The organism is Bradyrhizobium sp., assembly GCF_027307225.1.
Lineage (GTDB): Bacteria > Pseudomonadota > Alphaproteobacteria > Rhizobiales > Xanthobacteraceae > Bradyrhizobium.
This window is the reverse complement of record NZ_DAHUXJ010000057.1, coordinates 1-56,546: the sequence shown is the minus strand read 5'-3', so window position 1 is coordinate 56,546 and position 56,546 is coordinate 1. Positions and strand designations below refer to the sequence as shown.

Annotated in this window: 53 protein-coding genes and 2 pseudogenes (1 of these 55 running past the window's edge); 34 read left to right on the top strand and 21 right to left on the bottom strand. The window is 61.8% G+C overall.

The window, feature by feature from the left end; genetic code table 11:
* From M6D32_RS09845 to M6D32_RS09800, 10 genes are all read right to left on the bottom strand, one after another.
* Positions 1-395: the 5' portion of an ABC transporter substrate-binding protein gene (locus M6D32_RS09845; protein ID WP_298255710.1), read on the bottom strand. It extends 529 nt beyond the left edge of the window; only the first 395 of its 924 coding nucleotides appear in the window; the start codon lies at positions 393-395; its stop codon lies off the left edge, out of view.
* A gap of 15 nt (positions 396-410) precedes the next feature.
* The gene (locus tag M6D32_RS09840; protein WP_298255709.1) at positions 411-1,091 is read right to left on the bottom strand and encodes a GntR family transcriptional regulator; all 681 of its coding nucleotides are present in this window, start codon (positions 1,089-1,091) and stop codon (positions 411-413) included.
* Positions 1,092-1,322: 231 nt separating this feature from the next.
* Positions 1,323-2,045: an HAD-IA family hydrolase gene (locus M6D32_RS09835; protein ID WP_298255708.1), complete on the bottom strand. Its 723-nt coding sequence runs from the start codon at positions 2,043-2,045 to the stop codon at positions 1,323-1,325.
* Positions 2,042-2,989 carry a CbbX protein gene (gene cbbX, locus M6D32_RS09830; RefSeq protein ID WP_298255707.1) on the bottom strand — a complete coding sequence of 316 codons (948 nt, stop codon included), beginning with the start codon at positions 2,987-2,989 and terminating at the stop codon, positions 2,042-2,044. Before cbbX ends, M6D32_RS09835 begins: the two co-directional genes overlap by 4 nt.
* A 12-nt stretch (positions 2,990-3,001) precedes the next feature.
* The gene (locus tag M6D32_RS09825; protein WP_298255706.1) at positions 3,002-3,424 is read right to left on the bottom strand and encodes a ribulose bisphosphate carboxylase small subunit; all 423 of its coding nucleotides are present in this window, start codon (positions 3,422-3,424) and stop codon (positions 3,002-3,004) included.
* A 13-nt stretch (positions 3,425-3,437) separates the two neighbouring features.
* Entirely contained in the window at positions 3,438-4,898 is a 1,461-nt protein-coding gene (locus M6D32_RS09820; protein WP_298255705.1) for a form I ribulose bisphosphate carboxylase large subunit, read from the bottom strand.
* A 33-nt stretch (positions 4,899-4,931) separates the two neighbouring features.
* Complete coding sequence (gene fba / locus M6D32_RS09815) at positions 4,932-6,008, bottom strand: class II fructose-bisphosphate aldolase (RefSeq protein ID WP_298255704.1); 1,077 nt, start codon at positions 6,006-6,008, stop codon at positions 4,932-4,934.
* Between the two features lie 30 nt (positions 6,009-6,038).
* Positions 6,039-8,084: a transketolase gene (tkt, locus tag M6D32_RS09810; protein ID WP_298255703.1), complete on the bottom strand. Its 2,046-nt coding sequence runs from the start codon at positions 8,082-8,084 to the stop codon at positions 6,039-6,041.
* A complete protein-coding gene (locus M6D32_RS09805; RefSeq protein WP_298255702.1) occupies positions 8,081-8,956 on the bottom strand; it encodes a phosphoribulokinase in 876 nt (291 codons plus the stop codon). Before M6D32_RS09805 ends, tkt begins: the two co-directional genes overlap by 4 nt.
* Before the next feature lie 12 nt (positions 8,957-8,968).
* On the bottom strand, positions 8,969-10,009 hold the full coding sequence (locus tag M6D32_RS09800; RefSeq protein ID WP_298255701.1) for a class 1 fructose-bisphosphatase: 1,041 nt from the start codon (positions 10,007-10,009) through the stop codon (positions 8,969-8,971).
* A gap of 163 nt (positions 10,010-10,172) precedes the next feature.
* On the opposite strand from M6D32_RS09800, the gene M6D32_RS09795 reads away from it, so the two are divergent.
* From M6D32_RS09795 to M6D32_RS09745, 11 genes are all read left to right on the top strand, one after another.
* A complete protein-coding gene (locus tag M6D32_RS09795; protein WP_298255700.1) occupies positions 10,173-11,138 on the top strand; it encodes a LysR family transcriptional regulator in 966 nt (321 codons plus the stop codon).
* Positions 11,139-11,199: 61 nt separating this feature from the next.
* Entirely contained in the window at positions 11,200-11,835 is a 636-nt protein-coding gene (locus M6D32_RS09790; RefSeq protein WP_298255699.1) for a 2-hydroxychromene-2-carboxylate isomerase, read from the top strand.
* 233 nt (positions 11,836-12,068) lie between these two features.
* Positions 12,069-13,364, top strand: a complete 1,296-nt coding sequence (locus M6D32_RS09785; protein WP_298255698.1) for an MFS transporter — start codon at positions 12,069-12,071, stop codon at positions 13,362-13,364.
* A 144-nt stretch (positions 13,365-13,508) separates the two neighbouring features.
* Positions 13,509-13,823 carry a hypothetical protein gene (locus M6D32_RS09780; protein ID WP_298255697.1) on the top strand — a complete coding sequence of 105 codons (315 nt, stop codon included), beginning with the start codon at positions 13,509-13,511 and terminating at the stop codon, positions 13,821-13,823.
* A gap of 230 nt (positions 13,824-14,053) precedes the next feature.
* Positions 14,054-14,305, top strand: coding sequence for a hypothetical protein (locus M6D32_RS09775; RefSeq protein ID WP_298255696.1), 252 nt, complete (start codon positions 14,054-14,056; stop codon positions 14,303-14,305).
* A gap of 421 nt (positions 14,306-14,726) precedes the next feature.
* Positions 14,727-15,959, top strand: a complete 1,233-nt coding sequence (locus M6D32_RS09770) for an MFS transporter (RefSeq protein ID WP_298255695.1) — start codon at positions 14,727-14,729, stop codon at positions 15,957-15,959.
* A gap of 19 nt (positions 15,960-15,978) precedes the next feature.
* A complete protein-coding gene (locus M6D32_RS09765) occupies positions 15,979-16,848 on the top strand; it encodes a dihydroorotate dehydrogenase electron transfer subunit (RefSeq protein WP_298255694.1) in 870 nt (289 codons plus the stop codon).
* Complete coding sequence (locus M6D32_RS09760) at positions 16,845-17,807, top strand: dihydroorotate dehydrogenase (RefSeq protein ID WP_298255693.1); 963 nt, start codon at positions 16,845-16,847, stop codon at positions 17,805-17,807. Before M6D32_RS09765 ends, M6D32_RS09760 begins: the two co-directional genes overlap by 4 nt.
* Positions 17,804-19,096, top strand: coding sequence for a Zn-dependent hydrolase (locus M6D32_RS09755; protein ID WP_298255692.1), 1,293 nt, complete (start codon positions 17,804-17,806; stop codon positions 19,094-19,096). Before M6D32_RS09760 ends, M6D32_RS09755 begins: the two co-directional genes overlap by 4 nt.
* Entirely contained in the window at positions 19,093-20,178 is a 1,086-nt protein-coding gene (pyrC, locus tag M6D32_RS09750; RefSeq protein WP_298255691.1) for a dihydroorotase, read from the top strand. The genes M6D32_RS09755 and pyrC overlap by 4 nt, the downstream gene beginning before the upstream one ends.
* A complete protein-coding gene (locus tag M6D32_RS09745) occupies positions 20,175-20,867 on the top strand; it encodes an orotate phosphoribosyltransferase (RefSeq protein ID WP_298255690.1) in 693 nt (230 codons plus the stop codon). The genes pyrC and M6D32_RS09745 overlap by 4 nt, the downstream gene beginning before the upstream one ends.
* A gap of 2 nt (positions 20,868-20,869) precedes the next feature.
* On the opposite strand, the gene M6D32_RS09740 is transcribed toward M6D32_RS09745, so the two are convergent.
* The 4 genes from M6D32_RS09740 to M6D32_RS09725 form a co-directional block, all read right to left on the bottom strand.
* Positions 20,870-21,790, bottom strand: a complete 921-nt coding sequence (locus tag M6D32_RS09740; protein WP_298255689.1) for a helix-turn-helix transcriptional regulator — start codon at positions 21,788-21,790, stop codon at positions 20,870-20,872.
* A 118-nt stretch (positions 21,791-21,908) separates the two neighbouring features.
* Positions 21,909-22,214 carry a hypothetical protein gene (locus tag M6D32_RS09735; RefSeq protein WP_298255688.1) on the bottom strand — a complete coding sequence of 102 codons (306 nt, stop codon included), beginning with the start codon at positions 22,212-22,214 and terminating at the stop codon, positions 21,909-21,911.
* A 165-nt stretch (positions 22,215-22,379) separates the two neighbouring features.
* Positions 22,380-22,685: a hypothetical protein gene (locus M6D32_RS09730; RefSeq protein ID WP_298255687.1), complete on the bottom strand. Its 306-nt coding sequence runs from the start codon at positions 22,683-22,685 to the stop codon at positions 22,380-22,382.
* A gap of 112 nt (positions 22,686-22,797) precedes the next feature.
* Positions 22,798-24,207, bottom strand: a complete 1,410-nt coding sequence (locus M6D32_RS09725) for an MFS transporter (protein WP_298255686.1) — start codon at positions 24,205-24,207, stop codon at positions 22,798-22,800.
* A gap of 420 nt (positions 24,208-24,627) precedes the next feature.
* Between M6D32_RS09725 and M6D32_RS09720 the strand changes: the two genes are divergently transcribed.
* From M6D32_RS09720 to hemC, 8 genes are all read left to right on the top strand, one after another.
* The gene (locus tag M6D32_RS09720) at positions 24,628-25,944 is read left to right on the top strand and encodes an amidase (protein ID WP_298255685.1); all 1,317 of its coding nucleotides are present in this window, start codon (positions 24,628-24,630) and stop codon (positions 25,942-25,944) included.
* A gap of 108 nt (positions 25,945-26,052) precedes the next feature.
* Positions 26,053-27,048: an ABC transporter substrate-binding protein gene (locus M6D32_RS09715; protein ID WP_298255684.1), complete on the top strand. Its 996-nt coding sequence runs from the start codon at positions 26,053-26,055 to the stop codon at positions 27,046-27,048.
* Positions 27,049-27,099: 51 nt separating this feature from the next.
* Complete coding sequence (locus M6D32_RS09710; protein ID WP_298255683.1) at positions 27,100-27,984, top strand: ABC transporter permease; 885 nt, start codon at positions 27,100-27,102, stop codon at positions 27,982-27,984.
* Between the two features lie 10 nt (positions 27,985-27,994).
* Positions 27,995-28,759, top strand: a complete 765-nt coding sequence (locus tag M6D32_RS09705; RefSeq protein WP_298255682.1) for an ABC transporter ATP-binding protein — start codon at positions 27,995-27,997, stop codon at positions 28,757-28,759.
* A 9-nt stretch (positions 28,760-28,768) separates the two neighbouring features.
* Positions 28,769-29,647, top strand: a complete 879-nt coding sequence (locus M6D32_RS09700) for a polysaccharide deacetylase family protein (RefSeq protein WP_298255681.1) — start codon at positions 28,769-28,771, stop codon at positions 29,645-29,647.
* A gap of 160 nt (positions 29,648-29,807) precedes the next feature.
* A complete protein-coding gene (locus tag M6D32_RS09695) occupies positions 29,808-31,040 on the top strand; it encodes a hypothetical protein (protein ID WP_298255680.1) in 1,233 nt (410 codons plus the stop codon).
* 327 nt (positions 31,041-31,367) lie between these two features.
* On the top strand, positions 31,368-32,993 hold the full coding sequence (locus tag M6D32_RS09690; protein ID WP_298255679.1) for a choline dehydrogenase: 1,626 nt from the start codon (positions 31,368-31,370) through the stop codon (positions 32,991-32,993).
* Positions 32,994-33,053: 60 nt separating this feature from the next.
* On the top strand, positions 33,054-34,028 hold the full coding sequence (gene hemC, locus M6D32_RS09685; RefSeq protein WP_298255678.1) for a hydroxymethylbilane synthase: 975 nt from the start codon (positions 33,054-33,056) through the stop codon (positions 34,026-34,028).
* Between the two features lie 2 nt (positions 34,029-34,030).
* On the opposite strand, the gene hemE is transcribed toward hemC, so the two are convergent.
* Positions 34,031-35,062 carry a uroporphyrinogen decarboxylase gene (gene hemE, locus M6D32_RS09680; protein ID WP_298255677.1) on the bottom strand — a complete coding sequence of 344 codons (1,032 nt, stop codon included), beginning with the start codon at positions 35,060-35,062 and terminating at the stop codon, positions 34,031-34,033.
* Between the two features lie 148 nt (positions 35,063-35,210).
* On the opposite strand from hemE, the gene M6D32_RS09675 reads away from it, so the two are divergent.
* Positions 35,211-35,417, top strand: a complete 207-nt coding sequence (locus M6D32_RS09675; RefSeq protein WP_298255676.1) for a hypothetical protein — start codon at positions 35,211-35,213, stop codon at positions 35,415-35,417.
* Positions 35,418-35,453: 36 nt separating this feature from the next.
* Here M6D32_RS09675 and M6D32_RS09670 read toward each other — a convergent pair whose 3' ends face one another.
* Both M6D32_RS09670 and M6D32_RS09665 read right to left on the bottom strand, forming a co-directional pair.
* Positions 35,454-35,669: a SlyX family protein gene (locus M6D32_RS09670; RefSeq protein ID WP_298255675.1), complete on the bottom strand. Its 216-nt coding sequence runs from the start codon at positions 35,667-35,669 to the stop codon at positions 35,454-35,456.
* The gene (locus tag M6D32_RS09665; protein WP_298255674.1) at positions 35,662-36,414 is read right to left on the bottom strand and encodes a rhodanese-related sulfurtransferase; all 753 of its coding nucleotides are present in this window, start codon (positions 36,412-36,414) and stop codon (positions 35,662-35,664) included. Before M6D32_RS09665 ends, M6D32_RS09670 begins: the two co-directional genes overlap by 8 nt.
* Positions 36,415-36,574: 160 nt before the next feature.
* On the opposite strand from M6D32_RS09665, the gene ggt reads away from it, so the two are divergent.
* The 7 genes from ggt to M6D32_RS09630 all read left to right on the top strand — a co-directional run bounded on the left by ggt (position 36,575) and on the right by M6D32_RS09630 (position 43,171).
* Entirely contained in the window at positions 36,575-38,161 is a 1,587-nt protein-coding gene (ggt, locus tag M6D32_RS09660) for a gamma-glutamyltransferase (RefSeq protein ID WP_298255673.1), read from the top strand.
* Positions 38,162-38,256: 95 nt separating this feature from the next.
* Complete coding sequence (locus M6D32_RS09655; protein ID WP_298255672.1) at positions 38,257-38,724, top strand: FKBP-type peptidyl-prolyl cis-trans isomerase; 468 nt, start codon at positions 38,257-38,259, stop codon at positions 38,722-38,724.
* A gap of 209 nt (positions 38,725-38,933) precedes the next feature.
* Positions 38,934-39,455 carry a cupin domain-containing protein gene (locus tag M6D32_RS09650; protein ID WP_298255671.1) on the top strand — a complete coding sequence of 174 codons (522 nt, stop codon included), beginning with the start codon at positions 38,934-38,936 and terminating at the stop codon, positions 39,453-39,455.
* A 267-nt stretch (positions 39,456-39,722) separates the two neighbouring features.
* The gene (locus tag M6D32_RS09645; RefSeq protein ID WP_298255670.1) at positions 39,723-40,757 is read left to right on the top strand and encodes an alpha/beta fold hydrolase; all 1,035 of its coding nucleotides are present in this window, start codon (positions 39,723-39,725) and stop codon (positions 40,755-40,757) included.
* A gap of 183 nt (positions 40,758-40,940) precedes the next feature.
* On the top strand, positions 40,941-41,429 hold the full coding sequence (locus tag M6D32_RS09640) for a VOC family protein (protein ID WP_298255669.1): 489 nt from the start codon (positions 40,941-40,943) through the stop codon (positions 41,427-41,429).
* Positions 41,430-41,701: 272 nt separating this feature from the next.
* Positions 41,702-41,944 carry a hypothetical protein gene (locus M6D32_RS09635; RefSeq protein ID WP_298255668.1) on the top strand — a complete coding sequence of 81 codons (243 nt, stop codon included), beginning with the start codon at positions 41,702-41,704 and terminating at the stop codon, positions 41,942-41,944.
* A 63-nt stretch (positions 41,945-42,007) separates the two neighbouring features.
* Positions 42,008-43,171: a winged helix DNA-binding domain-containing protein gene (locus tag M6D32_RS09630; RefSeq protein WP_298255667.1), complete on the top strand. Its 1,164-nt coding sequence runs from the start codon at positions 42,008-42,010 to the stop codon at positions 43,169-43,171.
* Here M6D32_RS09630 and M6D32_RS09625 read toward each other — a convergent pair.
* The 4 genes from M6D32_RS09625 to M6D32_RS09610 are packed head-to-tail and all read right to left on the bottom strand — an operon-like array spanning position 43,156 to position 47,363.
* Positions 43,156-43,557, bottom strand: a complete 402-nt coding sequence (locus tag M6D32_RS09625) for a DUF2809 domain-containing protein (RefSeq protein ID WP_298255666.1) — start codon at positions 43,555-43,557, stop codon at positions 43,156-43,158. The genes M6D32_RS09630 and M6D32_RS09625 overlap by 16 nt on opposite strands.
* Positions 43,554-45,170: a HAMP domain-containing sensor histidine kinase gene (locus M6D32_RS09620; protein ID WP_366145828.1), complete on the bottom strand. Its 1,617-nt coding sequence runs from the start codon at positions 45,168-45,170 to the stop codon at positions 43,554-43,556. The genes M6D32_RS09625 and M6D32_RS09620 overlap by 4 nt, the downstream gene beginning before the upstream one ends.
* Entirely contained in the window at positions 45,167-45,865 is a 699-nt protein-coding gene (locus M6D32_RS09615) for a response regulator transcription factor (RefSeq protein ID WP_298255665.1), read from the bottom strand. The genes M6D32_RS09620 and M6D32_RS09615 overlap by 4 nt, the downstream gene beginning before the upstream one ends.
* 4 nt (positions 45,866-45,869) lie before the next feature.
* Entirely contained in the window at positions 45,870-47,363 is a 1,494-nt protein-coding gene (locus M6D32_RS09610; RefSeq protein ID WP_298255664.1) for a DUF4173 domain-containing protein, read from the bottom strand.
* A 288-nt stretch (positions 47,364-47,651) separates the two neighbouring features.
* Between M6D32_RS09610 and M6D32_RS09605 the strand changes: the two are divergent.
* From M6D32_RS09605 to M6D32_RS09575, 7 genes and pseudogenes are all read left to right on the top strand, one after another.
* Positions 47,652-47,866, top strand: a pseudogene (locus tag M6D32_RS09605) (MFS transporter); the annotation flags it as partial.
* 151 nt (positions 47,867-48,017) lie between these two features.
* A complete protein-coding gene (locus tag M6D32_RS09600) occupies positions 48,018-49,124 on the top strand; it encodes an efflux RND transporter periplasmic adaptor subunit (RefSeq protein ID WP_298255663.1) in 1,107 nt (368 codons plus the stop codon).
* A 90-nt stretch (positions 49,125-49,214) separates the two neighbouring features.
* Complete coding sequence (locus M6D32_RS09595) at positions 49,215-52,355, top strand: efflux RND transporter permease subunit (protein ID WP_298255662.1); 3,141 nt, start codon at positions 49,215-49,217, stop codon at positions 52,353-52,355.
* Positions 52,356-52,439: 84 nt separating this feature from the next.
* Positions 52,440-53,045: a TetR/AcrR family transcriptional regulator gene (locus M6D32_RS09590; RefSeq protein ID WP_298255661.1), complete on the top strand. Its 606-nt coding sequence runs from the start codon at positions 52,440-52,442 to the stop codon at positions 53,043-53,045.
* A gap of 88 nt (positions 53,046-53,133) precedes the next feature.
* A complete protein-coding gene (locus M6D32_RS09585; RefSeq protein ID WP_298255660.1) occupies positions 53,134-53,757 on the top strand; it encodes a flavin reductase family protein in 624 nt (207 codons plus the stop codon).
* Between the two features lie 199 nt (positions 53,758-53,956).
* Positions 53,957-56,224, top strand: a complete 2,268-nt coding sequence (locus M6D32_RS09580; RefSeq protein WP_298255659.1) for an acyl-CoA dehydrogenase — start codon at positions 53,957-53,959, stop codon at positions 56,222-56,224.
* Positions 56,224-56,546, top strand: a pseudogene (locus tag M6D32_RS09575) (acetyl-CoA C-acyltransferase); the annotation flags it as partial. The gene M6D32_RS09580 and the pseudogene M6D32_RS09575, both read left to right, overlap by 1 nt.

Below are 56,546 nucleotides of genomic sequence, written 5' to 3'. Positions count from 1 at the left end.
TTTTCCCGTGCTAGGTCGATGCCCGCTTCGACCAGCAGACGTCGCAAGCCCATGTCGACCCACGGCGCCGCGCCGACGCGGCGGCCCTTGACGATAGAGAGATCGCCGCGCTTCGGATCGAGATCGGCGCGCATGACCAGAAACCAGTACATGCCCTGGCCCTGCGCGCAGAGCAACTTGCAACCATCCCATTCCGGAAACGCGGCCAATGCCGAATGCGCCGAGCCAGCCACGAAATCGATCTCGCCGGCGCGCAGCGCATGATAGGATTTGTCGACCGGAAAGATCAGTTCGAGCGAGACGTCGAGACCGAACTGCTTGAAAAATCCCAGCTCGACCGCGGCAGCGGCTGGAAAATACGAATTCGAGATCAGGTCCGGAACTGCGATCTTCATTGGAGTGTCCTGCACCTAGATGCTGCTGAGAAGGTTGCGTCGAAAATCTTCGATGTGGTCGCGCATCGCCTGTTCGGCGGCAAGCGGATCGTGCGCATGGATGGCATCGAGAATCGCGCGATGCTGTGCGTGGACGCGCGCGTGATGGCCCGGCGTATTCAATGACAGAATCCAGAAGCGCAACGATTTGTCGTGCAGCCGTCCGAGGACGTCGGCAAGCACGGCGTTGCGCGAGACTTGCGCGATTGCGCCATGAAATTCACGATCGAGCCGCATCAGCCGCTCGGAATTACGCCGCGGCAGCACCTTCTCCGCCCGCGCAAGAATATCGTCCAGGATGCGGATCTCCTTCTCGCTCGCACGTTCGGCGGCGAGCCGCGCGCAATGGCACTCGTTGAGCAGCCGCACTTCGATCGTTTGCACCACGACGTCGAGGCTGACCGGAGTTACGAGGATACCCTTGCGCGGCATCACCTGCACCAGCCCCTCCATCATCAGCCGGTCGATTGCCTGATGCACCGGCGTACGCCCAATCCCGAGCCGCTCGGAAAGCTCGGCCTCGTTGAGGTGGTCGCCGGGACGAAACTCGCAGGCCGTGATCTGCCGCTTGATTTTTTCATATGCAGTTTCCAATAGCGAGGATGTGCCCGGCTGTTCGGGAGCCAACCGCTTGCGCGTCGGGTTTCGGATCGTCATTCGAGCACCGGCGGTTCGTGCGTTTCAGCCTCGCGGATGTCCTTCACCCGCGGTGAAATTACGCAGATATGATTGTGATATTTCACCGCGCCAAACGAGTCAAGTCACCCCGGCAGGCCTTTTCCTTGGGCCTTTCAGGGTGGTCTCGTCTGCTGCCGGCGGTTGATCGTTTCCAGTTCCGCGAATTGGGACCCGTGATCCCACCTGCGCCGCTGACACCCTTAGATGCGGCTATCCGAGTTCTGTAAGATCGTCGACGACCGCCAGTGCACCTGAGAAATCGTCATCGCGAAAATATTCGCTGCGGCTGATCAACACGGGAATTCCAGCGGACGAGGCCGCCTTCAGGCCATTGGCAGAATCTTCGATCGCGAGACACTCGCTCGCGCCGTAACCGAGCCTTGCCAAGACCTCGAGATAGACATCTGGCGCCGGCTTCTTGCGTGCCACATCGTCCCCGGCAACGACGGTGGCGAACAGGTCGCACCAGTTTGCCTCCAGCGCTACTGACAACAGCTCGTCGATATTGCTGTATGTCGTCGTGGTCGCGATCGCGAGCGTCTGGCCACGAGCCCGGGAATTGCGGATCAAGGCCGCGACGCCGGGCCGCAGCCGGCAGGTGTGCTGGGCGATCAGCCGGCCGTAGTGCCGTGTCTTTGTCCGATGCAGCTTGGCGACTTCAGAATCGGACAGGCATATCCCGGGATAGCGCGTCCGGCCGAAGGCCTGAATGCGTTCCTTGCCGCCGGTTGTGCGCAGGAGCTTCTTGTAGGTCCGCTGGTCCCAATACCAGTCGAAACCAGCTTCGATGAATGCCGCGTTGAAGGCGCGGCGATGAATGCCCTCGGTCTCGGCAAGCGTGCCGTCGACATCGAGGATCAACACGGCAGCATCGGCGATCCGGTCCTTCAGGCTGCGCGGGCGTAGCAGTACCGACAGTGTCTCGACATTCACGGCTCGGTCCTCTCCTTGTCGAATCCGCCGGAGAAAACCCGGCTGGCGAGTACGTCATTCGCCTCGATCGCCATCAGCTCATCTGAAGTGAGAACGCGGTCGAGGTGAGCGACAATCCGGTTGGCCTGTCTGAGGCGAATCCGGTCCAGTGCGTTACGGATCGAGCGTGCGTTGGAGAACAGCGGCTGCGTCTTGCGCAGCGCGATGTAGCGGGTGAAGGCGTCCCGCGCCTCGGGTGAGAACCGGTAGTTCTGTTCGACCAGCATCAACTCGGCGATTGCGAGCAATTCCGCCTCGGAATAGTCCGGAAAATCGATGTGGTGGGCGATGCGCGAACGAAAGCCGGGATTGCTCTGGAAGAATCGTTCCATGCGGTCGCGGTATCCGGCGAGCACCACGACAAGATCTTCGCGCTGCGCTTCCATGACCTGGAGCAGGATCTCGATCGCCTCCTGACCGTAATCGCGTTCGTTCTCCGGCCGGTAGAGATAATAGGCCTCGTCGATGAACAGGACGCCGCCCATCGCCTTCTTCAGGATCTCCTTGGTCTTTGGCGCGGTGTGACCGATGTACTGGCCGACCAAATCATCGCGCGTGACGCTGATGACATGGCCGCGGCGGACAAAGCCGAGCCGGTGCAGGATGCCGGCCATCCGCATCGCGACCGTCGTCTTGCCGGTGCCGGGATTTCCGGTGAACGACATGTGCAGCGTCGGATAGGTATTGGCGAGCGACATCTTCCGGCGAATCCGCTCGACCAGCAGCAACGAGGCGATCTCCCGGATGCGGCTTTTCACCGGCAAAAGCCCGATCAATTCCCGGTCGAGTTGCGCCAGGATCGGTGCGATCTCGACGGCGTCGAATTCCTGCCGCAGGTCGATGGAGGAGGGGACAGATTCGCCGCTGCCTTCGCGCCCGACAGCCTGGAGATTTGGATGAGCCATGATTGCCGACCCTTATGACTGGTAGCGCTCGCCTTCGGGACGATCGGCAGCGTAAGCCCGCGTCGTGTAGCGGATGTTGCGGCCAACCGCTTCTTGCCGATCGAGCCGGAATCCCGGCTCCTCTTTCGGCCGGTTGACGATGAACGAGATCCGCACCGACTCCCAGCCATGGCTCGAATCGAAGCCGGAGATGCGAATGTAGCGATCGCCATAGACGCGCCGGCAATCGCCGAGTTCTTTCATGATGCCGGCGGCATCGCGCAGGTCGAACATCGGCAGTCCCCACATTTCCCAGTAGGTGTTGCGGGGGTGCGGGTCATCGGTGAACTCGATGTTCACGGCCCAGCCATTGTCGAGGCAGTATTGAACCTGGCTCTTGATCTGCTCGTCGGTCAGATCGGGAAGGAACGAAAAGCATCCCTGGGTGATACGCATTGTAAGGTTCCTTTCACATCGCGAGACTGGGGGTCGGAACGAAGTCGGGCGAGTCGGTCGATTCGTAATTGAAGGTGACGTCCTTCCAGACCTCGAGCGCTTCGCGTAGCGGCGTGCAGGAGAGCGCCGCCTTCGCCAGGATCTCCGGACCCTCGTGCACGTAGTCGCGGCCTTCGTTGCGCGCGAGGATCATGGCTTCCAGCGCAACGCGGTTGGCGATTGCGCCGGCCTGGATGCCACGCGGATGACCGATCGTGCCGCCGCCGAATTGCAGCACCACATCCTCGCCGAGCAGATCGAGCAGTTGGTGCATTTGGCCGGCGTGAATGCCGCCGGAAGCGACGGGCATCAGCTTGTTCAGGCTGGCCCAGCGCTGGTCGAAGAAGATGCCGTGCTCGAGCCTGGTTGGATTGAAGTCCTCGCGGCACACGTCGTAATAGCCGCGCGTGGTGTTGGGATCGCCTTCGAGCTTGCCGACCACCGTGCCGGCATGGATGTGATCGACGCCGGCGAGCCGCATCCACTTGGCGATGACGCGGAAGGATACGCCATGGCTGCGCTGCCGCGTGTAGGTGGAGTGGCCGGCGCGGTGCAGATGCAGGATCATGTCGTTCCTGCGCGCCCATTTCGCCATCGACTGGATCGCGGTGTAGCCGATCACGAGGTCGATCATGATGATGCTGGAACCGATCTCGCGGGCAAAAGCGGCACGCTCGTACATGTCTTCCATCGTCGCGGCGGTGACGTTGAGATAGGTGCCCTTGATCTCGCCGGTTGCGGCCTGCGCGCGATTGACCGCCTCCATGCAGTAGAGGAAGCGTTCGCGCCAGTGCATGAAAGGCTGCGAGTTGATGTTCTCGTCGTCCTTGGTGAAGTCGAGACCGCCTTTCAGCGCCTCATAGACAACGCGACCGTAATTGCGGCCCGATAACCCGAGCTTCGGCTTCACGGTCGCGCCCAGTAGCGGACGGCCGAACTTGTCGAGCCGCTCGCGCTCGACCACGATCCCGGTCGCCGGCCCCTGGAACGTCTTCACATACGCAACGGGAAACCGCATGTCCTCGAGCCGAAGCGCCTTCAGCGGCTTGAAGCCGAACACGTTGCCGATGATCGACGCGGATAGGTTGGCGATCGAGCCCGGCTCGAACAGGTCGAGATCGTAGGCGATATAGGCGAAGTAGCTCCCCGGCGAATTCGGCACCGGATCGACGCGATAGCACTTGGCGCGGTATTTCTCTGCCGCGGTCAAGCGATCGGTCCACACCACGGTCCAGGTCGCAGTGGAGGATTCGCCGGCGACTGCCGCACAGGCCTCGGTCGGGTCGACGCCATCCTGCGGCGTCACGCGGAATAGCGCGATGACGTCGGTGTCCTTGGGCTCATAATTCGGCTCATAGTAGCCCATGCGCTTGTATTCCATCACGCCGGATTTGTAGCGATCCTTGCCACGCACCGTGATCGACTCATGCTTCATCTGACACTCCTTCTGTTTTCACCACGGGCCCCCTCAGGCCGCTTCCGTCATGCGTTCGCTGTTGAGCGCGCCCGAGCGGTAGCGGCGCGCCATTTCGGCAAGCGGGATCGACCGGATACGGCTTGCGTTGCCGGCCGTTCCGAACTGCTCGAAGCGCTCGCGACAGAGACCGCCCAGCGCGTCCATCGCCGGCTTTAAGAATTTTCGCGGGTCGAATTCGGTTTTCGATTGCTGCGCCACTTTGCGGAAGGCGGCTGTCATCGCGAGGCGGCAATCGGTGTCGATATTGACCTTGCGCACGCCGTGCTTGATGCCGAGCACGATCTCCTCAATCGGGACGCCCCAGGTCTGAGGCATTTCGCCGCCGAAGGCGTTGAACATGTCCTGGAGCGGCTGTGGCACCGACGACGAGCCATGCATCACCAGATGCGTGTTCGGGAGCCGGCGATGGATCTCTTCGACCACGCGCATGGCGAGAATTTCGCCGTCGGGTTTGCGCGTGAACTTGTAGGCGCCGTGCGAGGTGCCCATCGCGATGGCAAGCGCATCGACGTTCGTCGCGCCGACAAACTCAACAGCCTGGTCGGGATCGGTCAGCAACTGGTCGTGGCTCAGCGCCCCTTCGGCGCCGTGGCCGTCCTCCTTTTCGCTTCCCCCATGTTCGAGCGAGCCGAGCACGCCGAGTTCGCCCTCGACCGAGGCGCCGATCCAGTGCGCCAACTGCACCACGCGACGCGTGATGTCGACGTTGTAGGCGTAGCCGGCCACGGTCTTGCCGTCGGCCCTGAGCGAGCCATCCATCATGACCGAGGTGAAGCCATGCTGGATCGCGGTGGCGCAGGTGGCTTCGCTGTCGCCGTGATCCTGATGCAGGCAAAGCGGGATGTGTGGAAACATTTCGACCAATGCGTCGATCATCCGCGACAGCATAATGTCGCCGGCGTAGGACCGGGCGCCGCGCGAAGCTTGAATGATCACCGGCGCGTCGACGGCGTCGGCGGCCTCCATGATCGCGAGCCCCTGTTCCATGTTGTTGATGTTGAACGCCGGAACGCCATAGCCGCGCTCGGCGGCGTCATCGAGCAATTGCCGCAAGGTGATTTTCGCCATCGTTTCACTCCAGACGTTTCGTTTGTTCTGTTAGGCGGGTATCGGGATTGCGGACCTCGCTTCCGTGACCGCTCGCTCGGCGGCTGCGGCGACCGCTTCGGCCGTGATGCCGAAGTGTGCATAGAGCTCGCTTGCGGGCGCCGAAGCTCCGAAGCCTTTCATGCCGACGAACTCACCGGTTTCGCCGATCCATTTTCGCCAAAGGCCCTCGACCGCCGCTTCGACGCCGACCCGCGGCGCATGGCCGAGCACGGCGGCGCGGTAGCTGGAAGGCTGCTGTTCGAACAGTTCGAAACAGGGGGCCGACACCACGGCCGCACGCAGGCCGCGCGCGCCGAGCAGCATGGCCGCGTCGGTCGCGATCGCGACTTCCGATCCTGTCGCGATCAACGTCACGTCTCGCCGATGCTCGGGCTCTGTGAGCACGTAAGCCCCCCGGGCGACCGGATTTTCCGGGGCAAACGCTCGATCGAGCACAGGCAGCGCCTGCCGGGATAAGCACAGCACCGAAGGCTGGCGCGCCGCGCGCAAGGCACAGTCCCAGGCCTGGGCCGTCTCGACGGCATCCGCCGGACGAAACACCAGGAGATTCGGGATGGCGCGCAAGGATGCGAGATGCTCGACCGGCTGGTGCGTCGGTCCATCTTCGCCGAGCCCGATCGAATCATGGGTCATCACGTGGATGACGCGCACGCCCATCAGCGCGGCGAGACGGATCGCCGGCCGGCTATAGTCTGAAAACGCCAGGAACGTGCCGCCATAGGGAATGAATCCACCATGCAATGCGATGCCGTTCATCGCGGCCGCCATCGCGTGCTCGCGAATGCCATAATGGATGTAGTTGCCGTCATAGGCTCCGGGCCGCACCGGTTGCTGCACGCGCGTCAGCGTCAGATTCGAGTGGGTCAGGTCCGCGGAGCCGCCGAGCAAATTCGGCGAGGCTTTCGTGATCGCCTCCAGCACTTGCTGCGACGCCTGGCGGGTTGCAATCTTCGGCCGTTCGTCCGCAAAGCGGCATTCGATCTCGCGCAGGGCAAACCCGACGTCGCTGCCGGCTTCGCCCTTGAGGGCATCGTCAAAATCATCACGAGCGAATTCGTCGCGCTGCTCAAGCCGTTCCATCCAGCGATGCCGGGCAATGCGGCCACGGGCGCCGACCGCGCGCCAGCGTGCCAGCAATTCGCCCGGAACTTCGAACGGTGTATGCGGCCACTGCAAGGCCTCGCGCGCCTTGTCGAGTTCTTCGCCGCCGAGTGGCGCGCCGTGGACCTTTTCCGTACCCTGGCGGGTCGGCGCCCCGTAACCGATCACGGTGCGGCAGGCAATCAGCGAGGGACGATTGGTCTCGCGTTCTTCGCCGATCGCTTGCGCGATCGCCTTTTGGTCGTGGCCGTCGACGCGTCGGACCGACCAGCCGGAAGCAAGGAAGCGGATCAACTGATCGTCGGAGCAGGACAACGAGGTCGCGCCGTCGATGGTGATGTGGTTGTCGTCGAACAGCACGATCAGGCGCGACAGCTTCAGATGGCCGGCAAGCGAGATGGCTTCCTGGCTCAACCCTTCCATCAGGCAGCCGTCGCCGGCGATCACGTAGGTAAAATGATCGACCAGGTCGTCGCCGAAGCGCGCGTTCAGCATCCGCTCGGCCAGCGCCATGCCGACCGCGGTCGCAAGCCCCTGTCCGAGCGGTCCGGTCGTGGTCTCGACGCCTTCGGTGTGACCGAATTCAGGATGGCCGGGCGTCTTCGCACCCCACTGGCGGAAGCGCTTGAGTTCATCGAGCGTCATCGCCTCATAGCCGGTCAGATGCAGTAGCGCATACAGCAGCATCGAGCCGTGGCCAGCCGACAGCACGAAGCGGTCGCGATCCGGCCAGTGCGGATCGGCTGCATCGAATTTGAGAAAGCGGGAGAACAGCACGGTCGCCACGTCGGCCATTCCCATGGGCATACCGGGATGGCCCGACTTGGCCCTTTCGACCGCGTCGGCGGCAAGGAAACGCACCGCGTTGGCCATCGCAACCTGCGACGGAAGGGCGTGGACGCTGTTCAGTGCGGCGGCGGAGTGGACCGTCATAGTGAGCGTCTCTTGCGTTCGATGAGTTGCAGGATCAGCGGAGTAAGAATCAGCTGCATCGCGAGATCGAGCTTCGAGCCGGGAATCACGATCGAATTGGCGCGCGACATGAAGCTGTGCGGGACCATCGACAGCAGATAAGGAAAGTCGATGCCGCGCGGATTCTTCAAGCGGATCACCACCATCGATTCGTCGGGCGTCGGGATCCAGCGGGCGATGAACGGGTTCGAGGTGTCGACCGTCGGAATGCGCTGGAAGTTGATGTCGGTCTCGGTGAACTGCGGACAGATGTAGTTCACGTAGTCCGGCATGCGGCGAAGGATGGTGTCGGTCACCGCTTCGGTCGAATAGCCGCGATGTGACCGATCACGATGCAGCTTCTGGATCCATTCCAGGTTGATGACGGGTACGACGCCGATCTTGAGGTCGGCATGCTGCGCGATATTGACCTTTCCGGTCACTACGGCGCCGTGCAGGCCTTCGTAGAACAGCAATTCGGAATCGGCGGGCAGGGACGCCCAGGGTGTGAACGTGCCCGGCTCGCCGCCATAGAGCGCCCCCTCTTCGGCATCATGGACGTAGTGGCGCGTCAATCCGGTGCCGGATTCGCCATACTCGCGAAACGTCTTCTCGAGCGCCTCGAACAGATTGGTTTCGGGGCTGAAGTGGCTGAAGTGCCGGTTGCCGCGTTCGGCTTCTTCCGACATCCTGCTGCGCATTTCGGAGCGGTCGTATCGATGGAATGCATCGCCCTCGATATAGGCCGCGGTCACGTTCTCGCGGCGGAAGATCTGCTCGAAGGTCCGCTTTACCGACGTGGTGCCAGCGCCGGAAGAGCCCGTGACGGAAATGATGGGGTGCCGGCGCGACATGCTTGGCCTCTTTCAGAGAAACAGCCCGCGCCGCGCAAACAAAGGCGCGTCGCTACTTTCAAACAGTGGCTGAGTCCGCAAGTGCATCAGGTCGAGATCGCGCACCGCGCCGGCCGAACCCATGATCAGCGGAGTGCGCTGATGCGGCATGCGCGCCGAGAGGTCGAGAATGCGGTCGCGTCCCGTCGAGGCGGCGCCGCCGGCCCACTCCACGATCAGCGCGATGGGATGCGCTTCGTACAGCAGGCGCAGTCGCCCCTCCCGATAACCGCGGCGCGCGTCGGCGGGATAGAGAAATACGCCGCCGCGCACCAGGATACGGAACGTCTCGGCGACGAGCGATCCGATCCAGCGCATGTTGAAGTCTTCGCCGTGCTCTCCGGTTGCGCCGAGCAGGCATTGCTCGATGAAGGCCTGCACCGCGCCGTTCCAGTGCCGGCGATTAGACATGTTGATGGCGAATTCCGTGCTGCGCGCGGGGATGCGAACATTGCGCCGGATCAGAACGAATTCGCCCCTCGCGCGATCGAGCAGGAAAATCTCGACGCTGCGGTCGAGCGCAAGCACGAGCGTCGTCTGGGGGCCATAGATGAAGCACCCGGCGGCAAGCTGCGTCGTGCCCGGCTCGAAGAATGACGACAACGCGTCGCGCAATCGTGGCCGGATCGAAAAAATCGTTCCGGTCGAGATGTTGTTGGCGAGATTGGCCGACCCATCGAGTGGATCGATTGCCACGCAAAACGCGGCTTCGGAATCGAGGATCTCCGGCAACTCGGTTTCCTCGGAGACGATCGCGGCGACCGGCGTGTTGTGGAGCGTGCTGCACATCAGCGCATTGGCCGCGATGTCGAGGTCGATTTGCGCGTCACCCCCCGAATTGGTGCCCCTCGACCGGCCATCGATGCCGACGAGAGGACCGGCTGCGATCAGGCTGGCCAGTTCGACAGCCGCTCTGGCAAGGCGGGAGATCACCTTCGCCAGAGCATCTCCCTGGGGGATAGAGGGGGCGGCGCCGTCGAGATACGCGTCCAACGTCGGGGGCTGGTGGTCCATTGGTCGTTCCCTGCGGTGGCGCCCTTTTCAGGGAGGGCTTTGCCTGATCACCCGCGCAGCCGGAGATCGTTGTGCGGGTCGCCGCTATGAAACGCCGCCATTGAGCAATAAGTAAAATTTCAATATCTTGGGTCCGGCCAAAGTCCTTCTTATAAAGGTCAGCATGGCAGTCCATTTTCGACGCGATCTGACGATCCGGCAGTTGCGCGCCCTCGGCGCGGTGCATGCCATGGGCTCGGTCACGGCGGCCGCGCGGTCGCTCAATCTCACCCAGCCTGCGGTGACGTTGCAGCTTCGCAATCTCGAAGCCCTGGCGGGTCTTCCCTTGATTCAGCGAACCGGCGAGGGAATGCGGCTGACCGATGCCGGACGCGAGGTCATGGCGCTGACCGAACGCATTGAAGCGTCGCTGGTCGATTGCGAGCAGACGCTCGACATGATCGCCGGCCGCAGCGGCGGCCGCGTTTCGATCGGCGCCGTCTCGACGGCGAAATGCTTTGTGCCGTTCGCGATCGCCGCATTCTCGAAACAGCATCCGAAGATCGACATCGTGCTCAAGGTCGGCAATCGCGAGGATATTCGTCAGGCACTGCGCGGTTACGATCTTGACATTGCGATCATGGGCCAGCCTCCGCCGGACGTGCCGGTGGAAAAGAGGCTACTGGGCGAGCATCCGCATGTGATCATTGCCGCTGCCGATCACTGGCTTGCCAGGGACTTGGGCCTTGCGGTCGTTGACTTGACCTATGAGACCTTCATCACGCGCGAGCGCGGCTCCGGCACGCGCATGCTGATGGAGCAATTTTTTCAGGCCAGCGATCTGCAGCCGAAGATCGGCATGGAGATGGACAGCAACGAAACCATCAAGCAGGCGGTGATTGCGGGATTAGGCATTGCCTTCATCTCGCTGCACACCGTGGCGAGCGAGCTCGCCGATCGGCGGCTCGTGGTTCTTGATGTCGCCGGCCTGCCGATCATGCGGCAATGGCATGCGGTGCGCCGGGCGGACAAGACATTGCTTCCGCCGGCGCAGGCGATGTTGGAATTCCTCGCCGAGGACGGCAGTCGCTACCTGCCGTCCGCTCAGCTCCTGCGGCCGGAACGGAGCGTCAGCTTTACCGGCCTGTGAGGACCCGGGCCGTGGGCACCGCCTATCCTGGATTGATGCAGCTGAGCGGAAGCGATCCAATATGACAGAGCGTCCCGTGGTCGAATATTACTTCAGCTTCATCTCTCTTTGGTCCTACGTCGGCAGCCTGGTGTTTTGTGATATCGCCAAACGTCACGACGTGCGGGTTGAGTTCAAACCGATCGATTTGATGGCGGTGTTTGCCGCGGGCGGCGGCAAGCCGGTCCGCCAGCGGCCGCCGCAGCGTCAGTCCTATCGGCTGGTCGAGATGGAACGTTGGAAACGAATCCGCGGCATTCCGCTTGTGACGTGGCCGAAATTCTATCCGGCCGATCCGTCGCTCGGTCACCGCATGGTGCTGGCGGCGATCAGGGACGGAAACGATGTGACTGCGTTTGTCCATGCAGGCCTCAAGGCGGTCTGGGCTGACGAACTGAACGTCGAGGACGCCGACACGCTCGTCAATCTGGCTGATACCGGCGGGCTGAACGGCGAAGAACTGCTGGCCCGCGCGTCGGAGCCCGAACTTGTTGCGCGCGAAGAGGGACTGACGCGGGAAGCGATCGAACGGCAATTGTTCGGGGCGCCGTTTTACTTCCATCGCGGCGAACCGTTCTGGGGCCAGGACCGGCTCGACCAGTTGGAATCGGCGATTGTCTCCGGAAATTCACCGATCCTGTCAACGCGCATCCCGTAATGGGCTGAAGCGGCCCCGGCGCGATCTTGCAGGCAATCGTGGAACGCCGGTCCCGATAACCTGCTTTGATCGTCGGTGATCGATAAGACTGATCATCGGATACCCGTCAGGCGGTGTGGACTGAAATACGCTTATCGAGAGGCGTTGTCGCTACAGCAAAGACCGTTTATGGATTCGGATTGAAACAACAGACGGCGTTCAAGCGCCGACAAGAAAACGCCGGAGGAACGTCAATGACAGCGGCCCAACTCGAACAGATCGAAACGGCTGAGATCGAGGACACCAGCCTGCTCGCGTTCTATCGCGACATGAACACCGCCGAGCGTCGGACGTTCTGGGCTTGCGGCGCCGGCTGGGCGCTGGATGGCATGGATTTCATGATCTACCCGCTGGTGATCGGCTCGATCATCGCGCTGTGGAAGGTTGGCGCCGGCGAGGCCGGTCTTGCCGGAACAGTGACGCTCCTTTCCTCAGCCATCGGAGGATGGCTTGGTGGTTACGTTGCCGATCGCATCGGACGAGTCAGAACCCTGCAATTCACCATTCTCTGGTTTTCGTTCTTCTCGCTGGTGTGCGCCGTCGCGCAAAGCTTCGATCAGTTGCTGATCGCGCGCGCCCTTCTTGGCCTGGGGTTCGGCGGTGAATGGGCGGCTGGTGCGGTGCTGATGGGCGAGGCCATCCGGCCGCAATACCGCGGCCGAGCGGTTGGCTCGGTGCAATCCGGCTGGGCCGTGGGATGGGGCCTCGCCGTTCTGTCACAGGCGATTCTGTTTTCCCTGCTGCCGGGAGGCGTCGCGTGGCGCTGGATGTTCGCCGTTGGTGCGCTGCCGGCGCTGCTCGTCTTTTATCTGCGCCGCTATGTGACCGAGCCCGAGATTGCAGCAGACACGCGCCGCAAATTGATGGAAAGCGGTGAACATCCGCCGCTGTGGGAGATCTTTTCGGCTCCCATTCTCAAGACGACCATCCTGGCGTCCCTGATGGCCACGGGAATGCAGGGCGGCTATTACGCCGTGACCTTTTGGGTGCCGCGTTTTCTGACGACCGAGCGCCATCTGTCGATTGTCTCTTCCACCGGCTATCTCTCGGCGTTGATCATCGGATCCTTCATTGGCTATCTGGTAGGCGCGTGGCTTGCTGATCGCATTGGCCGCCGCAACCTGTTCCTGATCTTCTCGCTTGGCGCCATCGCGGTCGTGCTCCTCTACACGCAACTGCCGCTCAGCAATGACGTGCTCTGGGTTCTCGGCTTCCCCCTCGGCTTTTTCGCGTCGGGCTATTTCTCGGGCATGGGCGCCTTTCTTACCGAGCTTTATCCGACACGGTTGCGGGGCTCCGGTCAGGGTTTTTGCTACAATTTCGGCCGCGGCATTGGAGCGCTGTTCCCTTACCTGGTAGGTGCGCTCTCGACCACAACGACGCTTGCCAATGCGATCGCGATCTTTTCGGCCGCTGCCTACGGCGTTTTCTTTCTTGCCGCCTTTGCGTTGCCGGAGACACGCGGCCGAGTGTTGCACTCGGACGCGTGATTACCGGCTTTGAGGCAGGCGCGGATTGCTCGGTGACTGGTGCGCAGCGAACGTGACCGCTGCGCGCGGCGCGAGGAGACCATGTACTTCGGAACATTCGCTGCCGGGCGCGGGTTATCCGGGCTCAACCGAAAGGCATGGCCCATGAAGTCCAGCGTTCTTTTTGTTTTGCTGCCGGCGATCCTCGTCTTCTCGACGAACTTCGCGCATGCGCAAGGTAATCCAAGCGGCCGTGGGTCGATCACGGGCGATCCGGCGGCAAGCTCGGCGACGCCGGGAACGGCGCCGAAAACGGGGACGACCACCGGCAGCGTGGCGCGGTCGAATCCCAGCGGGAGCGGCACATCGACGTCCGGCGGCAGCGATGCCAATGGCGATTCGGGCCGGGACACGATGCCGAACTCCGATCGTAGCGTCCGGCCGCTTCATGACCAGCACAAGCCCGGTTCGATTCACTGAGCTTTGGAAATGGCGGCAAGCAATTGCCGCCATGCGAGGTGATCCGCGCGACCGCCTTCCCATGCAACAGTCAGCGTGCTGTCGGGCAGCCGCGCAACGTTCGCGGAACCAGGATTCTCGCTCTCCGTTGGTTCCACCAAAGGCGCAAATCCGGGTTCCATCGGAACGTTCCTCGCCGCTTGGTGTTGGCGGGAGGGAGCGGGGTTCGCTATTCCAAGGAGAAGTACAACATGACACTGATCGGCAAGAGTTTGCTCGGCGTGGCGGCGGGCGCAGGATTGCTCGCGTTGTCCAGCGTAGGCGCGTCCGCGGCGATCGCCTGCTCAGGTAATGTTTGCTGGCACACGCATGAACATTTCGACTATCCGGCCCGATCCAGGGTGATCATTCACGAGGACGGTTGGCGTCCGGGTCCGCGGGTTATTTTTCACGAGCACGAGGGCCGCGGGTATTGGAACGGTGATCGCTGGAGCGAGTGGTAGTCGTCGGGACCACGCTTAGTTCAAGGAGGCTGCCCGTTGGGCAGCCTCCTTTTGTTCGTTGTGTTCGCCTCGTCGCCGCGAACTGTGCTTTTATTTTGAAACGTTCTCTGAAGCGAGGGCGCGGGCGCGCGCGCGCCTGAAGGAGAGAACAGCGACGTTGATCCGACTTCTTGCGAGCGAACCGCCCCAACGGATGGGCGGCTCGAATGACTCCGGCCAGGAGAATCCGCCGGCGGGGGTGCCCGGCCGCCAGCATTGCTCACGGGTGTCCCAAAAATCCAATTAATGAGACGGAATAAAAATTAGTATTTCCAATATCTTACTTTCTTATCGTATAATTTTTGATATTAATATTGTAATTGATACCGAGCTGTGACAAGCTGCTGTCTCCGGGGAAATTCAAGCGATGAGGGGTGTCAAAATGAGCATCACGGCTGACAGCATCGAGAGCGTTCCGACCACGATCGACAGCAACGCCTGGAAGGCGTTGCTGGGGTCCGCCATCGGTTATGCGATGGATGGATTCGATCTTCTTATTCTCGGCTTCATGCTGCGAACGATCGCAAAGGATCTCGGTCTTTCACAGGCGCAATCGGCATCGCTGGTAACAGCCACGCTGATCGGCGCCGTGCTCGGCGGCATCGGCTTCGGCGTGTTGTCGGATCGTCTCGGGCGCGTGCGCATCCTCACCTGGACGATCGTGTTATTTGCCGTGTTCACCGGCCTCTGCGCGTTCGCACGGGGTTATTGGGATCTTCTGCTCTATCGTACCATCGCCGGCGTCGGTCTCGGCGGCGAATTCGGGATCGGCATGGCGCTGGTGGCGGAAGCCTGGCCGGCATCGAAGCGCGCCCGCGCATCTTCTTATGTCGGTCTTGGTTGGCAGGTGGGCGTGCTGATTGCAGCCCTCGCGACGCCGTTGCTTCTGCCGGTGATTGGATGGCGCGGCATGTTCGCGGTCGGCGTGTTTCCGGCGATTGCTGCCTATTTTATTCGCTCCTCGCTGCACGAACCTGAAGTGTTCGTGGAGAAGTCGAAAGACCGGCCGAAGGAGTCGGCGCTGCAACTGCTCGTCAAGGACGGCGAAACGGCCAAGCTCAGCCTCGGCATGGTCATCCTCTGCTCGGTGCAGAACTTCGGCTACTACGGCGTGATGATCTGGCTGCCGAATTATCTGTCGACCCGCTTCGGCTTTGCGCTGACGCAGTCCGTAGTTTGGACCTGCGCGACGCTCGCCGGCATGGCGCTCGGCATTTTCATGTTCGGCCATATCGCCGATCGCATCGGCCGGCGGCCCGCGTTCTTCGCCTATATGTTCGGCGCGGCCGTCATGGTGCTGGTGTATTCGCGCCTGACCGATCCGATCCAGCTTCTCGTGGTCGGCGCGATCATGGGCTTCTTCGTCAACGGCATGCTGGGCGGCTACGGCGCTCTGATCAGCGAATTGTTCCCGACCGCGGCGCGTGCCACGGCGCAGAACGTGCTGTTCAATATCGGCCGTGGCGTTGGCGGATTTGGCCCTGTCGTCGTCGGCGCAATCGCATCCGCTTATTCGTTCGAAACGGCAATCGCGGGGCTTGCTGCACTCTATGTGCTCGACATTCTGGCGATGTGGCTCTTGATCCCCGAGCGCCGCGGCGCCCAGCTGACGTGATGCTTGGCGAGAGGCTATGATGTCACTCGATCGTTCATCCGTGACGATGCAGCCGGCGGCAACGCCGCCTGCATCTTCACGGACGCCCTGGAAGCCCAGCATCGCTGCGGAGGTTGCCAAAGTCGCAGCCAACACGGCCGTCAACGCCGAGTATCGTCACCTGGTCGTCGATTGCAGTGAGGTTGCGGCTTCCGCGCAGCCGGGGCAGTTCTTCCAGTTGCTCTGTCCGCACCCTGCCGGGGAGCATCCGTTCCTGCGGCGTCCGATGAGTCTGTACGGCGCCGACCCGGTCAAGCGGCAGGTTGAATTCCTGTACAAGGTGACGGGCGCCGGCACGCGGGGGCTGGATTCGATCGAGGTGGGCGGCACGCTCGACATCATGGGGCCGCTCGGCCAAGGCTTCACGCTCGATCCCAAATGGCGGCACATCGTGGCGATTGGACGCGGCGCAGGGCTCGCCACGCTGGCACCGCTCGCCAAAGCGGCGAAGGCCAATGGTACCAAGGTTACCGCGATCTTCAGTGCCCGACGGCCGGAGCTTTTGGTCTCCGTGGATCTCTTCAAGGGCCATGGCGCCGATGTCGTGCCGGTGACCGACGCCGAGCAGACCAGCGGGCCGGGCAATGTGGAGCGCATCCTGCGGGGTCTGATCGCCGAAGGAAAATGCGATGCGTTCTTTACTTGCGGGTCGAGCCGCCTGATGCGGGTGCAGCAGCGGCTTGCGATCGAGTTCGGCTTGCCCGGGCAGGTCGCGATGGAGCAGCAAATGGCCTGCGGGATCGGCCTTTGTTACTGCTGCGTACGTGACTTCAACGTCGGCGGCGAGATCGTCAACCGAAGGGTTTGCTGGGATGGACCGGTATTCGATCTGCTGGAGGCGCTACCATGATCAAGCCTTTTTCGATCGACCTCTCCGTCAATGTCGGCGGGCTCAAGCTTCGCAATCCGGTGATGCCGGCATCGGGCACCTTTGCCGAAGGTCTCGACAAGGTCATCGACTTCAACCGCCTCGGCGCCTTTGTGACCAAGACCGTGACGCGGGAATTGCGTGCCGGAAATCCGCTGCCCCGCGTGGTCGAGCGGCCGGGCAGCCTGATCAACGCGATCGGAATTCCCTCCAAGGGCGTGCCGCATTTCATTGAGAAGATCATCCCGCAATACGCCGCCTATGAGCCACCTCTGGTGGTCAGTATTTCCGCGCCGACGGCCGAAGGATTTGCCAGCCTTGCGGCGGAACTGTCACTGCCAGGCGTTTCAGCCATCGAAGCCAATATTTCCTGCCCGAACATCGAGGAGGACGGCAAGGCGTTTGCGATGCGAGCGGAGTCGGCCGAGAAGGTGACGCACCAGCTGCGCGCCGCTACCAAGCTGCCGTTGTGGGTCAAGCTCACGCCCAACACTGGCGACATCGCCGAAGTCGCGCGGGCGGCGGAAGGCGCCGGTGCGGACGCAGTCGTGGTCGCCAACACCTTCCTGTCGATGGCGATTGACTTGAAGACGTTCAAGCCATGCCTCGGCAACATCATGGGCGGTCTGTCCGGACCCGCGATCAAGCCGATCGTGGTGCGGCAGGTGTTTCAGTGCGCCAAGGCCGTCAAGATTCCGATCGTCGGTTGCGGCGGCATTTCTTCCGCCGAGGATGCGATCGAGTATATGCTCGCCGGCGCGACCGCCGTTCAGATCGGCACCGCTACCTTCCTTCAACCGGCGGCGATGGTCGGTATCATCGACGGCCTCGAGATGTTCTGTCTGCAACGCGAGATCACGAGCGTGACCGACCTCGTTCATGGCGTCGTGATCGAGGAGGCCGACGATCAGGATCTCGCCTGGCTAAGTCCCCCGACATGACGACGCCAGATACTCAAAATCGAAACGTCTTTGTCGATAACGCGGAGGACCGCTTGTTGGCCGGAGAGCTGTTCGACGCGCTCCGCACCGCATCGTTCGACGGCGTTGGCGTCACCCGCGAAAGCTACAGCGGGCGCGAGTCAAACGCGTTGGATATCGTCGAGGCCAGGGCGCGCCGATTGGGCCTGGAGGCGGCGCGCGACGCCGGCGCCAATCTGGTGGTCACGCTTCCCGGCAGCGAGCCGGATCTGCCGTTCCTCGCCTGCGGATCGCATCTGGATTCGGTACCGCAGGGCGGCAATTTCGATGGCGCGGCGGGCGTGGTCGCCGGTCTTGCGGTGCTGGCGCGTTTGAAACGCGACAACATCACACCGCGCCGAACCATCAAGCTGTTCGGTTTGCGCGGCGAGGAGAGCTCCCGTTTCGGCAAGGCCTATATGGGCTCGCTTGCGCTGTTCGGGAAACTCACAGCCGAAGACTTGAGGGTAAGGGATCGCGACGGCCTCGTGCTTGCCGACTGCATGCGCACGGTCGGCGCCGACGTTGCGCGCATTGAAAGGGGTGAGCCGTTGCTCGATGCCAAGCGCGTCGCCGCCTGGGTCGAGCTTCACATCGAACAGGGGCCGGTGCTGGTCGCGCGGGAACTTCCGGTCGGCATCGTGACGGGCATCCGCGGTAATGTGCGGCATCGGACGGTCGAATGCCTCGGCGAGGCCGGGCATTCCGGCGCGGTGCCACGCTGGCTGCGGCACGATGCCGTGTTTGCGGTGGCCGAACTCATGACCCATCTCGACCGCCACTGGCGTACGCTGTTGGAGCGCGGGCGGGACGTGGTAGTGACGTCGGGCGTCTTCGGGACCGATCCCACGGAACATGCGATCGCGCGCATTCCGGGAAAGGTGTCGTTCAGCTTCGAGGTGCGCAGCCAGAGCAAGGAGACGCTCGAGGGCTTCTACGATTTGTTCCGTTCCGAGTGCAATCTCATCGCCGAAGAGCGCGGCGTGGAATTCGCTTTCGACCGCCGCCTGGAATCCGCGCCAGCCACCATGGATGCCGAATGGGTTCGTAGGCTGCGAAAGTCCGCGCAGGCGCTCGGCCTGCCGGATGAGGAGATCCCGAGCGGAGCCGGGCACGATGCTGCGGTGTTCGCCAATGCCGGTATTCCCTCAGCAATGGTGTTCGTGCGCAACGAAAATGGCTCGCATAACCCGAAAGAGTCGATGAATCTGGATGATTTTGTCGCCGGAATCGCGGTAATGCGGGCTGCGATCGAAGAGGCCGTCCAATGAGCGTGACCGAATTATTCGAAAAAGCAGCACCCAGGCGCGTCGACAAGATCACGATCCGCAGGCCTGACGATTTTCATGTTCACTTGCGTGATGGTGCGATGCTCCAGGCGGTGCTGCCGTTTACTGCAGGGCAGTTCGCCCGTGGCGTCATCATGCCCAACCTGGTGCCACCGGTGACGACAGTTGCGGCCGCCAAGTCCTATCGCGACCGGATCCTGGTGGCGCGTGCGGCGATTTCCGACTTCCAGCCGCTGATGACCTGCTATCTCACCGACGCGACTTCGCCGGACGAAATCGAGAAGGGATTTAGGGATCGCGCCTGGGTTGCCGCGAAACTCTATCCGGCAGGCGCCACTACGAACGCGCATCACGGCGTGACCGACATTCCGGCGCTGGCGCCGGTGCTGGCACGCATGGAAAAAATCGGCATGCCGGTCCTGATCCATGGCGAGGCCACCGATCCCGCGGTCGACATCTTTGATCGCGAAGCGGTGTTCATGGAGCAGAGCCTGCTGCCGATGCTCAAACGGCATCAAGGCCTGAAGGTCGTGATCGAGCACGTCACGACCGCGGAGACCGTCGACATCGTGCGCGCCCATCGTTCGCACACGGCCGGCACGATCACGCCGCATCATCTCGTCATCAACCGTACCTCGTTGTTTCAGGGTGGGCTGCGTCCGCACCTTTATTGTCTGCCGGTCGCCAAGCGCGAGCGGCATCGTCTTGCATTGCGCAAGGCGGTGACCTCGGGCGACACCTGCTTCTTCATCGGGACCGACACCGCGCCGCATCGCCGCACCGCCAAGGAAGCCGAATGTTGTTCGGCCGGGGTGTTCGGCGGCGCCACGGCGCTGCAGACCTATGTGCAGGTATTCGATGAGGAGGGCGCGCTGGATTGCTTCGAGGCCTTTGCCTCCGTCAATGGCGCGAAGTTCTACGGCCTCGAACTGAACCGCGGCACGATCTCTCTCGAAAGGCGCGAGCAGCCGGTGATGGCCGCGGTTGCGGTGGAAGACACCGAAGTCGTGGTGTTTCAGGGCGGTCAAACCTTGCCATGGTCGGTCGGGGAGGTATCGCCATGACCGACCAAGCGATCAGGCAGGAGATCGGCGGTGAAGTTGCGCGGCTCCTGTTTGACGGCGGCGCCATCCATGTCAGCCGGCAGCAGCCTTTTATCCTGGCGGCAGGCTGGGCGAGCCCGGTCTATGTCGACGTCCGGGTGATCCTTGGCGATCCTTCGTTACGACAAGCAGTGACGCAAGTCGCCGTCCGCTATGTGGGCGCGATGTTGCCGAACGCCACGATCGATGCGGTCGCGGGCGCAGAAACTGCCGGCATTCCCTTTGCTGCCTGGCTTGCGGACCAACTCAATGTACGCATGCGCTATGTGCGCAAGCGGCCGCTTGGCATCGGCCGCAACGCGCAGGTCGAAGGCGGCGATGTCGATGGGCTCCAGGTGCTATTGGTCGACGATCTCACCACCGATGGAGGCAGCAAGCTCAATTTTGCGCGCGGGCTGCGGGCGGCAGGCGCCGTCGTCGAACACGTGCTCACTATCTTCTATCATGACGTCTTTCCCGGCGCGGCCGAGCGGCTCGCGCAGGCCGGGCTGACCTTGCATCCGCTTGCCACCTGGGCCGATATCCTGCGTTCGCCGGCGGCTCAGAAGATTTCGCCGCAGGACCGTGCGGAAGTGGAGCGTTTCCTCATCGATCCCGTCGCCTGGTCGACGCGGCATGGCGGTCGTTCGAAATTGTCGGTTCGAAGTTAAGCTTAGGAAGCATTTCGTGCGGGCGGTCGCATCGCCGATCGCTCCAGGATCATGCGCAGCTGATGCGCGGCCTCACGCCCCTTGTAGGCACGGCGCCATAGTCTATCGACCAGTTGCTCGTAGAGACGCACCGGTTCTTCGTCGGCCGTCAGCATGGCGACGCCGGTGCGGATATTCGGCAGTTCGCCGCCGAGCCGGAATGGGCTCAAGCCCAGCAGCGTGCGCTCGGACGTGCGAAATAGCTGGAAGGTGATGTTGGGCAACGGCTCTTCGATCAGGCCGATCTGAATGCCCATCGGTTCCTGCTCGATCAGCTTGATCAGATGCTCGATCTCGGCGCGCGCAGCGAGCCTGCGCTCGACGATCTCGTTGGCCGGCAGATCAAAGCGACCGACCAGGCCGAGCTTCAACCAGCGTTCGATCTCCGGCATGTTGACGAAATTGACGACGCTGAGATGCCGACGGTCGCGCGCGTTCTTGCGTTCGTCGAGCACATTGATGATCGCGTCGATCTCGGCCTCGTAGTCCTTGCCGTCCTCGGCATAGGAGGGCGCGGCCTCGATCAGCGTCTGCTTGAGCTGGCGTCCGTAATTGTCCGAGGTCAGGAGATAGGACAAAGGCGGGAAGTGGGCGATGACCTGTTCGGATTTCTCCTCGATCTGCCGCATCCGCTCGAAATAGCCGATGGCGTTGGCGTAGTATTCGACGCCGAGGCCGAGCAGGGAGCCAACGGAGGTCTCCAGCACGCTGGCAAGCCGATCGAGCGTCTCGATCTTCACGACCTCGCCGGCTTCGATCCGGTAGACTGCGGCGCGCGACACCCCGAGACGCTCGGCGACCTGTTCCGCCGCGAGCCCGCGGCCCATCCGGTAGGCGCGCAGCCTCTCACCGATCTCGGCAAAGCGGTTGCTCGTCGCGCTCATTTTTGCCTCTCGTCTCATATTTGAGACGAAGGCGTACATGATTTTTGGCCGTCAGGGAAGCGTTAATTCTGCGTTCTCGACACGCTCACCGGAAAACCGCGTCGGGCGTCGGCTGCCTTCAAACGAGTTCGACGGAGGCGATCTTGTTCAACGCATCGATCTGCTGATCGGGCGCGAGCGTGGTCGCGTTGTCGGCATCGCGCACCACCGCAAGCAGCCGCTGGAACGTCGTCTCTGCGACGCCGGCCGGAAGCGGCTCCTCGTCGAAGGAGTCGATGAAGGGATCGAGGATCGAAGACAACAGCCTGTAGACCGCGCGATGCTCCGCATCGGTCTCTGCCAGTTCGTTCGATTTTTGTTGAAGGGCGACGTAGGTCCGAAGACCGGGGTGCTGATGAGAAAGCCAGCTATGCAACTCAACCATGTTGTTTCCTCGTCGGTATTCGAGAAGAAACAACCACTTCTATCACGAAAACCCTGTTAACGCAAGCATTTTATGAAATCGTGGACATGGAACCGTCACATTAGCGCTATCCGGCTTTGTGGAGTCGGCGGGCTGATTTCGGATCCGCTCGACGTCGTTAAACCGTTACACGAGCCGGGCGGCGGCCAGTTCATTCAGGATATGAACCTGCCGGGGCGCCGGCGCGGTCAAGGCGCTCTCGGCCTTGGCGACGATCTCAAGCAGATGCCTGTAGGTTTCTTCGGCGACACCGACCGGAACGGCCTCGCCGTCGTAGCGGGCGATGTATTCCTCGGTGACCCCGGCGAGCAGGCGGAAGAGTGCGCGATGGGGCGCGTCGGTCGTGACGCGCTCAAGCATGTTGTGCCGGAAGGCCTTGAACGTCTTCAGGCCCGGATGCTGATGCGACAGCCAGTCGTAGAGTTCGCCCATGGTGCTTTCTCCCTTTCGCGACGAAGAAAGCGATTGTTTATAGCAGGCCGAAGATGCCGTCGCAACCAAATTTGAGACAAGTTTACAAATTTGTACGGGGTCCAAAAGGCCGCTATTCGCCCCTAAGCCGCTGGTCCTCCGTGACGCGGACATGTTCGGCGCCCCGCGCACCGGTCTCCGACAGTCTCAGCATGCTCAGCGCCGCGCCCACGACCGCAAAGCCGACGCCTGTCAGCAACGCAAGCCGGGTACCTTCCAACGCGAAGCGGGCGAGCAACAGCGACACCAGGGCCGCACCGGTAGTCTGTCCCAACAGGCGCGCAGTTCCCAGCATGCCGCTGGCGCCGCCCGAGCGTTCCCGGGGAGCCGCCGCGATCATGGTGCGGTTGTTCGGCGTCTGGAACAGGCCGAAGCCCGCGCCGGCCACCGCCATCCGCCACGCCACATCGAAAAACGCGGGATGCGACGGCAGCCACGCCAGCGCGCCCAGGCCGAGCGCAAACAGCACCAGCCCAATTCCGCCGAGAAGTCCGGCAGGGTGGCGCTCCACCAGCCGTCCGGCGAGCGGCGCGGCGACCGCCACCGCGATCGGCCAGGGCGTAATCAAAAGACCGATCTCGACCGCAGAATATCCAAACCGGCTTTCGAGGTAGAAAGGGAGTGCGACGAAAGCCAGCATCTGCCCGCAGAACGATGCGATCGATGTCGCAATCGACAGCGCAAAAATCGGAATGCGCAGCAGGTCGAGCGGCAGCAAAGGCGAGGTGACATGTTTCTGCGCGCGGACCAGCAGGAAGCCCGCAACCACCGCGCCGCCGAGCTCGGCGAGTGCAATCGCCGCGTCTTCGCCGTGGCCGACGCTGTCGATCGCGGCAAGTCCGAGGCCAAAGGTGATGGCGCTCAGCGCCGCGCTTTTCCAGTCGAAGTCGTGGCCGGCGGGTTTGGTATACGGCAGATACTTGATGCCGATCGCGAGTGCGACAACGCCAAGCGGGACGTTGATCGCAAACAGATACGGCCATGGACCGACGGCCAGAATGCCCGCCGCGGTCGTCGGCCCGACCGCTGCAGAGATGGCGACCACCATCGCATTGATGCCGATCCCGCGCCCCAACATCTTGCGCGGATAGATATGCCGGACCAGCGCCATGTTGACGGCCATGATCCCGGCAGCGCCAAACCCTTGCAGGATGCGGGCGATCGTCAGCAATGTCAGCGTATGCGTGAGCACGCAAAACAGCGATGCGATCGTGAACAGAAAAAGTCCGGCAATATAGACGCGGCGATAGCCGATGATTTCGCCGAGCGATGCCAGCGGGAGCAGCGAGATCGTGATCGCGAGTTGATAGCCATTGACGATCCAGATCGAGAAGGCGGGGCTCGCATGGAGATCGCGGGCAATCGTCGGCAGCGCCACGTTGGCGATCGCTCCGTCCATCACCGCCATGACCAGGCCGATGGCGATCGTCAGGATCGCCCAGGCTCGCTGCGGCTGCGGCAATCCGTCAGGATGATGAGTCAATTCGTCTGGCTTCACGGTTCGACTAGAGCTCCGATTACGAAGTTCGCATGAAATCGCAGCAACCTCTGATGCGAGCTTCGGAATCAAAGGAGCTCCAGTAACTTATTGATTTGATTAGCGGCTTTGGATTTGAAATTCCTAAGCGAATTCGCCGCACTAGCCCTCGTGTTATCGAATGTTCTGGCTGCCACGGTGTACCTAGTGCTCCGATTCCGAAGTTCGTACCATATTGCGGCTCCACGTTTACGAACTTCGGAATCAAAGGAGCACTAGCCAATTATTTGATTCTAGTGCGGTTTATAATTTGAAGTTCCTAGGACGAGGTCACCGCGAAACTGATAGGAACTTCAAATTCACCGCACTAGACATTTGATGTTGGGATATGTCTGTCACGCATCGCAGTACTGACAACGAGAAGCAATGACGCTGGTTGCTACATCGAGTGCCCGATTGCCGGACTGGAGTTCGCTATCCGAGCGAGGGCGAAGCGCGGCGCTCGATCAATGCCAGGGGCGTCTCGCCCGCCTCGGTCGAAAGCTCCACGCGGTTGAACATATCTATCATGCCGAAGCGCCATGCCAGGGTCCGCTCTCGGGCTTGCCCTATGTTGCCAAGGATATGTTCGCGACCGGGCGCAGCCGGCCATCATGGGGATGCACCATGCCGCAAGCGCCGGCGCTGCCGCGCGGTTCGGTCATCGACCGTCTCGATCTGGCCGGGGCCTGTCTGATCGGCACGGCAACGATGACGGAACTGGCGTACGAAGCATCCGGCATCGGGCGGCGCGGAGCGCTCAATCCATGGCGTTTTGACGCGATCCCCGGCGGCTCCTCGACCGGCTCCGCCATTCTGGTCGCGGCCGGCTGCTGCTTCGCCGCCTTGGGTTCCGACACCGCGGGCTCGGTGCGAATTCCCGCGCATTGCTGCGGCGTCAGCGCGCTCAAACCCGGTTACGGCAGGATTCCGCTGGACGGCGCGATGTCGTTGGCGCCTTCACTCGACACCGCCGGTGTCTTCGCGCGAAGTGCCGCCGATCTTGCTTTGCTGTGGCCCATCGTTTCCGGCGAGACGCAATCCGTATCGGGAGTGCTTTCGCGAGCGGTTGTATTGCAAGATGCGTTCGATTCCAGCGATGTCGAAATCGCCGCCATCGTTCGTGGTGCCGTCGATGTGCTCGCCACAAGCGGCATTGCGCTCGAAGAGCGATCCGGCTTTCCCGAAGAAGCCGACCGGCAAACGCTGATTGTCCTGCAAGCCGAGGCGACCGGGGAACATCGCTCGCGCCTTGAGGATTCTAATATCGACGTCACCTTACGCAAGCGTTTGCGTAAGGGGCTCTCAATTTCGGACCAGGAGCTTGCGTCGGCGTTGGCGGCGCGCAAGGACCTTCGCGATCAATTCATCTTGTCCTGCCTCGGAGAGACCGATGTGGCGTTTTTGCCGGTGATGCCGGTCAGGACGCCCCGTGTGAACGAGGTCGATCCGGCATCCGCGCAGTTCAATCCGCGCGTGCTCTACGCGCTTAGCCGCTTCACTCGCTTCGTCAATTATTTCGGCCTGCCGGCGCTTGCGGTTCCCGCGGGCTTCGACCGTGATGGCATGCCGGTTGGACTGCAAATGATCGGGCGGCCGGGCAGCGAGGCAGTTCTGCTTCAGATCGCCGCAAGGTTGCAGGAACGCACCGACTGGCACGGCCGCGTGCCGATGGAGATCGTATCCGACATTGACGGGCCATGATCAACGGAATGGTCTCGAGGCGCCTTGCCACGTTGCGCAACGGGCGCAATCTGGTGCAGTCTTCCCGTAAGGCTACGATCAATGGGCTGGTCGAAAGGGAGGCGGATCGTGCGGAGATTGAGGCAAGATGCCTGGCTTTGGTTCATCGTGGCGGCGATCGGATGGCTGCCGTTGCCGGCCCAGGCGGTCGGACCCGAACCAGCGCCATTGGCACAACCGGTCGAACTCACGGTCGGCTACCAAAAAGTTGGTCATCTCGCCCCCGTGATCCTCATCGCCGGCGATCTGAAAAAGCTCGGCGTCAATCTCAAGCTGGTCGAATTCGTTCGCTATGCCGATGCGCGCACCGCGCTGCTGGCGGGTTCTCTCGATGCCGCCTCGGTCGGCCCGGCCGATCTTGCGATTTCGCTGGCGCAGGGATCGAACAACGTCGTCGGGCTGATGGGCGTGGGCTCCTCGCCGAAATATGTGATCGGCCGCAACGGCGCGAAGTTCGACAGCTGGGCAGACCTGAAAGGCAAAAAGATCGCGATCGCGCCGGGATCGGCGGTCTGGTTCCAGTTCGCCGCGACGCTGGTTGAAAACAAGATTCCCTATAACAGCTTTCAAGCGGTCAATATTCAGGGCGGCGGCGCCAATTTCGATCAGGCGCTGAAGAAGGGCGAGGTCGATGGCCTCGTCACCTGGGAGCCGTTTGAATCGATTCCGGTGATGGATGGTTACGGCTACTTCGCCAAGGGGCTCGAATACAGCTCGTCGAAGGCAGTCGGTGCCGAACTCGGCATGTTCATGACGACGAAGACGGCGATCGACGGCAAACGCGCCGCGATCGAGCGTTTTGTCTGGGCCTACCTCAAGAAGCAGGAGGAACTCGCCAAGTCGCCTGCCGCTTTCGCCGATGCCTATGCGCAGCTTTCCGGAATGGCTCCCAACGTCGCGGCGCAGGCTTCGAAAATCATCAAGCTCGGCGAAGTGATCTCGCCGGATCAGATCAAGCGCCAGGCCAAGGGCTTTGCCGACCTCGGGGTAATCCAGAAGGATGTCTCCGGCGAAATCGACGCGCATTGGGACGACTCGTTCGTCGAGAAGGCCCTGGGCAATTAGACGGGTAGCAGGGCGAGCGGCGAACCGCGCCGCCTCGCGAGGATTGCGTCAATGTCGATCTCGACGGGACCTATCGCTTCAAGGCAGGAATCCTCCGTTTCCCGCCTGGCGTCGTCGATCCTTTCATCCGTGGCTCGCAGGAATCTTCGGCAAATTCTTCTCGCCATTGTTCTCCCCGTTGTGGTGATCGCACTGTGGCAATGGGAGGGAAACGGCGGCTCGCTGTTTGGCGGTGTGCTGCCGACTCCGGACCGGGTGTGGCATGCGTGGAAAGTGTGGGCGTTTGGCGCGAGCGGCCTCAGCCTCAATCCCTATAGCGGCACCTGGCTTGCCAACTTGCTGTTTTCCGCTGAGCGCGTCGGCAAAGGCTTCTTGCTCGCGATTGTGGTCGCCGTGCCGGTCGGACTTGCGATCGGTTGGAACCGGATTGCATCAGGCAGCCTCGATCCAACCGTTCAACTACTGCGGCCGATCCCGATCACGGCCTGGCTGCCGTTTTCGATCGCGGTGTTCGGCATTCGCGACATGGGCGCGGTGTTCCTGATCGCGCTGGGCGCGTTCTATCCGATCGTGGTCAACTCCGCGCAGGGCGCGCGCGATATCGAGCGTAATCTCGTCCGGGCCGCCATGATGATGGGGGCGGGGCGATGGACGATCCTGCGGCGGGTGGTGTTGCCTGCATCGCTGCCGTCGATCTTCACGGGATTGCGGATCGGACTCGGCATCGCCTGGACCGCGGTCATCGTCGCGGAAATGGTCGCCGTCAAATCCGGTCTCGGCTACGTGCTGTGGGATGCTTACTATGTCGGGCGCATGGACGTCGTCATCGCCGACATGGCGACCATCGGCCTGCTCGGCCTGATCAGCGACCGCGTCATTCTGTTGATTGAGCAATGGGTGCTGGCGTGGCGGCGCCTGCAGTCGTTCCATTCGTGATGGCATGACGATGGGCACGATCACGTTCGAAAATGTATCGAAGACCTTTTCGGGCCAATCGGAGGTCCGGGCGCTCGACGGAATCAATCTTGCGATCGGCGAGGGCGAGTTTGTGGCGCTGCTGGGGCCGTCCGGTTGCGGAAAGTCGACGCTGCTCAATCTGCTAGCCGGCTTCGAAAAGACCACCGAAGGCATTCTGTTGTTCGACGGCAAGACGGTGACGCGGCCGGGCCCCGATCGCGGCGTGGTCTTTCAGGAGGCCGCGTTGTTTCCATGGCTCAATGTCTGGCAAAATGTGATCTTCGGGCCGCAGGTGCAGGGCGTTGCACGTGCCGACTATGAATCCAGGGCGCGGAACCTGCTGAAGCTGGTCGGCCTTGAATCATTCGCTGATGCCTTGCCAGTGCAATTGTCGGGCGGAATGCGCCAACGCGTCGGCATCGCGCGGGTGCTCGCGATGTCGCCGAAAGCGCTTCTGATGGATGAGCCGTTCGGTGCGCTCGATGCGCAGACGCGTTTGTCCATGCAGCAACTGCTGCTCGACGTCTGGCAATCGCTCGGCACCACCGTATTGTTTGTCACCCATGACATCGACGAAGCGATCCTGCTGTCCGACCGTATTTGCGTCATGTCTGCGCGACCTGGCCGCATCATCCGCACCATTCCGATCACGATGCCGCGTCCTCGTTCGATCGCTAGCCTCACCAGCGCGGAATTCGTGGCTTACAAGGCGCGCATCATGTCCGACATGAAGGTCGGCGCCGCTTCGCACTAGAGGTTATCGATGGCAAATCCGCGTATTCCCTATTTGCTCTCGTCGGCGCGAGCGCCGCTGCCGCCGCTTCAGGGAAAGCGAATTCTCGTCCATCTCGTCGTCAACGTCGAGAATTGGCAGTTCGATCAGCCGATGCCGCGCACCATCATCACGCCGCCGCATGGGCGCGAGACGGTGCCCGATGTGCCGAATTTTTCCTGGGCCGATTATGGCATGCGGGCCGGGCTGCCTCGTATCCTCAAGGCGTTTGCATCGCGCGGTCTGCCGGCTTCCGCGAGTTTCAATGCCGGCGTCATCGATGCCTATCCGCAAGCCGCCACGGCAATGCGCGATGCCAGGTGGGAATTCATCGGTCACGGCATGCACCAGAAAGCCATCAATCATGTGGAGGGCGGCGAAGAGGCGGTGATCGGTGCCAGCCTCGACAAGATCGGGAATTTTACCGGACAGCGTCCGCGTGGCTGGTTGTCGCCAGGATTGCGCGAGACCGTCGATACTCCTGACATCCTCAAGCGCAAGGGCGTCGATTACGTCTGCGATTGGGTGGTCGACGACCGCCCGTCCTGGATGACGACCTCGGCCGGTCCGCTGATTGCGATGCCTTACAATCTCGAGATCAACGACTCCATCGTCTACGCCATCGAGCGGCACGCGACCGGCGAGATGGCTCGACGGCTGGAATTCACGCTGCGTCGGTTCGAGACGGAATGCCGCGACGGCGCGATCATGCTGGCGATAGGGCTGCATCCGCATCTGATCGCGGTGCCGCACCGCATCCATGAACTTGAGCGGATGTTGGATCTGCTGACGGCCTCAAGCGACGTTGGCTTCTTTACCGGCAGCCAGCTGGCGGACTGGTACGCGGCTGTCGAACCGGCGCGGACGTAGCGCTAGCGAAGACGTCCAGCTTTCACATTGTCAAATATGACCGGGATCGCAGAGTCATCGGTAGGCCGAGCCTTGACGGGCCGAATGACCTCCGGCTTAGCTGGTTCTGCCAATCAAGATGAGCCTGGACGTTCAATCTGCCGATGGGAGGACACCGAGCATGATGATCCCTGCCAAATTACTTGTCCTGTCGATCATGGTTGCCATTTGGGCGCCGGTGGCGCACGCGCAATACCTTGCGAAGGAATGGCCGGAAGGGCCAGGCAAGCAGCGGTTCGTCGACACCTGCAACGGATGCCACGACATCAATCGCGTTCGCGGTGGCTATACGCCGGAGGGTTGGCTGACGGTCGTGCGGATGATGCAGAACATGCAGGCGCCTGTGCCGGCCGAGGAATGGGGTGGCTTGACCGATTACCTCATGAAGAATTTTCCGGAACGCAAGCGTCCGGCCGCCGCGATCATCGATGGTCCGGTGAAGGTCGGCTTCCACATGTGGGACGTGCCGACGCAGGGCGCGCGCCCACATGATCCACTCGGCGCCCGCGATGGGTCGCTTTGGTGGGCCGCCCAATTGGCCAATAAACTCGGCCGCGTCGACCCGAAGACGGGTGCGATCAGGGAGTACACGCTCAAGTCTCCCTTCACCGGTCCGCATGGGCTGGTCGACGACAAGGACGGCAACATCTGGTTCACGGGAAATCTTACCGGCTTGATCGGAAAGCTCGATCCGAAGACCGGTCTTGTCACCGAATATCGGCTGCCGGATCCGAAGGCGAAGGATCCGCACACCCTCAATTTCGATCAGAAGGGCGTCCTCTGGTTCACGGTGCAGCAGGCCAACATGGTTGGGCGCCTTGATGCAGCGACCGGCTCGATCAAACTCGAGACATCGCCGACGCCAAAGTCGCGGCCTTACGGACTCCAGATCAACGCCAAGGGCATTCCGGTTTTCGTCGAATTCGGCACCAACAAGATTGCCACCATCGATCCCGACACGATGGCGATCAAGGAATACACGTTGCCTGATGCAGGTGCGCGACCGCGGCGTCTTGCCATCGGACCCGATGAGGCCATCTGGTACGCCGATTTCGCGCGCGGCTATCTCGGTAAGCTCGATCTTGTGACTGGTGCCGTCAAGGAGTGGCCATCGCCGAGCGGGCCGAAGTCCGAACCCTACGGCATGGTCTTCACCAAGGGCGCGGTCTGGTACAATGAATCCAACGCCAAGCCGAACACGATCGTCCGCTTCGATCCGGAAAGCGAAAAATTCCAGAGCTGGGCCATTCCCGGCGGAGGGGACATCGTGCGCAACATGTCGGTCTTGCCCGATGGAAACCCGGTGATGGCCAACAGCCTCGTCAACCAGGTGGGAATTGTCGACATCAAGTAGTGTCGTCAGTTTCTAGTGCGGCGAATTTGAAGTTCCTATCGGTTTTGCCGTGAGTTCGTCATAGGAACTTCAAATTCAAAGCCGCTACTCAAATCAATAAGTTGCTAGAGCTCCTTTGATTCCGAAGTTCGCATCGGAGGGGCCGCAATAGCCTGCGAACTTCGGAATCGGAGCTCTATGCGTGTTGAGTCAAGCGCGTCACTGCGACGCGGGGCTGTCCGATCTTTGGTATTGATCGGACGGCTCTTTTGTTTGACTGGCAATCCGGCGAAGTTATTCTCGTCTCTCACATCTGTTTCTCCGATACCGATCCTGCAAAGAAGCGACATGAACCAAGAAGTGGCGTCCGGCTCCGATCAACTCGAATTTGATTACATCGTTGTCGGTGCGGGATCGGCAGGATGCGTGCTCGCCAATCGGCTGACGGCCGACGGTAGACATTCGGTGCTGCTGCTTGAGGCGGGTCCGCGCGATACCAATCGCTGGATTCATATCCCGCTCGGTTACGGCCGCCTGTTCAAGGAAAAGACCGTCAACTGGATGTACCAGACCGAACCGGAGCCGGGCCTTAACGGGCGCAATGTATTCCAGCCGCGCGGCAAGGTGCTTGGCGGATCAAGCTCGATCAACGGTCTGCTTTATGTTCGCGGTCAACATCAGGACTACGACCGCTGGCGCCAGCGCGGTAATCTCGGTTGGGGCTACGAGGACGTTCTGCCTTATTTCAGGAAGGCCGAGGATCAGACGCGCGGCGGCGATGATTTTCACGGCGTTGGCGGGCCGCTCCCGGTTTCGGATTGGCGGCATGACGATCCGCTGTCGGCGGCCTTTGTCGATGCGGCCGTGCAGGTCGGCATTCCCCGCAATCCCGACTTCAACGGCGCGGCACAGGAAGGCGCCGGTTTTTTCCAGACGACGACCAGGGGCGGACGACGGGCGAGCGCGGCGGTCGCCTATCTTCGCCCGGCCAAGGCCCGGCCTAATCTGCATGTCGAGACATCGGCGCTCGCCGAGCGAATTCTGTTCGAGGGACGCCGCGCCGTCGGTGTGACGTACCGTGCTGCAGGCGTTCCGCGCATGGCGCGGGCGCGCAAGGAGATTCTGGTTTCGGGCGGAACTTACAATTCGCCGCAATTGTTGCAGCTCTCGGGCGTCGGTCCGGCGGATCTGTTGCGCGGGCACGGCATTGAGGTCGTGCTGGATGCACCGGGCGTCGGCCACGATCTGCAGGATCATTTGCAGGTCCGCATCGTGATGCGCTGCTCGCAAGCCATCACGCTCAATGACATCGTCAACAATCCTTTCCGCAAGGTGATGACCGGATTGCGCTATGCGGCGTTCCGAACCGGCCCGCTGACGATCGCTGCCGGCACGTCGGGTGCATTCTTCAAGACCAACCCACGATTGGCTTCACCGGATATCCAGATTCATTTTCTGCCGTTCTCGACCGACAAGATGGGTGAGAAGCTGCACGCATTCTCCGGCTTCACGGCGTCGGTGTGCCAGTTGCGCCCTGAGAGCCGCGGGTCGCTTCGGATCAGGAGCGCCGATCCCGCTGCGCCGCCGGAAATACGGATCAACTACCTCGCCAGCGAGGTCGACCGCGCAACCAATGTCGAGGGCCTGAAGATCCTGCGAAAGATCCTGCGTGCGCCGGCGCTAGCGCCTTATGTCGTCGAGGAGGTCGATCCCGGCGACAAGGTCACCAGCGACGAGGCGCTGCTCGCCTATTGCCGGACCCGCGGTTCCACCATCTACCATCCGACCTCGACCTGCCGCATGGGGAACGACCCGCTCGCCGTGGTCGATCAGCAGCTTCGTGTCCGTGGCATCGATAGCCTGCGCGTGGTCGACGCCTCCGTGATGCCCGACCTTGTCTCCGGCAACACCAATGCGCCGGTGATCATGATCGCGGAGAAAGCCTCCGACCTGATCCTGCAGGACGCGCGCTAGTCATCGTTGCTTTGCGGTGCTATTGCATCGGCTCGATCAACACAAACGAGCATAAGTTTGATGCGGCTGCGAATCGGCACACGCAAAAGCGCCATGGCCTTGGCGCAGACCGAGGAGATTGCACGCCGTCTGGCAGCAGCAGCGCCCGGCGTCGATGTCGAGATCGTCAAATTCGAGACGACAGGCGACATCGACCAGACCGGCAAGCTCTTGCCCCATGGCGGCAAGGGCGGCGCTTTTGTCGCCGAAATCCGACAGGCCGTCCGCGTCGGTCAGTTGCAGGCGGCGATGCATTCGCTCAAGGACATGCCGGGCAACGAGGACACGCCGGGACTGGCGATCGGCGCCACACTTTCGCGCGATCCGGCGAGCGACGTGCTTGTGCTGCGACCGGGCGTTTCGATCGAGCAATTGAAAGCTTCGCACGGCAAGGGATTCAAGATCGGCACCAATGCCGTGCGCCGCGCGGCCTACGCGCGCCGGCTGTTTCCCGACGTCGAGGTTATCCACTACCGCGGTGCTGCCGATACGCGCGTGCGCAAGCTCGATCATCTTGAAAAGCAGCGCCTTGCGGATGGCGGCGCGGTGGGACCAGCGGATGCGCTGATCATGGCCCGCTCGGGTCTTGAGCGGGTCGGCCTTGCAAGCCGTGTCGCCTACGAATTCTCAAGCGCCGAGATGCTGCCGGCGGTGGGGCAGGGCATCGTCGCGGTGGAGTGTGCCGCAGACGATTGGGCCACGCGAAGCATCCTGGCGAAGATCGACGATCTTACAGCGCGACGCTGCGCTGATGCCGAGCGCGAAGTGCTGTGGGTGCTCAACGGTCATTGCAATTCGCCGATCGCGGGATTGGCGACGACCGACGGTACGCAGATGTCGTTGACGGCTTCCGTGCTGGACGAAGATGGTCAGCGCTTCATCAAGGTGGCGCGCTCCGGGCCTGCCGATCGGCCGCGCGAACTTGGCCGCGCAGTCGGGCTCGAACTACTGGCCAAAGGCGCGGCCGGGATCATCGAGCGCAGCCGGCCGAAATAAAATCACGCCTCGTAAGCCCGCACGCGCTTGATCATCTGCTCGACATGGGCGATGGGCGTTTCCGGCAAGATGCCGTGGCCGAGGTTGAAGATCAGTCGTCCGCGACCGTAATTCTCCAGCACATCATCGATCGCGCGATCGAGCGCATCGCCGCCCGCGATCAGCGCCAGCGGATCGAGATTGCCCTGAACCGCGACCCGGTTTTGCACACGCTCGCGGATCAGCGCTGGTTCAGCCGCCCAGTCGATGCTGACGCCGTTGACACCGGTTGCTCCCACATAGTCCGGCAGCAATGCGCCGGCGCCCCTCGGAAAGCCGATGATCTGCGCATCCGGAATCTGTTGGCGAACCCCCTCGACAATGCGGCGTGTGGGTTCGATTGACCAGCGGGCGAACTCGCGCGGCGGCAGCACGCCGGCCCATGTGTCGAAAATCTGCACGGCGTCGGCGCCGGCCCTGAGCTGTCCGACGAGGTACGGGATCGAATTCGCAACCAGCGCGTCGATAATTTTTTCGAAGGCCTTGGGGTGCCGATAGGCCAGCATTCGAGCCGGCGCCTGATCCGGCGTGCCCTGGCCTGCCACCATGTAGGTCGCGACCGTCCACGGCGCGCCGCAGAAGCCGATCAACGCCGTTTGGGCATCGAGCTCGCGTTTCACCCGGCGCAGGGCTTCGAACACCGGCTCAAGCTTCGCGAAATCAGCCTGCGCTGCAAGCGTGGCAACTTTCTCCGGCGTATCCAGCGGCTCGAGCCGTGGGCCTTCGCCAGCTTCAAACCGAACCGAGCGGCCGAGCGCATGTGGAATGACAAGGATGTCGGAGAAGATGATCGCGGCATCGAAGCCGAAGCGGCGGATCGGCTGAAGGGTCACCTCGGCGGCATGTTCGGGCGTGAAGCACAGATCGAGAAAGCTGCCTGCCTTCGCCCTCAGTTCCCGATATTCCGGCAAGTACCGGCCGGCCTGCCGCATCATCCAGATTGGCGGCACCGCTTGCTTTCGGCCGGAGAGCACTTCGAGGAATGGTTTTTTCATAGGCGCTTCGAGATACGATCCATCGGTTCCTGATACACCAAGAAAAGCTTACGAAGACAAGATTGTTTGCCGCCGGGATGGGTGGTCGCGAATTTTTGCCAGGGGAACGCCTGCACTTCAGGCGCGTTAACCAGGCCGGAGGCGTATCATGACCGATAAATTCAATCCGGCGCCGCATGACAAGCACGCCACCAAGGCCCGTGACGCCGTTGCGGCCGATCAGGAAATGCACCGGAGGCTCGAGGAGGGCCTGGTCGGCAGTTTTCCGGCTTCCGACCCCGCGAGTGCCGTGCAGCCGTCCCCCTCAAAGCCGCATCGCGGCGATGAAAAGAACCGGAAAAGCCGGCAGCACTGACAACGTTGCGTTTCGGGCGTGAGAACGCGCCGTCCTTCAATAATGCGGCGGCGCCTCATTCGCCGGGCGCGGCATCTGGCTTTCAGCTTCCTGCAGCCGTTCGCTGAGGGCCATAAGCTGGCGCGTCAATGCGTCGATTTTCGCCCACTGTTCGGTGATGGTCTTGTTCAGCGTCTCGATGGTGTCGTCCTGAAACGCGAGCCGCGCTTCAAGCGTGTCGATGCGGTCGGTGAGCGTGTTGAGATCACTCATCGCTTTGCTGCCCCACACGTCGCTCGCGCAAGCCATGACCGAGCCTGACACGCTCGTCGAAGACGAAGCACGCGCCGCGCCAGCGGCTTTTCGTTTCCGCGACGTGTTCGAGATAATTCAGGATACCGCCCTTCAGGTGATAGACCTCGGCAAAGCCTTGCGAGAGTAGATAGCTTGACGCCTTTTCGCAGCGGATGCCTCCAGTGCAGAACATCGCGATTTTCCGGTCCCGCGCCGGATCGAGATGGCGGGCGGCAAATTGCTTGAATTGACCGAAGCTTGCAATCGCCGGATCGATGGCGCCCTCAAATGTGCCGATCGCAACTTCGAACGCGTTACGCGCGTCGATCAACACCGTGCCGGGGGAGGCGATCAAATCGTTCCAGTCTTCCGGCGCCACGTAGGTGCCGACCTGCTTCGTCGGATCGGCCGCCGCATCGCCGAAGGTAACGATCTCCTTCTTCATCCGGATCTTGAGCCGGCCGAACGGCATCGCCAAAGCGGAGGAGAATTTGAGCTCCAGGCGGTCGAGCCGGCCGCCAAACAGTTTGCCCTCGCGTAGCGTTGCCGCGAACTGGTCGATGGCCTTGGGAAGGCCGGCCAGCGTGCCGTTGATCCCCTCATGCGCCAACAGAACGCTGCCTTTTAAGGCCAGATCGCCGCACAACGCCCGCAGCGGCTGGCGCAGATCGCGGAAGTCCGGCAGGGATGCGAATTGGTAAAAGGCGGCGACCTTGTAAGGCATTGTGGTCAACTAGCAGCTGGTAGCGCGGAAGGGCAGGGGTCTGCCTACACATATGCATCGCACAGCATTGCGCAGGCGCTATTGAATATGCCAAGTAACGCCGCAATACGGCAATTCGCCCTGAAAACAACCGAAAAGCGCACAAAGTGAGCCATTTGGTATGAGGAATTTCCATTTCGCCGGCCGCTCGACGGTCCATTCCCGGAACGCCATGGTGGCGACGTCCCATCCGCTGGCGGCGCTGACGGCGATCGAGGTGCTGCGTTCGGGCGGGACGGCCGCGGACGCGGCGGTGGCGGCTTCGGCGCTGCTCGCGGTGATCGAGCCGCAATCGACCGGAATCGGCGGCGACTGCTTTGCGCTGATGCAGCCAAGGGGCGAGGGCAAGATCGTCGCCTATAACGGCTCCGGCCGCGCGCCAAATGCGGCGGCGCCGGAATGGTATCTCGAGCGCAACATCCGCGCGATCCCGCTGACATCGGCGCATTCGGTCACCGTCCCCGGTTCGATCGATGCCTGGGCGACGATCCTGCGCGATCATGGCAAGTTTGGCTTCGACACCCTGTTTCAACCGGCGATCAAGGCTGCCGAAGAAGGGTATGTTGTCGCACCGCGCATTGCGTTCGATTGGAAGAACGGCTTCGAGAAGCTGAAGAAGGGCGTCAACGCCGAGCGCTACCTATTGCCGCACGGCAAGGCGGCGGTGGCCGGCGACGTGATCAAGCAGCCGGAGCTTGGCCAGACGCTGCGGGCAATCGCCAAAGGCGGGCCCGATGCCTTCTACAAGGGCGCGATCGCCGAGGACATGGTTGAGACCCTGCGGACAGCAGGCGGTCTGCACACGCTCGAGGATTTCGCCAACCATTCCACCGAGACCACGGTGCCGATCGGCACCATGTATAAAGGTCTCGACGTCTGGCAGTGCCCGCCAAACGGGCCCGGCATCACCATGCTGGTGATGCTGAATATCCTGTCACACTTCGATCTGACGAAGTTCGCGCCGGTAAGCGTTGAACGCTTTCATCTCGAGGCCGAGGCTGCGCGCGTCGCCTACATGATGCGCGAGCAGCACATCGGCGATCCCGCGCACGTCAAGGTCGATGTCGCGCGGATCTTGGCCAAGGAATTCGCGGACGAGTGGGCTGGCAAGATCCGTATGGACCGGATGCTCGATCTGCCAATCGTCTCGCCGCCGATGAACCCGTCGACGATCTACGTCACGGTGGTCGACAAGGACCGCAACGTCTGCTCGTTCATCAACTCGGTCGCCCATTCCTGGGGTTCTGCGATCGTCTCCAACAAGACCGGCGTCCTGTTCCAGAACCGCGGCGCCGGCTTCCGCATCGAGCCCGGCCATCCGAACTGCATCGCGCCGGGCAAGCGTCCGCTGCATACCATCATCCCGGCGCTTGCGACCAAGGGCGGCCGCGCCGTGATGCCGTTCGGCGTCATGGGCGGTCAATATCAGCCGGTTGGCCAGACCCGCGTGCTGACCAATATCCTGGACTATGGATGCGACGTGCAGGAGGCGATCGATATGCCGCGTGGCCTGCATTACGAGGGTGTCTATCAGCTCGAAGACAGCGTGCCGGCGGACATCGTCGCAGGTCTCGAGAGGCTCGGACACCAGACCACCAAGGTCATTCCGCCGCTCGGTGGCGGTCAGGCGATCTGGATTGATTTGGAAAAGGGAACGCTGACCGGCGGCTCGGATCCCCGCAAGGATGGCTGCGCGCTCGGTTATTGAGGATCAGCCACGCGTGATCCAGCCTCAACGAAGCTGGTCTTGCCGGAGGCGTTGGGTTAGACAGGCGCCCGATCATTTTGAGAAGGTATGCCACCATGCGACGTTTTACGCGCCCGACGTTTTCCACCCTGGCCGCCAGTGCATTGATCGCTCTCGCCGCCTCATTCGTTTCGCTGCCGGGCACGGCAATGGCGCAGACACCGGGAAAAGCCATGACCACAGCTTCAGGACTCCAGATCATCGACACCAAGGTTGGCACCGGCCCCATGCCGAAGCCTGGCCAGATTTGTGTCGTGCACTACACCGGTTGGCTCTACGAGGAGGGCAAGAAGGGCAAGAAGTTCGACTCCTCGGTCGACCGCAACGAGCCGCTGGAATTTCCGGTCGGGCAGCGCAAGGTGATTGCTGGCTGGGATGAGGGCGTGTCCTCGATGAAGGTCGGTGGCAAGCGCACCCTGATCATTCCGCCTGCGCTTGGCTATGGCGCGCGCGGCGCAGGCGGCGTCATCCCTCCGAATGCGACCTTGATCTTCGATGTCGAATTGCTCGGTGTGAGGGGCTGACGGTTCCTGATCGTTCAGGCGACTAGTGCTCCGATTCCGAAGTTCGTGTTACATCTCAGCGCGCACCTTTCACGAACTTCGGAAAGTCATGGGCACAAGCAAACCTATGATTCTAGTGCGGCTTTGAATTTGAAGTTCCTATAACGAACTCACGGCGAAACTGATAGAAACTTCAAATTCGCCGCACTAGCTAACTGGAAGGCAGCGACATGTCGAAATCGCACGATCACGATCATGATCATTTGGGACATTCGCACGATCACGGCAAGTCGCGCTGGAAGCATGATGGCGTTCGGGTCATTCCCGGCAATCAACTCGATCCCAACGTGCCCTCGACCGCCGGCATGGACCGCAAGGCCGCGATCAATTTTGCGCGCGTCGGCGCCCAGAAATTGTGGGCCGGAACGGTGACCATCAAGCCCGATGCCAAGACCGGCGCGCATCATCACGGCCATCTCGAGAGCATCATCTACGTCGTCAAGGGCAAGGCGCGGATGCGATGGGGCGACCATCTCGAATTCACGGCGGAGGCAAACCCCGGCGATTTCATTTTCGTCCCGCCTTACGTGCCGCATCAGGAGATCAACGCCAGCCCCGACGAGCCGCTGGAATGTGTGCTGGTGCGTAGCGATGGCGAAGCGGTCGCCATCAATCTCGACATCGAACCGGTTGAGAAGCCCGAAAAGGTGCTGTGGGTCGACCCCGTGCACCGCGATCCCAAAGGCGCATGACCAAGAGCGCTCGAGCAATCGTTTCAAGAACGCTTAAACACGGCGTCGTTACCCAATGCGACACCGCAAGATGAATCTTGCGGCGCTGGATATCTTCCGGCCCCTTCTGCCGTCTGCTAAATTGTCGACAGACTTGAGAAATGGCGATTTCATTAGATGAAAATCGCTAGTGTGGCGCCTCTGAACGTTCCGTTCGGTGTTGCTGCGAGTTTGACAGTCGGGATTCACGAGACAAAAAATCAAGACCAAAAACTTCGGAGAGGAATCGTGACGCAATCCAATCAATCGCTCGTCAATCAGCCGTTCGGGCGCCGCACGTTGATCAAGGGTGCAGGTCTCGGCCTCGTTGCCGGCAGCCTGTCGGCCGCGCTGCCTGCGCAAAGCGCCAGTGCTGCGGAAGGCGAGATCTGGAGCAGCGAATATTGGGCGAAGAAGGGCGATGTGCCGTTGTGGATGTTCCGCAAGCGCGTCGGCGCGCCGAAAGCCGGCGAACCTTCCAAGCCGGTGCTGTTCTTCGTGCACGGCTCGTCGGTGACATCGCGCTGCTTCGACCTCCATGTGCCCGGCCATGGCGAATATTCGGTGATGGACGAGTTTGCCCGTTACGGCTTCGACTGCTGGACCATGGACCACGAAAACTACGGCAAGTCCGGGCGCACCTCTGGCAATTCCGATATCCAGAGCGGCGTCCAGGATCTCAAGGCGGCGGTCGAAATTCTCACGCGTGAAACCGGGCGGCAGAAATATCACTTCCTCGGCGAATCCTCCGGTGCGATCCGCGCCGGCGCCTTTGCGCAAGTTGCGCCCGATCACGTCGATCGTCTCGTGCTCGCCGCGTTCACCTATAAGGGTGAAAATTCGCCGACGCTTACCAAGCGCGCCGAGAAGCTCGACTATTATCGTACGCATAATATGCGCGAACGCGATCGCGACATGATCCGTTCGATCGCGACCCGCGACAAGCCGGGCACCAGCGAACAAGCGGCCGTCGATGCGTTGGCCGACGTGGAAATGCAGTTCGGCGATCAGGTGCCGACGGGTACCTATCTCGACATGACGGCCAATCTGCCGCTGGTCGATCCCAAGAAGGTCATGGCAGCCACACTTCTTATCCGCGGCGAATATGACGGCATCGCCACCATCGCGGACCTTCAGGATTTCTTCAGCCAGCTGCCGACTGGCGACCGCCAATTCATCATCTTGCCCGGTGTCGCCCACTCGGTCGTGCTGGCCACTAACAGGCAATTGTTCTGGCATGCTGCCAAATCGTTCCTGACGATGCCGACGCCGATTGCGACCTGACAACAAGACGATCTCTTCAAGGTTTGAGCGATGGCCGGGCTTTGCCCCGGCCATTTTTCTGTCTGCGGTTATATCGGTTTCGAGGTGCCGCCCGCAGGCGCAAAAATTCCGGAAATCCGATGTCGGATGTAGGCTCCGTCGTTCGTCCTCCGGCTGACGTCACCCACGAAGGAGAGTTCCGCCATGTCCAAGATCGCGCCCTGCCTGTGGTTCAACGGCGAAGCCGAAGAAGCCGCAAACTTCTACGTATCGTTGCTGCCGGACTCCCGGATCAACAAGATCCAGCGGAATCCGGTCGACGGTCCGGCCGGCCAGGCGGGGAAAGTGCTGGTGGTCAGTTTCACCCTGGCCGGCCAGGAATACATGGCCCTCAATGGCGGGTCGCGGTTCGAGTTTACGCACGCGATTTCGTTCAAGATCGACTGCGCCGACCAGGCCGAGGTCGATCGCCTTTGGGATGCGCTGTCGTCCGAGGGTGGCTCGTCCCTCCAATGCGGATGGGTGCGCGATCGCTATGGCGTGTCCTGGCAGATCGTACCGTCGGTGCTGCCGCAATTGCTCGGTGGATCGGACGAATCCGGTGCCAAACGTGCGATGCAAGCGATGCTCGGCATGAACAAGCTCGATATCGCCGAACTGCGCCGTGCCTATGAGGGAAGATCCGCGGCGTAATCCTCTTTGTGGGGGGCTCTTGGCAGGGCGTTACCGGCAATCGCCGCGTCGCAAAGCGGTCGCTTCCCTGCCGAGGTGCGAACAAAGAATCGGCCAGATGGGCTTCTAAAGATGGCGTAGTGCCGCCTTTTTCGAAGTTCGTGCTCCACTTCAGCATGCACACGGGCACCAGCTGCGATGACTATTTGCGTGAGTGACATCAACTGTCTCTGTTTCCGAAACAAACCAAACCAAACGGATATCAGGCGACGCGCCCGATCTTGCCGGGGCAGATGGGAACCCCGGTCTCGGTGCTGATCGGCTCGGTCATCATTGCTGTCGCCCTTTTGCTGTCCACGCTGATCACGGCAGTCGGGACGCGCTTCAGCGGCATGGAAAGCGGGCTCGAGGACAATGTGTGGCTAATCGACCGCCTTACCGGCAGCGTCTACCGCTGCAAGGCGACCGAACTCGGCAGGGCCACCTGCGCTGCCGAGACCGCCACCGGCAGCATCGGCGACCACCCAAAGCCCTGACCGACCTGATCCATTTGGCTTGCGCGCCTGTTGAACCGCGCGAATCCCCGGTAGATTGCGGCGATGCCTCGCGCCGACAAGCCAGTACCCATGAGCACAGCCGCCGCCAGAGCGATTTGGCTGCGCGCCCAGCGGCTTGATTCGGAAGTGCCGTTTGGCGAAGGCCCGCAGGCCACGGCGGCGGCGATCGAACATTTGGGTTATGTGCAGATCGATACCATCCATGTGATCGAACGCTGCCACCATCACATTCTCTGGAACCGGATTCCGGCCTATCGCCGCACCGACCTGCATCAGGCCCAGAGCATCGACAAAAGCATTTTCGAATACTGGACGCATGCGCTGTCTTATGTGCCGGCGAGGGATTTCCGGTTTTTCATTCCCGCCATGAAACTGCACCGGCGTGAGGGCCATCGATGGTTCAAGGAGGTGAAGCCGGCCGATCTTGCCAAGGTGATGCGGCTCTTGAAGAAGGATGGCGCGATGACCATCCGCGACATCGAGGATGACGTTCTGGTCGAGAAGGTACATCCCTGGGCAAGCCGCAAGCCGTCGAAGCGGGCATTGCAGCTGGCGTTCTATGAGGGCCGGGTCACGATCTCCGAACGCAACGGCATGCTCAAGACCTATGAGCTGATGGACCGGCATTTCGGTTGGGACAAGCCGCCAAAGCCGGCCTCAGCGCGCGAAACTGCCGGCTATCTTCTTGATCGCGGCCTGCGCGCGCAGGGCGTCGTCAGTCTCGATTCCATCTGCCATCTCGATGCGCCGAGCAAGAAGGCAGTCCGGCAATCGATCGAGGCCCGCATTCGCCGCAAGGAGCTGGTTGCCGTCGCGATCGACGGCGCTGGAAAACAGGAACATTGGGTGCAACCGGAGACGCTGGAGGCGAGGGCGAATGGAGCCAGCGAGCGGGTGCATATTTTATCCCCGTTCGACCCGCTCATCATCCAGCGCAAGCGGACGCAGCTGATCTTCGGCTATGAGCATTTTTTCGAGGCCTACGTGCCGAAGGAGAAGCGGCGCTATGGCTATTTCGCGCTGCCGGTTCTTGTTGGCGACGAGATCGTCGCCGCGCTCGACCTCAAGACCGATCGCCAGAACGGCAAAGTGCTGCTGCAGAAATGGAATTGGGTCGGCGCAACGGCGAAAGGGCCGCGCAAGCAGTTGAAGCGCCGCATCGAGGAAGAACTGCACCGCTTCGAGCGCTTTCAGCTCGGCGGGTGAGGGGCGAATTCGGCGGTCAAGGCCAGCCGATCGAGCAGCAGCCCCAGCCCAATCCCGGCGCCATAGGCGAGGATGTTCCACAGCGAGAAAATCCTTCCGAGCAGGAGCGCGCCAGCCAGCGTCAGGCGGAAATTGTCAAGCCACGGTGCGTGCACCAGCCGAAACAGTTCGACGGCGACGGCGATTACGGCCGAGATCGAAGCGACATGCAAATTCGAAAGCCTGGGGCGCGCGATCGCAACAACGAAAAACACCATCGTGCCCCAGAGCACCGAGCCGCCATATTTGACAAAAAAGGCAGATATTCCGAGACCAAGTCCAAACGCCCGGAGCGCCAGTCCGGCGGCAACAATTGCAAGACACAGCCAGGCGCGCGGCAATCTCACGAGAGCGCCGCGTCGGCGACCGGAATCGTCAGTTCGAACGTAGCGCCTCCATCAGAATCGACCAGGCGGATCGTGCCGCTATGCGCCTCCAAAACGGCACGCACAATCGCAAGGCCCATGCCGGTGCCGCCGTGTTCGCGCCGTGTCGTGAAAAAGCTGTCGAATATCTGCGTCCGGTTGTTGGGCGAGATGCCCTCGCCATTGTCGGCAACGGTCACGACCAGCAGGGCCTGTTTCCGCGCGGATGAAACGGTCAGCACGGTGCTGCGGTGGCGCATTGCGTTGTCGGCGAGATTGGAGAGAACGATCGCGGCATTTTCTTCCGAGATGCGAAGGGGCGTATCGAGATCGCCGCATGTCTGCACGTCCAGCGCGGCAAAAGACGAGCGAAGTGCTGCGACCGTATCGGCCAGCTTGGTGACGCCGACGCCGAATGGATTTTCCGCCCGCGCCAGATCGCGCAATCGGGCTGACATCTTCGCCAGCCGCTCGGTATCCGCCACGATATTGTCGAGAAACTTGCGCCGATCGTCGTCGTCCATGTCGGGTTCGTCGACGTCATCGCGCAATAGCTCAGCGGCGCCCTGGATCGAGGTCAGCGGCGATTTCAATTCGTGCGAAACATGGGTGGCGAAAGTAGAGATGAAATGCGAGCGCATGTCCAACCGCCGCGCCATCTCCAGAAAACTTTCCGAGAGCCTTGCGAATTCGCTGGTGCCGTGGCGCTTCAGCGGACGGAGCGCCGTACGGTCGCCCTTGCCGATCAGGTTGGTGCGTTCGACCAGTTCGCGCATCGGCTCGGTAATCGTGCGGTGAAACAGAAACCCAATCAGCAGCGTCGGAATGATGGTTGCAAGAATAGCCAGCATGAAGCGCGTGCGCTGCTCATAGAGATATTTAAAGACGTTGCTGGGCGTGCGCGAAACATAGACGACGCCGGCGACCTGGTCGCGGACGATCACCGGCATCGCCGTGAACACCCGAATTCCGGTACCGCGGCTGATGGAATAAAGCGCCGGCTGGTCGTGCTTGGAGTTTCGCACGCGCAGCACGGCCGCAAAATGCCCCTGCAAGGCTTCCGCGACTTCTTTCAGATGGGCAAGCGAAAGCCCGACTTCCTCGCGGCCCGCAATCACGACGCCGTTCGGATCGAGCAGTCGAAAGCCGGCCAGCGTCACGTTCTGCGTCGCGACGAGGTCCGGTGTCAGGCGCGAACCGAGCGCGATATAGGCGGGGTCCGCGGGTTTGGGCGGCGCGAGGGCCGGAGCCCGTGGGGGCAGCACGGTCTCGTTTGCCAGTTCGAGCTTGGGCCAGATCGGCTGATAGGGATCGTCCGGCAGCCTTGGCTTGGCCGGCGGCAATTTCGTGCCGAGCGAGACGTCTTGAGGAATGCTGGATTCGATTTCGCGGTGAAAGACAGCGGCCAACGCGGCACTTTGCGCAATCAACTCCGACTCGGTCTCCTGGATCAGCTGGTTCTGATAGACTTTCAGGAAATAGAGTGTGAACAGCGGCAGCAGGAGCACGCTGACCAGAACCAGGAATACGATCAGGCTGAGGCTCGGGCGCCATTTGACCGGCATACGAAGTGCGGGGTGGGTTACCTCGGTCAATGTGACGCCTCGCAACGGCCGAGCTTGAAGCCAACCCCGTGTACGGTCTCGATCACGGACTCGCAACCGGCCGCGGCCATCTTGGCGCGAATATTTCGGACGTGGCTGTCGATGGTTCGATCGGCGACGTGAATGTTGCCGGCATAGGCGGCATCAAGGATCAATTCGCGCGTGAACACGAATCCCGGCCGTGCCAGAAGCGCGCGCAGGATCGAGAATTCGAGCGCCGTTAGCGCGACCGGCTTATCGTCGAAACTCGCGATGCGCGCATCGATATCGACTGTAAGACCTCCGCGACTGAGCGTCTTCGATTCCGGCGGCGGTGGGGCACTGCGGGCGCGCCGAAGAATCGCGTTCACCCGCGCGACCAGTTCGCGCGGGCTGAAGGGCTTAGTCACATAATCATCGCCGCCGATCTCTAGTCCAAGAATGCGGTCGATTTCCTCATCGCGCGCGGACAGAAACAGGATCGGCGTTTCCGCGGTTTTCCTGATTTGCCGACAGACTTCCAGCCCGTCCATCTCCGGCATGCCGATGTCGAGAACGACGAGATCGTGGATGTTGCGGTCGAATTGGCGCAGCGCCTCCTTGCCGTCCTGCGCGATCGAAATGTTCATCCCGGTTTTCTCGAACGCAAAGCGCACGACGTCGCGGATATGCGGGTCGTCATCGACGACGAGAATGGAAGGAGCCATATCATTAGCCTTGCCAGAACGGGGTACTGACTGGGTTGTTAGCGAAATAGTGTTGAAGGCGCCACGCCCTGAAACCAAAGCTGCGCCAGTTTTTTGAGGAAACGAACGTTTCTCGGGTGTTCATGAAGCTCTGCAAATCGGGCTCCCAGGACGCTATAAGCTTCTTGCGACGGCGCTCGATCGCGGGCAGAGCCTGCGGGCCAAGGTAACGGAGATAGCGCCAGTCGAGGTTTTGTCCGGTCCCGCTCACTTCGCGGCAGTGCTCGACATTGTAGAACGCCACGAGCCGGGGCGCGTTGATGAAGCAGCATCCATAGAGTACGAACGCCACCGTGGCAGCATTGGTTGATGTCAGCCAATAAGTGGACTTCCGCCACACGATCTGGGCAAGGATCGATAGCAGGCCGGCGGCAACCAGCCCCATCCAGATAAACGCCGCCAGCCGCAAGTAGGTGAGCGAGTAGGTGGCGACGTAGAGATCGAGCCGGAAAATCGACGAGATCACCAGAAGAACGTTCTGCGTGATCCAGGCCAGCACGAGCGGGCGGATCAGCCGGGATTTCTTCGCCGGGCCGTCGGCGCGCATCGCAACCAGCACGAAGGCAGCAGCAAGCAATGCCGTGAAGATCAGCGGATAGGCGCCGCGGTGAGCGTACGAGGCGTAGGTTATGCCGTCAGGCAGCGCCGCGCCGCCCCACAGATAGCTCAGGTCAAGCACGGTCTGTAGAGCGAACAGCGCGTTGGAAAGGACGAGCGAACGCGTGATAGCCTGAGCGCCAAGAAGATAGTCGAGATCGGATGTGACCGAAGTGCTGACAGATGGGAGCTGCGGGATTCGCCGGGGCGTCGATTTGATGCGCCGATAGATCAGTGGCCAGATCATGCAGGCGATGAAGATCCAGAAGCTCAACCGCCACGGACTAATGAGTTCGAAGAACTTGCGCAGATCAATCTGCATCAAGCTGTGCTCAATCAGCGGATTGGCCGAAGAGAAAAGCGTCAGGAAGATCGCGAAGACACACAGCGGAACGATCCACGCAACCAGCCAGCCGAGCCAGCCCGGCGTCCAGATTTTCATGTGCCGGAGTGCGCCGATGGTGTCTTTCGCCAGCAGAAACGGACCCCGAAAAGGTACGGTCGCGGTTTCGAGCAATTGCCTTGGCCAGGATGTCTGAGGTGAGGCAATGGCGATGATCGCCATCGCCGTCGTCACCGTCGCCACCGTCACGGACAGGAAATTGACGTCTTCAATCAGCGGCAACAGGCCGGCGATAAATACGGCGACAAGGGTGAAGCGGCTTCTCCCCGACGCCCGCATCCCGTTGCTGAAGAGTGCCACCACGCCAAGCGCGCCGAGAAACAGCGCAAAGGAGATGCCGATGTTCCAGCCGTAGAACAGCCAGTCGGCCAGTGCGACGCAGCCGGTGGCGAGGATAAGCGGCGTTGCCAGCGGACGCGCGGGCGCGGCTTCGAAATCGGATGTGGTCGCGATCGACATGTTTATGTCCTGGAATAGACGAGGGTGAGATGAACGGCTTTTGGCCCGGGTTTGGCGGGAAGGCGTGGATTCGGCGTCGCCTGTAGTCTTGCAAACGGCAGAACGGTGCTGGGAGGAGTCTCCAGCCACCAGCCATCACGGAGCAAGCCTCGGGGAAGACGGGGTCGGTTGAATGAAACGGGGATGATTTTCGCCATGGCAGAACCATGCCGGTATGATCGGCAGGCCGTTTGTCCGACCTGTCGAGGATTTGCGGATTTATTTGCAGATTTTGCGCAGAGCCTTTGCACGGCGGCAGCCGGTGCGGTCGCGCTGATCAACTCGATCGGAAATCTCGCCGGCTTTGGCGGACCGCATCTGATCGGCTGGTCAAGGAGACGACCGGCAACACCTCGCCTGGGCTGCTCGTACTCGCTGCGTTGCCGCTGATTGCCGGCCTGCTGGTGTTCTTCGGCGGCCACGAATCGAAGGCCGAGTTCGCCGATTCCGGAAGGGCGGCTTAGGCCGCCTTGTCGTCCCCATCCTTATCCCTCGGAGCGGGCGGGAGTTTTCCTGACAACTCGCGATCACGATTTCATGATTACTGATGAATATTGACATTTATCAGTCAATACTCGACACTCCTCATGGAACTGGTGGTTACAGGAGGTCGCGATGTTGGTCCGCTCATTTTTTTCAAGTTATTCCAGGCTCTTGGCTGGAATTTCGCTAGCGGCGGTCGCAATCGCCCTGGGCGGCTGCAACGAGAAGGTCGCTCAAAAGCATGAGGAATCGCGGCCGGTTCTGGTCGCCACGGTCCATTACGAAGCCCAGTCCCCCGAGCGCAGCTTTGTCGGCACGATCAAGCCCCGGATCGAGACCGACATGGGCTTTCGCGTTCCCGGGAAGGTGGCGAAGCGGCTGGTCGAGGTCGGCCAGACGGTCGATGTCGATCAGCCGCTCGCCACATTGGACGAGATCGACCTGAAACTGCAGGCCGAGCAGGCCGTGGCGGAATTCGGTGCTGCTACCGGCGTGCTGGCCCAGGCGGGCGCAGCCGAGCAGCGTGCCAAGGACCTTCGCGCCAAAGGCTGGGCCACCGATGCGCAGCTCGATTCCGCCAAGGCGGCGGCCGACGAAGCGCGCGCGCGTCTCGATCGCGCCGAGCGCTCGGTCGAATTGACGAAGAATTCCCTGTCCTACGCAACGCTCGTGGCGGACACCAGGGGTGTCGTCACGGCAACGATGATCGAGCCTGGCCAGGTGGTTGCCGCGGGTCAGGCTGCGATCCGCATCGCCCGGCTTGGCGAGAAGGAAGCGGTCGTCGCGATCCCCGAGACGCTTCTCAGTCGCGCCAAGTCGGGCGTTGCCACGGTCACGCTGTGGTCGGAGTCTGAGAAGAAGCACGCTGCCAAACTGCGCGAGATCGCGCCGTCGGCCGATCCCGCGACGCGAACCTATCTTGCCAAATTCTCTCTGCCTGACGCGGGCGACGACGTCTCGCTCGGGATGACCGCGACGCTGACTCTTGCTGATCAGGCGACCGAACGCGTGGCGCGACTGCCGCTGTCGGCGCTGTACAGCCAGGGCGGCGATCCTTCGCTCTATGTCGTCGACGACAAGGGAGCGATCTCGTTAAAGCCGGTCGCCGTCAAATCCTACGACAGCAATTGCGTCGTCATCTCGGGCGGCGTCGACGAGGGCGCGAAGATCGTCACGCTTGGCGTGCAGAAGCTCGATCCGGGCCAGAAGGTCCGGGTCGTGTCGTCGTTGTCGTTCTGACTTTCACGTCATTCCGGGTCTGGTCCTTTCGGACCATCCCGAATGACGAAGAAGAAACAAGACTGCTTCGAAGTTCATTGGAGAAGTACGATGAAGCGCTTCAACCTGTCGGCCTGGGCGGTCAGTCATCCTGCGCTGGTGTTGTTCCTGATCATCGCGTTGGGCGTAGCGGGCTTTTTCTCCTATGAGAAGCTCGGCCGCGCCGAGGATCCGTTCTTCACGGTGAAGGTAGTGAACGTCTCGGCGATGTGGCCGGGCGCGACCGCCAAGGAGATCCAGGAACAGGTCGCCGACCCCATCGAGAAGAAGATGCAGGAGCTGCCCTACTTCGAGAAGGTGCAGACCTATTCCAAGCCCGGCTTCACGGCGATGCAGGTCACTTTCCGTGATTCGACGCCGCCGAAAGAGGTGCCCTACCTGTTCTACCTGCTGCGCAAGAAGCTGGTTGACGTGCAGGGGCAGTTGCCGTCCGGCCTGCTCGGGCCCGTCGTCAACGACGAATTCTCCGACGTCGACTCGATCCTCTACATGATGACGAGCGGCGGCGCCGACTATGCGCAGCTCAAGAAGGCGGCCGAGGGTCTTCGCCAAAGACTTCTGAAGGTCAATGGCGTGACCAAGGTCGATATTTACGGCACGCAGGACGAAAAGATCTACGTCGAGTTTTCGCACGCCAAGCTCGCCACGCTCGGCATCACGCCGCAGGCGCTGTTCGACTCGCTCGCCAAGCAGAACAATGTCGTGCCGGCCGGAACGGTGGAGACGTCCGCGCAGCGCGTGCCGCTCCGCGTCACCGGCGCGCTCGATGGCGTCAAGGCCGTGGCGGAGACGCCGGTTGAAAGCAACGGCCGCGTGTTCCGCCTCGGCGATATCGCAACTGTCAGCCATGGTTATGTCGATCCGCCGAGCTTTGTCGTGCGCCAGGAAGGCAAGCCTGCGATCGGCATCGGCGTAGTCACGGCCAAGGGCGCCAATATCCTCGAACTCGGCAAGGATGTGAGCGCTGCGACCGCTGAGTTCATGCGGGCGGTGCCGCAGGGCATCAATGTCGACCGCATCGCCGATCAGCCCGAAGTAGTCAAGCACGCGATCAACGAATTCGTACACTCCTTCGTTGAAGCGCTCGCGATCGTGCTGTTCGTCAGCTTTCTGGCGCTCGGTTGGCGCACCGGCATCGTGGTCGCGGCTTCGGTGCCGCTGGTTCTTGCGATCGTCTTTATCGTGATGGACGCGATGTCGCTCGACCTGCACCGGATCACGCTTGGCGCCCTGATCATCGCGCTCGGCCTTCTGGTCGATGACGCCATCATCGCGGTCGAGATGATGGTCGTGAAGATGGAGCAGGGCTGGGACCGCATTCGCGCGGCATCCTTTGCCTGGGAATCCACCGCCTTCCCGATGCTGACCGGCACGCTGGTCACAGCGGCCGGCTTTCTACCGATCGGATTTGCCAATTCGGCGGTCGGCGAATATGCCGGCGGCATCTTCTGGATCGTGGCGATTTCGCTGGTTGCTTCCTGGTTCGTTGCCGTGATTTTCACGCCCTATATCGGCGTCAAACTGCTGCCGAACGTCAAGATTCACCAGAATCACGATCCGCATGCGATCTACGAGACGCGGACCTATCGGAGCTTGCGCCGCGTGATCCAGTGGTGTGTGAACCACCGCGTCAAGACCGTGCTCGCAACGGTTGGCGTCTTCGTCGCCTCGATCGTCGCGTTTGGCCACGTCCAGCAGCAGTTCTTCCCGCTGTCCGAGCGTCCTGAACTGTTTTTGCAACTCCGGCTGCCCGAGGGAACGGCTTTCAACGTCACGGAAAAATCCGTGAAGAAGGCCGAAGAACTGCTCAAGGGCGATCAGGACATCGCGACCTACACCTCCTACGTTGGGCAGGGATCGCCGCGCTTCTGGCTCGGGCTCAACCCGCAGCTTCCGAATGAAGCGTTTGCCGAGATCGTGATCGTCGCCAAGGGCGTCGAGGCGCGCGAACGGATCAAGACCAAAATCGAGAAGGCGGTCGATGAGGGCGATCTTTCCGAGGCGCGGGTACGCGTCGACCGCTTCAACTTCGGGCCGCCGGTCGGATTCCCGGTGCAATTCCGCGTGATCGGACCGGATCCGAAGGTTGTGCGCGAGATTGCCTACAAGGTGCGCGACATTGTCGGGGAGAACAAGAACATCAAGGATCCGCAGCTCGACTGGAACGAACAGTCGCCGTACCTGAAGCTCGTGGTCGATCAGGATCGCGCCCGCGCGCTGGGCCTGACCCCGCAGGACGTGTCGCAGGCGCTCGCGATGCTGATCTCGGGCGTGCCGGTGACGACCGTGCGAGATGGCGTCGAGAAGATCGACGTGGTGGCGCGAGCCGTGCCTTCCGAGCGGCTGGATCTCGGCCATGTCGGCGATCTCACGGTGACCTCGCGCAACGGGGTCGCGGTGCCGCTGACGCAGATCGCCAAGATCGAATACGACCATGAGGAGCCGATCATCTGGCGGCGCAACCGCGACATGGCGATCACGGTGCGGGGCGACGTCGTCGACGGCGTGCAGGCGCCTGACGTCACCAACCAGATCTGGCCGAAACTTCAGGACATCCGCGATCATCTCGAACCGGCCTACCGGATCGAGCCGGGCGGAGCGTTCGAGGAGTCGGCCAAGGGCAATGCCTCGATCTTCGTGCTGTTTCCGCTAATGGTCATCGTGATGCTGACGCTTCTGATGATCCAGTTGCAGAGCTTCTCGCGGCTGTTCCTGGTGTTCCTGACCGCGCCGCTCGGCATCGTTGGCGCGTCGCTGGGGCTGAACGTCGCCAACCAGCCGTTCGGCTTTGTGGCGCTGCTTGGCCTCATCGCGCTCGCAGGAATGATCATGCGCAACACCGTGATCCTCGTCGATCAGATCGAGACCGACGTCGCGCATGGCCTGACCCGGCGGGAGGCGATTGTCGAAGCCACCGTCCGGCGCGCGCGGCCGGTGGTGCTGACGGCGCTGGCGGCTATTCTGGCGATGATTCCGCTGTCGCGTTCGGCCTTCTGGGGGCCGATGGCGATCACCATCATGGGCGGTCTGTTCGTCGCGACCTTCCTGACCCTGCTGTATCTGCCGGGTCTCTATGCGCTCTGGTTCCGCAAAAGCCTTGAAGAAAGCGGCGGAAGCGTTCATGTTGGCCGTGCGCCTCGGCAGGAGGGCGTCCACCAGCCCGCATTTCCATTGGCTGAAGCCGCGGAATAATTTGAACATCGACGCAGGTGCGATGTTGTTTGCAAAAGGCCCTGCTCGATTCCGGGATCGAGCAGGGGTGAGCTGGGTACAGAGATGACACTGACTGCCGAACATACCGAGACCGACACCCGGGAACGCGTTCTCGAGGTGGCCGAGCGGCTGTTCCGCCAGATCGGCTACCAGAAGACCACCGTCGGCGACATCGCCAAAGAGCTCCATATGAGCCCGGCCAACGTCTACCGCTTCTTCGAATCGAAGAAGGCGATCCACGAAGGGGTCGCGCGTGGGCTGATGGGGGAAGTGGAGATGGCTGCGAGGGCGATCCTGGCGAAGCCAGGTCCTGCGACGCCCCGCCTGCGCCAGCTGTTGACCACGATCCACCGCATGAACTCGGAGCGCTTCGTCGGCGATTCCAAGTTGCATGAAATGGTCGAGATCGCGATGGAAGAGAGCTGGGAAGTCTGCGTTGCGCATATGCAGACTGTCGTCGAGGCCATCGCCGGCGTGGTCGCGCAAGGCGTCGCCTCAGGCGAGTTCGAGACGGCCGACGTGCCGCTGACGGCCCTCTGTCTCTGCCAGGCCATGATGGGGTATTTTCATCCGCAGATGATTGCCCAGGCGGTCAACAAGCCCAAGCCTCACGCGCCGATCGAGCAGATGATCGATTTCCTGCTTGTTGGGCTGGCGGTTCGGAAATAGCCCTCCACGCATTTTGCCGCTATGTTGTTCTTGCGGGATGGTCCCTCGGACCATCCCGGAATGACGCATTTCACAGGAAGACCCAAGCGTGACCGAAAAAGATCTGCACTATTACGAGCCGAAAAACGGCCATGGCCTCAAACACGATCCGTTCAATGCCATCATCGCGCCGCGTCCGATCGGCTGGATTTCCTCGCGCGACGCCAAGGGCAACGTCAATCTCGCGCCCTACAGCTTCTTCAACGGTTTCTGCTATACCCCGCCGATCATCGGCTTTTCCTCGACTTCCTGGAAGGACAGCGTCGCCAATATCCAGGAGACCGGCGAGTTCGTCTGGAATCTCGCGACCAAGGATCTTGCGAAGCAGATGAACGCGACCGCCGCGCATGTCGCCCACGAGATCGACGAGTTCTCGATCGCAGGCCTCACCGCCGCGCCGGGCAAGCTTGTCAACGTCCCCCGTGTCGCCGAAAGCCCGGTCTCGTTCGAATGCAAGGTGACCCAGATCGTGCAGTTGCAGGGGGCCGACGGCAAGAAAGCCAACGCCTGGCTGACGCTTGGCGAGGTTGTCGCCGTCCACATTGACAAGGCCATGATCAAGGACGGCGTCTATCAGACGGCGCTCGCCCGTCCCATCGTGCGCGCCGGCCGCAAAGGCGACTATTTCGAGATCAGGCAGGACGCCATGTTCGAAATGCAGCGGCCGGATTGAGGGTTTCCGGCGGTTTTCGTTAGCGGTTAAGTTACTGGACTAAACCATACTGGACGCAGGTCATTTCCAGCCAGGAACGGAAACAATCGTTCCGGTGGTGGCGCATCAATTTGTGCTTTTTTCCGGGCGAAGTGTTCACCCGAATCCCGTTTCTTCCGTTAGAATTGAGGCCCGCGCCGCCGAATCCAAGGACATCGCCATGAGCTCCTTCCGCCGCGATTTTCTGACCAAGCCGATTTTCTCCTGGGCCCGCGGCGTCCTGCCGTCGATGTCCGATACCGAGCGTGAGGCGCTCGAGGCGGGCGACGTCTGGTGGGATGCCGATCTCTTCACCGGAAACCCGGACTGGTCGAAGCTGCTCAAGCAGGCGCCGGCGACACTGACCGGGGAGGAAAAAACCTTCCTCAACGAGACGGTCGACGAGCTCTGCGCGATGCTCGACGACTGGAAGATCAACTGGGAATGGCGCGACCTGCCGCCCGAAGTATGGGACTACATCAAGCAGAAGAAGTTCTTCGGGATGATCATTCCGAAGGAACATGGCGGGCTCGGATTTTCGCCCTACGCGCATTCGGAAGTCGTGCGCAAATTGTCGTCGCGCTCGCTGGTTGCGGCGGTCACCGTGATGGTGCCGAACTCGCTCGGCCCCGGTGAACTGTTGATGCGCTTCGGCACCAGGGAGCAGCAGGAGCGCTGGCTGCCGCGGCTGGCCGATGGCCGTGACATTCCATGTTTTGGCCTGACCAGCCCGGAGGCCGGCTCGGACGCTGCCTCGATGATCGACTCGGGCGTGATCTGCAAAGGCACGTTCGAGGGCAAGGAGGCGGTTGGCCTTCGTCTCAACTGGCATAAGCGCTACATCACGCTCGGGCCGATCGCGACCTTGCTGGGCCTGGCGTTCAAGGCCTACGATCCCGATCACCTCGTCGGCAACCAAGACGACCTCGGCATCACGGTGGCGCTGATCCCGACCGACCTTCCGGGCGTCTCGATCGGCCACCGGCATCTGCCGGCGATGCAAGTGTTCCAGAACGGTCCGAACTGGGGCAAGGACGTCTTCATCCCGCTCGACTACATCATCGGCGGCAAGGAACGCATCGGCCAGGGCTGGAAGATGCTGATGACGGCGCTTGCCGCGGGCCGCGGCATCTCGCTGCCCTCGCTGTCGGCGGCGGGCGCGGCCTACGCGGCCCGCACCACTGGTGCCTATGCGCGCATTCGCGAACAGTTCGGCATTTCCATTAGCAAGTTCGAAGGCATCGAGGAACCTCTCGCCCGTATCGCCGGCACGGCCTATCTGCTCGACGCGGCGCGGCGGCTGACCTGCGCGGCGCTCAACGAGGGCCACCATCCGGCAGTCATCTCCGGCATCATGAAACTGCAGGCGACCGAGCGCATGCGGATCGCGATCGACGACGCGATGGACATTCACGGCGGCAAGGCCGTCATCGACGGCCCGCAGAATTACATCGGCAATCTCTATCGCTCGGTGCCGGTCGGCATCACGGTGGAAGGCGCCAATATCCTGACGCGCAATCTCATTGTATTCGGCCAGGGGGCGATCCGCGCCCATCCGTATCTGTTGCAGGAGATGAACGCGCTCGGCGAGGAAGACCACGCCAAGGGACTGGATGCCTTCGATGACGCGTTCTGGAAGCATGTCGGACACAGCGTGGCGACGTTGTTCCGCGCCTTGGGCCGGAGCTGGACCGGCGGTCTACTCGCGCCAGCGCCTGACGCGGGCGCGGCGACGAAGTTCTATCGCCAGCTTTCGCGCTACTCGTCGGCCTTTGCGCTCTGCGCCGACATGGCACTGCTGACGCTCGGCGGCGCGCTCAAGCGCAAGGAAATGCTCTCGGCACGCTTCGGCGATATCCTGTCCGAGCTCTACCTGCTGTCGGCCGCGCTGAAGCGCTGGCAGGACGAAGGACGCCAGGCTACCGATTTCGCCGCGCTCGAATGGTGCATGGCCAGCGGCTTCCGAACCATCGAGAATCGCCTGGCCGAAATTCTGGCCAACCTGCCCAACCGGTTCGTCGCCGCCATCTTGAAACTCGTTGTCCAGCCATTCGGCGCGCGCGTGCTCGGGCCTTCCGACCGCGTGGTGCACGAATGCGCCCAACTGATATTGGAGCCGTCGGCGGTGCGCGACCGCCTGACGCCCGACCTCGCACATGTCGACGACGACGGTGGCGTGGCACGGCTGGAGAAGGCGTTCCTCCTCGTGACCGGTGCGGAAGAGATATCCAAACGCATGCGTGCGGCGCATCTGCATGATTGGCAGGAAGCCGTAAAACGTGGCGTGATTACCCAGGCTGAAGGCGAAAAACTCAAGGCGACGCATGAGGCGGTCGCAAAGGTGGTCGAGGTCGACGATTTCGCGCCCGAGGCACTTTCGCCAATCTACAAGAAGCCGAACGTGCGCCAGTTCTTCCAGGAACTCGGTGAGCAGAGGGCGGCAAGCTGATGGCGCGACCCGTCTTCATCATCGACGGCAGCCGGACGCCATTCCTGAAAGCGCGCAGCGGTCCCGGTCCCTTTACACCGGTCGACCTCGCCGTACAGTGCGGCCGGCCGCTTCTGGCGCGCCAACCCTTTGCGCCCGATGCGTTCGATCAGGTCATTCTGGGTTGCGTCAATGTCATTGCCGACGAGATGAACCCGGCGCGGGTTGCTGCCCTTCGCCTCGGAATGGGCGAAAGAATGGTCGCCTTCACGGTGCAGATCAATTGCGGAAGCGGCATGCAATCGATCGACACCGCCTATCGCTATATCCGCGAAGGGGTCTC

What these genes read in the sequence shown, in the direction of transcription:
- M6D32_RS09825 (WP_298255706.1), bottom strand. Translation starts at nt 3,424, where the DNA reads ATGCGTATCACCCAGGGATGCTTTTCGTTCCTTCCCGATCTGACCGAC.
- M6D32_RS09695 (WP_298255680.1), top strand. Translation starts at nt 29,808, where the DNA reads ATGATGATCCCTGCCAAATTACTTGTCCTGTCGATCATGGTTGCCATT.
- M6D32_RS09640 (WP_298255669.1), top strand. Translation starts at nt 40,941, where the DNA reads ATGTCCAAGATCGCGCCCTGCCTGTGGTTCAACGGCGAAGCCGAAGAA.
- M6D32_RS09600 (WP_298255663.1), top strand. Translation starts at nt 48,018, where the DNA reads ATGTTGGTCCGCTCATTTTTTTCAAGTTATTCCAGGCTCTTGGCTGGA.
- tkt (WP_298255703.1), bottom strand. Translation starts at nt 8,084, where the DNA reads ATGACGGTCCACTCCGCCGCCGCACTGAACAGCGTCCACGCCCTTCCG.
- M6D32_RS09590 (WP_298255661.1), top strand. Translation starts at nt 52,440, where the DNA reads ATGACACTGACTGCCGAACATACCGAGACCGACACCCGGGAACGCGTT.
- M6D32_RS09700 (WP_298255681.1), top strand. Translation starts at nt 28,769, where the DNA reads ATGGCAAATCCGCGTATTCCCTATTTGCTCTCGTCGGCGCGAGCGCCG.
- M6D32_RS09595 (WP_298255662.1), top strand. Translation starts at nt 49,215, where the DNA reads ATGAAGCGCTTCAACCTGTCGGCCTGGGCGGTCAGTCATCCTGCGCTG.
- M6D32_RS09665 (WP_298255674.1), bottom strand. Translation starts at nt 36,414, where the DNA reads ATGCCTTACAAGGTCGCCGCCTTTTACCAATTCGCATCCCTGCCGGAC.
- M6D32_RS09735 (WP_298255688.1), bottom strand. Translation starts at nt 22,214, where the DNA reads ATGGTTGAGTTGCATAGCTGGCTTTCTCATCAGCACCCCGGTCTTCGG.
- M6D32_RS09760 (WP_298255693.1), top strand. Translation starts at nt 16,845, where the DNA reads ATGATCAAGCCTTTTTCGATCGACCTCTCCGTCAATGTCGGCGGGCTC.
- M6D32_RS09775 (WP_298255696.1), top strand. Translation starts at nt 14,054, where the DNA reads ATGACACTGATCGGCAAGAGTTTGCTCGGCGTGGCGGCGGGCGCAGGA.
- M6D32_RS09800 (WP_298255701.1), bottom strand. Translation starts at nt 10,009, where the DNA reads ATGGACCACCAGCCCCCGACGTTGGACGCGTATCTCGACGGCGCCGCC.
- hemE (WP_298255677.1), bottom strand. Translation starts at nt 35,062, where the DNA reads ATGAAAAAACCATTCCTCGAAGTGCTCTCCGGCCGAAAGCAAGCGGTG.
- M6D32_RS09840 (WP_298255709.1), bottom strand. Translation starts at nt 1,091, where the DNA reads ATGACGATCCGAAACCCGACGCGCAAGCGGTTGGCTCCCGAACAGCCG.
- M6D32_RS09630 (WP_298255667.1), top strand. Translation starts at nt 42,008, where the DNA reads ATGCCTCGCGCCGACAAGCCAGTACCCATGAGCACAGCCGCCGCCAGA.
- M6D32_RS09655 (WP_298255672.1), top strand. Translation starts at nt 38,257, where the DNA reads ATGCGACGTTTTACGCGCCCGACGTTTTCCACCCTGGCCGCCAGTGCA.
- M6D32_RS09705 (WP_298255682.1), top strand. Translation starts at nt 27,995, where the DNA reads ATGGGCACGATCACGTTCGAAAATGTATCGAAGACCTTTTCGGGCCAA.
- hemC (WP_298255678.1), top strand. Translation starts at nt 33,054, where the DNA reads ATGCGGCTGCGAATCGGCACACGCAAAAGCGCCATGGCCTTGGCGCAG.
- cbbX (WP_298255707.1), bottom strand. Translation starts at nt 2,989, where the DNA reads ATGGCTCATCCAAATCTCCAGGCTGTCGGGCGCGAAGGCAGCGGCGAA.
- M6D32_RS09755 (WP_298255692.1), top strand. Translation starts at nt 17,804, where the DNA reads ATGACGACGCCAGATACTCAAAATCGAAACGTCTTTGTCGATAACGCG.
- M6D32_RS09650 (WP_298255671.1), top strand. Translation starts at nt 38,934, where the DNA reads ATGTCGAAATCGCACGATCACGATCATGATCATTTGGGACATTCGCAC.
- M6D32_RS09580 (WP_298255659.1), top strand. Translation starts at nt 53,957, where the DNA reads ATGAGCTCCTTCCGCCGCGATTTTCTGACCAAGCCGATTTTCTCCTGG.
- M6D32_RS09745 (WP_298255690.1), top strand. Translation starts at nt 20,175, where the DNA reads ATGACCGACCAAGCGATCAGGCAGGAGATCGGCGGTGAAGTTGCGCGG.
- M6D32_RS09635 (WP_298255668.1), top strand. Translation starts at nt 41,702, where the DNA reads ATGGGAACCCCGGTCTCGGTGCTGATCGGCTCGGTCATCATTGCTGTC.
- M6D32_RS09770 (WP_298255695.1), top strand. Translation starts at nt 14,727, where the DNA reads ATGAGCATCACGGCTGACAGCATCGAGAGCGTTCCGACCACGATCGAC.
- M6D32_RS09670 (WP_298255675.1), bottom strand. Translation starts at nt 35,669, where the DNA reads ATGAGTGATCTCAACACGCTCACCGACCGCATCGACACGCTTGAAGCG.
- M6D32_RS09615 (WP_298255665.1), bottom strand. Translation starts at nt 45,865, where the DNA reads ATGGCTCCTTCCATTCTCGTCGTCGATGACGACCCGCATATCCGCGAC.
- M6D32_RS09675 (WP_298255676.1), top strand. Translation starts at nt 35,211, where the DNA reads ATGACCGATAAATTCAATCCGGCGCCGCATGACAAGCACGCCACCAAG.
- M6D32_RS09765 (WP_298255694.1), top strand. Translation starts at nt 15,979, where the DNA reads ATGTCACTCGATCGTTCATCCGTGACGATGCAGCCGGCGGCAACGCCG.
- M6D32_RS09820 (WP_298255705.1), bottom strand. Translation starts at nt 4,898, where the DNA reads ATGAAGCATGAGTCGATCACGGTGCGTGGCAAGGATCGCTACAAATCC.
- M6D32_RS09780 (WP_298255697.1), top strand. Translation starts at nt 13,509, where the DNA reads ATGAAGTCCAGCGTTCTTTTTGTTTTGCTGCCGGCGATCCTCGTCTTC.
- M6D32_RS09690 (WP_298255679.1), top strand. Translation starts at nt 31,368, where the DNA reads ATGAACCAAGAAGTGGCGTCCGGCTCCGATCAACTCGAATTTGATTAC.
- fba (WP_298255704.1), bottom strand. Translation starts at nt 6,008, where the DNA reads ATGGCGAAAATCACCTTGCGGCAATTGCTCGATGACGCCGCCGAGCGC.
- pyrC (WP_298255691.1), top strand. Translation starts at nt 19,093, where the DNA reads ATGAGCGTGACCGAATTATTCGAAAAAGCAGCACCCAGGCGCGTCGAC.
- M6D32_RS09610 (WP_298255664.1), bottom strand. Translation starts at nt 47,363, where the DNA reads ATGTCGATCGCGACCACATCCGATTTCGAAGCCGCGCCCGCGCGTCCG.
- M6D32_RS09710 (WP_298255683.1), top strand. Translation starts at nt 27,100, where the DNA reads ATGTCGATCTCGACGGGACCTATCGCTTCAAGGCAGGAATCCTCCGTT.
- M6D32_RS09795 (WP_298255700.1), top strand. Translation starts at nt 10,173, where the DNA reads ATGGCAGTCCATTTTCGACGCGATCTGACGATCCGGCAGTTGCGCGCC.
- M6D32_RS09790 (WP_298255699.1), top strand. Translation starts at nt 11,200, where the DNA reads ATGACAGAGCGTCCCGTGGTCGAATATTACTTCAGCTTCATCTCTCTT.
- ggt (WP_298255673.1), top strand. Translation starts at nt 36,575, where the DNA reads ATGAGGAATTTCCATTTCGCCGGCCGCTCGACGGTCCATTCCCGGAAC.
- M6D32_RS09730 (WP_298255687.1), bottom strand. Translation starts at nt 22,685, where the DNA reads ATGGGCGAACTCTACGACTGGCTGTCGCATCAGCATCCGGGCCTGAAG.
- M6D32_RS09720 (WP_298255685.1), top strand. Translation starts at nt 24,628, where the DNA reads ATGACGCTGGTTGCTACATCGAGTGCCCGATTGCCGGACTGGAGTTCG.
- M6D32_RS09805 (WP_298255702.1), bottom strand. Translation starts at nt 8,956, where the DNA reads ATGTCGCGCCGGCACCCCATCATTTCCGTCACGGGCTCTTCCGGCGCT.
- M6D32_RS09785 (WP_298255698.1), top strand. Translation starts at nt 12,069, where the DNA reads ATGACAGCGGCCCAACTCGAACAGATCGAAACGGCTGAGATCGAGGAC.
- M6D32_RS09740 (WP_298255689.1), bottom strand. Translation starts at nt 21,790, where the DNA reads ATGAGCGCGACGAGCAACCGCTTTGCCGAGATCGGTGAGAGGCTGCGC.